Here is a 57671-nt window from a genome sequence, read left to right as displayed (position 1 = left end):
GAGGAGTGGCAATGAAGGTATCGTCCATTACGCTAAAGGTCATCAAGGCCCCTTTAAAGCAGCCATTCAAGACGCATCTCGAAACGGTGAACGACAGGGAAGTCATCATTGTCGAAGCCCAAGATAAAGATGGGCGGATTGGATACGGGGAAGCGGTGCCCTTTTCGAGTCCTTGGTACACTGAGGAAACGATCAAAACATGCTTTCATATGCTGGAGGATTTCTTGATTCCGTTGACATTGGCAAGTAAGCCCCGGCATCCCGGGGAGCTGCAGAGCTTATGGAGCGGGATCAGACGGAATGCGATGGCAAAGTCGGCATTGGAACAGGCCATCGTCGATCTATATGCGAAGCAGGAGGAAATCTATCTCGGACGGTTGTTTGGCGGTGAACGAAGCGAGGTCGCCGCAGGCGTGGTCATTGCTTCCCATGATGTGGAAGAGGCGATGCGCCAGATCGAAGGCTTTTCCCAATCGGGTTATCAAAGATATAAGATAAAAATCGATCCTCGTCACGATATCGAGTTTTTATCGCAAATTCGCGGTGCTTATCCCGATATCCCGTTGATGGCGGATGCCAATTCAGCATATACCCTTGATGATATCCCCCATCTGCAACAGCTGGATGACTATAAGCTGATGATGATTGAGCAACCACTGGGACATGACGACATCGTTGAACATTCCCGATTGCAAAAACAGCTGCAGACTCCGATTTGCCTGGATGAAAGCATCAATTCCTATCATGATGCCAATAGTGCCCTCTCACTTGGGAGCTGCGGGGTGATCAACATCAAGATGGCAAAAGTGGGCGGATGGACGGAAGCTGTCAAGATTCATGATCTTTGTGCGGAAAATGGCGTACCGGTATGGTGTGGCGGAATGATTGAATTTGGCATATCGCGTGCCCATAATATTGCGCTTGCCACATTGAAGGGGTTCACGATTCCTGGGGACATTTCCTCCTCTTCGCGCTATTGGGAAGAAGATATCATCGAGCCTGAAGTCGTCGTCGAGGGTGGAATGATCCAGGTCCCTGAAAGGGCCGGAATCGGTTTTTCGATCAATGAAAAGCGGCTCAGGGATTTGACCACGTACAGTGAAATATACAGGTGAAAACAGCAGAAGGGGGGCAAGGCTTGCCTCTTTTGCATGCAGGGAATACCCAATTCTATATTCGCTTATTTCAAATATATTCATTTGGACCGAGTTCCTTTTTTTAGGAAAATGGGGCTTTGTCTATTTTTTTATTAGTGGATTATTTTGTATAATGAAATAAAATATAGAAAATAAGGGAGGAAGGGGAAAATGAAAAAACCGTACTTGATTGCGGAAATTCTTTTAAGAAGGGGCATGCCCGACTGCGTCATTCAAGAAGTGACGGCGCTGGCGGAATGCGAACTGTTTCTGTTGAAGAGAAAGTGGGGACTTTATGATCGGAAGACAGGAGCGTGAATGGATCGATGGAAGGGAACCGCTTACCTTTTGTCCGGTCCCCGATGCAGGTCAAGGTTTTTTGAGCCGATACCGATTGACCGGGCGGCCGATGCTGCCATACTGAACATCAAGCAAAAGCGTATCTTCGCCATGTAAGTATTCCAGATAACGCCGGGCTGTCACCCTGGCAATGCCAATCCCGTCAGCGACCTCTTCCGCCGATAAAGACCCAGGTGTGTTTTTTATGAACCTCGTCACTTGCTCAAGTGTTGCACCATTCAATCCTTTGGGTACTTCGGATTTCGGAACCGCCTCAGAAGGTATTTCATTTTGAAAGAGAATTCGATCGAGCTCAGTTTGGGAGATGTGATGGTCCGGTTCAACCTCCATCCGAAAAGCAAAATATTGTTCCAGCGTATGTTTTAGCCTTTCGAACTTAAATGGCTTGATTAAATAATCGAAAGCCCCGTTTTGTATCATTTTTCGAATGGTTTTCTGGTCATTGGCCGCCGAAATGATGATGACATCCACATCGATTCGTTCTTTCCTAATCTGGTAAAGTGTATCGATTCCGTTTAAAGAAGGCATGAAGATATCCAAAATGACAAGATCGGGTGCGGATTTCCTGATTTTATCCAGCCCTTCAAGCCCATTCGAAGCCGTATCAACGATTGTAAAGGCAGGCAGGCGCTCAATGAACTGTTTATTGACCTCTTGGACCATTGGGTCGTCTTCAATTAAAAGTACACGAATATTATTAGTCATGTTGATTCTCCTCTATATCGTGCATCGGAAAAGAAAGAAAAAAGCTGGTTCCTTCATCGGGACGCGTCGTGAATTTCAGTTCGCCCTTCGCTTTTTTTACGATTTGATCTATTAGATAAAGACCAATTCCAGATCCGTCCGCACCTTTTGTCGTAAAGCCATAATCGAATATCTCTCCATGTATGCCCTCGTCGATGCCTGGCCCGTTATCCTCCAGTACGATTTGGCAATGATGTTCATCCTGGTAGATCGATAGATACACCTGCTTTGTTTCTTCTGCGCAGTATTTTAGAGCGGCAAAGGAATTTTCAATCAGGTTCCCGATAATCAAAACAAAATCGTGATGATCCATATCGGCAGGGAAACGGTCCAATTTCGTGTGCTTATCCATGATGAGTTCGATTCCCAGTTCACGTCCCAAAGAAATCTTGCTTAAGAGGAGCCCCACTAAATTATCATCGTGAATGTGCTTCGTTAAAAATCTGGTCAATTCCTCTTGCTCTTCGGTGATTTGAAAAATATATTGCAATGCATCATCCAGATTCCCAAGCTGGATCAATCCTGCTATCGTATGGAGTTTGTTCATATGTTCATGGTTTTGAACACGCAGGGCTTCAACGAATGCCTTGACGCTGGTCAACTCTTCAGCAAGCTTCGTCACATCGGTCCGATCCTGGAAAATCGCGACGGCCCCGATGGTCTTATCGGCAATCTTGATGGGCACCCGGTTGCTGACGATATTCCTGTTCTGAACGGATATTTCCTGATTGAAGATCGGGGAAGTCCGATCGAGCACTTCCGGAAGCCGGGTGTCGTGGATGATGTCATTGATATTCCGGCCGATGACATCCCCGCTGATATCGAGCATCTGCTTCGCCTTTTCATTGAAGATCGTGATGGTCTGATTGTTATCAATGGCGATCACCCCTTCATGCATGGCATTGAAGGCAGCTGTCCTTTCGACTAACATCCGTGATATTTCATGCGGTTCAAGTTGAAAGGTTTCTTTTTTGATTCTCCTTGCCATGAGCCAGGAGCCGCAAACACCGAACAAGAGTGTAAGAAAGAGGATGATTGCGATTTCACCTTTCAAATCCTTGATTAGCTCCGGGATCGTCGGCAAAATGTTCCCGACAAGAACGACACCGATCTGCTCGTTATCGTCATCCAGTATTGGAACGAAGGCACGTATGGAAATGCCAAGCTCCCCAGCTGCCTTTGAAAGATATTCATGTTCAGCGAATGCTGCGCTTTCATCAGTGCTGTTGGACGTGGTGCCCAATTGGCTGAACACAGGATGGGAATAGCGTATATGCTGATTATTCAGGACAACGATATAATCTGCTTGATGGATTTTCCTCAGGTTTTCAATGATCGGGTTCAGCTGAAGCCAGCCTTCAGGTTTCCGGACCCATTTTTGGACGTCCGGGAGCTCTGCGATCGTATGGGCAGTGATCATCGAGCGTTTGCCGATTTCATCTTCCCTGACGGAAACGATATTGCCAAATATAAAAATCCCGCCTATAAGTATCGAAAAAGCGACGATTACGAATGACAGCAGGGTGATTTTTAGTTGAATGGGCATATGAAAGGATTTTTCCATGATTGTTCCTCCAGTACTTCTACACTTAATAGTACCAGAATTTTTGCCTCTTTTCGCTATTTTTCGCGCATTGTATTACGACAGGGAAAAGGCTGTGATAGAATAGATATCATGTGAAGTGAGCGGTAAGGAGCTGTCGAAATGCGAGAATTATGGGGGTATTTCCTGTTAATTGGCATGGGACTTGTGATAGCGGTGTATATCTCGTTTCAATCGTTCTTCGCAAGCTTCGGCTTCAATCTGCCGAGCGATGAAGAGCAGGAGGGGATGGAGGACCAAATCGTCATTAAATTCAGCCATGTCGTTGCCGAGAATACGCCTAAAGGGCTGGCTGCGAACCGGTTTGCCAACCTTGTTGATGAATATACCGACCATCGTGTCAAAATAGAGGTCTATCCGAATCAATCTTTATATAGCGATCATGAAGAAATCGATGCATTACAAAAAAACAAGGTGCAGATGATAGCACCTACTACTTCCAAAGTTACGAACCTATCAAAAAAATGGCTGCTTTTGGATCTTCCCTACGTCTTTCCAACGGACGCTGCCCTGCAGGAAGCCTTGAATGGGGAAGTGGGGGAAGAGCTGCTTACGTCGATGAATGTGATTGATATCGAAGGACTTGCTTTCTGGTCGAATAATTACAAGCAAATGACAAGCAATGAACCGATCCGGCGTCCCCAGGACCTGTCAGGAAAGAATTTCAGGATCATGCCAAGTGCCGTCCTCGAAAGCCAATTCGAGCACTTTGGGGCATCGACATCGGAGCTTGAATTCAATGATACGTTCAAGAGCCTTGAAATCAACAAAACGGACAGCCAGGAAAATACGATCTCGAATATCTATTCCAAGAAATTATATGAGGTGCAAAAATACTTAACCATCAGTGATCATGGATATTTAGGCTATGTCGTATTGGTAAACAAGCCGTTTTGGGATCAGCTACCACCGGATATCCGTAAGCAGATTCAACGGGCAATGGAGGATACAACGAAATGGCTGTGGGTCAAATCAAATGAATTGAATCAGGAACAGCTCAGGGAAATCAAGCAAAAATCGAATATCGACATCTATGAATTATCTGACCAAGAAAAGAAAGAATGGATGAACGAGCTGACCGTCATCTATCCGGAATTCGAATCGATGATCGGACCGGAATTGATGAGGAAGATGGAGGTTATCCGTGAGAAGTATGTAGAAGAATAACCGTAAAAAAGAAGCGGCCCAATCGGGTTCCGCTTCTTTTGCTTATTGCAATGCCGTTTGCAATGTTTTTATGTTTTTTTCCATTAAGCTGAAGTAATCTTCACCCGCTTTAATATCATTATCCGTCAGAACGGAAAGGTTATGGAGCGTCAGCGATTTCGCTCCCATTTCCTTTTGGATGATCTCGGTAAGCTTGGAACTGATATTTTGCTCAAAGATGACATAGTTCAAATCCTCCTCATCCGCCATGGTCACGATTTTTGCAAGTTCCTTTTGGGAAGGCTCATTGGATGACGTTAACCCTGTGACGCCAATCTGTTCAAGGCCGTAGCGTTCCTCCCAATACCCGTAAGCGGAATGGGAAACGATGATCTTTTTGGTCCGGCCAGCCTCGATTGTCGTTGCCAATTTTTCATCAAGTGCGTTCAGCTTTTTAGCAAGCTCGTTGAAATGGCTGTTGAAATATTCCTTTTTCTCAGGCATTTGCTTCGTCAACTCATCCCTGATGCTTTTTGCCATTTCAATGGAATAAATCGGATCCAACCACAAATGGGGATTGACCCCGCCGTGATCATGACCGTCTTCTTCATGTGCGTGCTCATGCTCATCTTCGTGTGCATGCTCAGCTGCATCCAAGTGGACCGTTTCACCTACAGCGACCGTAGTGACTCCCTCTTTGCTTAAAATCGGCTCGGCCTTCGTTACGAAACCTTCAAGCTTATAGCCAATATAGAAAAATAGGTCCGATTCCGCCATTTTTACGATATCCTTTTGTGAAGGATCAAACGAATGTTCATCCGTTCCGGGAGGATAAACGGTATCGACGTTAACGTATTCCCCGCCAATCGCCTCCGTGAAGTATTGCAGAGGATAAACCGTCGTATATATATCCAAAGTATCCTTTTTTGAATCAGCGGTATTTTTTTCCTTCGAGTTTCCGCAGGCTGATAACAGTAGCACGATAACCAGGAAAAGCGAAAGCCATGCTCGGTTCTTCATATGAATTGCTCCTTTTTAATTCGGATTGATTACGATTTGAAATGTATGTGTAAAAACGAAATCATTACGATTTGACTTCTGTATAATACAAAAAATCTAGCAAGAAAGCAAGGCTTTTTTCTAATGGCCTTCATCTTTTTTCTTTTTTTTCCGGAACCGGATCGATGCCGCCTGGATGGAACGGATGACATTTAAGAATCCGGACGATGGCCAACCAGCTTCCTTTGATTGGACCGAACCGATTGATCGCTTCCAGTCCGTAATGGGAACAAGTCGGGTAAAAACGGCAGGTAGGCGGTTTTAATGGAGAAATGGCAATTTGATAAAAACGAATGATTCCCATTAAAAATTTTTTAAACAAAATGCTTCATCTCTTTTCACGTAATTTCACTGCCATTCATTATAGCATATTTTCCTTTGTGCCAATAATGGTGAAGCAGGAATAAACTGAATAAAACCGATGGAAATAATAAGAATTTATTTAAAAGGATGAAATAAATTGTCTTTCAAGGTAAAATAGAGAGGAAATACTATTAAGGAGTGAATGGAATGCCTTCAGTTGAAAGCTTTGAATTAGATCATGATGCTGTTAAAGCCCCATATGTAAGACATTGCGGTGTCCATAAGGTCGGAACAGATGGTGTTGTCAATAAATTCGATATCCGTTTTTGCCAGCCAAATAAACAAGCTATGAAGCCGGATACGATCCATACTTTGGAACATTTGCTTGCATTCAATATCCGTAAGCATTCTGAGCAGTACAGCCATTTCGATATTATCGACATTTCGCCAATGGGCTGCCAAACGGGGTATTACCTTGTTGTCAGCGGTGAGCCGACAGTAACGGAAATTATCGATGTCCTTGAAGACACATTCAAGGATGCTGTTGAAATCACGGAAATTCCTGCTGCAAATGAAAAACAATGCGGCCAAGCGAAGCTGCATGACCTTGAAGGTGCCAAGAAGTTAATGAAATTCTGGCTTGCGCAAGATAAACAAGATCTTCATAAAGTTTTCGGTTAATGAAAAAATCCTGTCATTTTGTGACAGGATTTTTTTTATTTTCGCGGTTCTTCATTCTTCGCCTCTTCCTCGGGCAAAGGATCGATCGGATCGATGGTATGCTTGTAACTGTATCCTTTTCCGATAGTCAGGATGGATAAAGCCAAGACGACCAGAATCACAATAATGGAAATGATTAAAACCGTGATCATTCTTCACAGCTCCTAACGTTCACAATTTACATTCATTTTAGCATAAGAAGCGATAAGAATATGTTTCAATTTCTGATTAGAGGGAATCATAAAGTATAACCAACTTACGGAGGTAGATATTTATGGCTCAGAAAAAATTAGGAAAATTAGTGAACAAGGAAATTGCCAATTTCAGTGTCCTTTACACAAAAATCCACAATTACCACTGGTTCGTGAATGGACCCCACTTCTTTGAACTTCACCAAAAATTGGAAGAGTTATATGTGGAAATCACAGCCAATTATGACGAATTGGCCGAGCGATTGCTGGCGATCGGCGAAAAACCAGTTGCTACCCTTAAAGAGTATTTAGAATTAACGACCCTTGAAGAAGCGACAGGCAACGAAAATACGGAAGATATGGTCCAAAGCGTCATCAATGACTTTGAGAAGCTTTCGGAAGAGTTCCTTGAAATCATCGAAGCTGCTGAAGAGGAAGACCCAGTTACGGCTGATATGCTGACAAGCATGAAGAAAAGCTTCAATAAACATGCATGGATGCTTCGTGCATACTTAGGACATTAATATTGGCTGAGAGTCCCTGCTTCGGCGGGGCTTTTTTTTATGGGCGTAAAACAAAAAGGCATCCATCGAGAGAGGGACACCTGACAAGGTATGTATTAATGGATATTCCGTGGCGGAAAATGTGTAGGTTTCGTATCGTCCATGCTATTTTGAGCAAACTTCCCTTTTAACGTTTCAATAATGTAAAGGCCCATTAGATTGGTAAGCTCTTGATCATCCATTTCTTGAAGTAATTCGAAAATTTCCTTACGGTCCAACTGCTCCAAAACCGCAAAAGTAAGCATATCAATATCTTCTTCATCACCAGTCAGCTTATTACGGTACATATTGTATAATTCTTCAATTAACTTCAAAACTTTTCACCTCACATTTGTTAGAAATCCGTTATCTCTTTATATGTAGGTTATCAAAAAAACCTCTGGGTGCATATAAAAATCTGAAGGGATGCTTGGGCTTATTATATGTTTTACCCTTTGAAAGATACTTTAATCTATTATTTAACATCTTTGTACTTCTGTAAACAAATTTTTCCATTGTATGATGTCGGGAATTACGTGAAAAATAAGCGTATGATATTTGGAAAGGGTGGATGAATGTGTCCGAAAACAGGAAAAAATATTACATCTGGCTTCCGACTGGGGAGATCACACAAGATAGGGAAAGCTCCCCGTGGAATTTCGAAATCGAGGCTACAGATAATGAGGTCATCCAGCTGCGCGAATTATTTGATTACAATTATTCTGTAGGCGAAGAAAACTTTTACCGAGCACATGTCCCGTACCTGCAATATCATTTCGACAGGGAAAATGATAAGCAGGATATCACACTCCAAAAAATTTTTGAAATGATCCATCAACTTGGAACGGAAGAGGGAAGAAGACATATTGAAAGCATGGGAATCTTACAGGCAAAGCCAACGGACGATGGCCTCGAATATTGAGGGCCATCGTTTTATTGCCGTGAGGAAAATTCAAGCTGGATAGTACTTTTTTTTATCCATATAATGAAGGAAGAGTCGAATATCATATATGGAGAGAAGGGAACATATGCAAAGGTTTTTCGACAAGAACGGATATATGGTGGAACTCTCCGAAAAACCCGTATTTGGCGAGTCCTGGCATGTTTTCGTGCTCAGCAGGTTCAGGGGAAGATGGGTCTTGACCAAGCATAAACGCAGGGGCTTGGAGTTCCCTGGAGGCAAGCGGGAAGCAGGAGAGACAATTGAACAAGCAGCGATACGGGAAGTGCATGAAGAAACGGGCGGAATCGTTGAGCAACTGCAATTCCTGGGACAATACAAAGTTCACGATCCAATCAAGTCATTCGTTAAATCAATATACTTTGCCCAACTACGTGAAGTGGAAAAGAAAAATACCTATCTCGAAACGGATGGGCCCATCTTTTTGGATAGATTGCCGGACGAACCCGGCGAAGAATTCAGCTTTATCATGAAAGATGAAATCGTCCCCTGGAGCGTATCAAAGCTGAATGATGGTAACCTGCCATAAAAAGCCGGAATTGGCGAGTAAACTGCCAAAACTGAGGAGAAAGCGCCGGAATCGGGATGAGAAATTCAAATTCACGAATAAACTGCCCAAACTCACGAATAAACTGCCTAAACTCACGAATAAACTGCCTAAACTCACGAATAAACTGCCCCAAATGAGGAGAAAGCAGCCAGAATCGGGAAAGTAGCCGAAATCCAAGCTCATGAGCTAATCTGGAGTAAAACGAAAACTGCCGACGGTTATCGGCAGTTGTGTCAGTCTTTGATTAGCTTGCGTTCGAGGAGTTCGACCAGTTGATACATGATGGTGGCAAAGACGGCGATGATCATCAAGGCGAGCATGACAAGAGTGAAGTTGAAGACTTGAAATCCATAAATGATCAGGTAGCCAAGTCCTTTCGCCGAGACAAGGAATTCACCGACGATGACGCCGACCCAGGAGAGGCCGACATTGACTTTCAGGGTCGAGATGATGGTCGGGAAGGAGGCCGGTAATATGGCTTCCCGAAATGCTTGTGTTCTTGTAGCTCCGAATGTTTGGAGCACCTTCAGGTAGTTCGGGTCGACTTCGCGAAATGCGGTGTAGACGACGATGGTGGTGATGATGATGGAGATGATTGCCCCCATTGAGATGATGGAGGGAAAGCCAGGACCGAATGCGACGATGATGATGGGCCCGAGTGCGACTTTGGGCATGGCATTTAAGATGACGAGATAGGGATCCAGTGTTTTTGACAACCGGGGCGACCACCAGAGGAGTGATGCCAGGACCGTTCCTAGCAGTGTCCCGATGATGAAGCCGAGTACGGTTTCAAAGAGGGTCACTCCGGAATGTGAAAGCAGGGTGCCATCACCCAATTTCTGTAGGAAAAGCTGCCATACTTTTGATGGTGAGCTGAAGATGAGCGGGTCGATCCATTCCATCCGGGAGAATAACTCCCAGCTGCTGAAAAATACAAGGAAAATCAGGATCTGATAAAGGCGGATGAGCCTGTTTTCCTTTTTCAAAGAGGTTTTATATTGTTTATGGAGTTGGTCAATATTCAAGGCTCTCAAGCTCCTTCCAGATTGTTTGGAAAAGAATGGGGTATTGCGGATGGTTGCGTGCATGGAATGGCATCAGCCCGCGCAGTTCATCAGGTACTTCGAATGTTTTGTGCACTCTTCCAGGATTCGGGGAAAATAGATGGATGCGGTCGCTCATGGCTATGGCTTCCCCGATATCATGGGTGACGAGCACGGCTGTCTTTCCGAAGGATTTCAATGTTTCAAAAACAAGATCCTCCAGCTTGAGCTTCGTTTGGTAATCAAGGGCCGAGAAGGGTTCATCAAGCAACAGGATCTTTGGGTCGACCGCCAATGTCCGTGCCAGTGCGGCGCGTTGTCTCATTCCGCCTGAAAGTTCACGGGGATATAGCTTCCCGGTGCCTCCCAGTCCAACGTCGCTTAATAGCTTCAGCGTTTTTATCCTCTCAAGGCCTTCATCCTTTTTAATCAGTTTCAATCCCAATAAGATATTTTCTTCTATCGTTTTCCATGGAAAAAGATAATCCTGCTGCAGCATATAGCCGATGGAAGCGTCACTGTCGGCGTTCAATGGTTTATTTTCGAGCAGGATCTTTCCCGAGGTGGGCGGGAAAAGCCCGGCGATAATGGAAAGCAGGGTGGTCTTTCCGCAGCCGCTCGGACCTAGAAAAGAGACGAATTCACCTTTTTCAATGTCGAGGGAAATGTCCGCGAGCGCGGTCGCTGCCGTCTGATTTGAAAAATAAGTATGGTGAATGTCTTGGATTTTTAAAAAGCTCATGGATGGACATCCTCCTTACTGGTAGCTATGCTATTTTGCGGCTTTTTCTGCAAAATCGGTATTCACCAATTTATCATGGCTGACTCGTGCTGGCAGCTCGCCTGCCTCATCCATGATGTCTTGCAGATTGTTCCATTCTTCTTCATCCAGAATGGGGTCGGTGGCAAAGGAGCCTTGTTCTTTGTAACGGTTGATGACTGTTTCCATCGTTTCGACATTGATATCCTCGAAATAGGGCTGGATGACTTTGGCGATTTCGGCGGCATCATGATCCTGGACCCATTTTTGTGCTTTCTGCAAGGCTCTTGTGAATTTCGCGACAGTCTCTTTGTCCTTTTTCAAATAACTAGTTTTAGCCATATAAACCGTATAGGGGAGATGACCGGACTCGGTGCCGAAAGAAGCGACGATGTGGCCTTTTCCTTCTTTTTCAAACACACTGGCTGTCGGCTCGAACAGCTGTACGAAATCGCCCGTTCCGGAAGCAAAGGCCGTGGCAATATTCGCAAAGTCTATATTTTGTATGAGGGTCAAATCTGTTTTTGGGTCGATGTCGTGCTTTTTCAATACATATTCGCCGGCCATCTGGGGCATTCCGCCTTTTCTCTGGCCCAGGAATGTGGACCCTTTCAGCATCTCCCAATTGAAGTTATCGATTTTTTCACGTGAAACAAGGAACGTTCCATCCGTCTGGGTTAATTGGGCGAAGTTAATGACGGGGTCTTTCGAGCCTTGTGACTGTACGTAGATCGATGTTTCCGAGCCAACGAGAGCGATGTCCGCCCCATCGGAAAGAAGCGCGGTCATGGTTTTATCGCCGCCAGCCGTCGTTTTCAAATCAATTTTCAAGCCCTCATCCTCAAAGAACCCCTTTTCTATCGCTACGTATTGAGGTGTATAGAAAAGGGAGCGGGTCACTTCGGCCACCCTGACCGTATCCTTTTTGCCACAAGCCCCGAGCGGAATGATCAGCATGCACAGAAGCAAACATATGACACCTGCTTTACACCATTTTTTCAACATTGCTTCCTCCTTGATAAATAGGTATTTTGCCTACAGTATCGTATGAAGAGTAGTGAAAAATGTGAATGCCTATCAGGGGATAAAAACAAGCGGATGTTTTACAATAAGAGTAAGAGAAAGGAGGGGAGAACTTGGAAAACGGAACGATCATTTCAAAACGGCGGTTTCCATCCCCGCATCCTCATATCCATCTTTATTCGGTTACTTACCTATCACAGGGGCTGAAGGTAAAGGGATTGCTTGCCGAGCCGGTCGATGGCCAAGTTCATGATGCCTTCTTATACTTACGCGGCGGGATTAAAAATGTCGGAAAGGTGAGGCCTGCAAGGATCGTTCAGTATGCAGCGGAAGGCTTCATCGTGTTCGCCCCTTTTTATCGTGGGAATCAAGGCGGTGAGGGGGATGAGGATTTTGCAGGCGAAGATCGATACGATGCGATATCAGGCTTCAACCTACTTGAACAGCATCCACGGGTAAACAAGGATCACATCCATATCCTCGGATTTTCCCGCGGCGGCATCATGGCACTTTGGACGGGGATACACTGCAGGAATGCAGCATCGATCGTTACATGGGGAGGCGTATCGGACATGTTCTTAACGTATGTCGAACGGGTAGATATGCGCCGGATGATGAAGCGGGTCATCGGCGGCACCCCGACAAAATGCCCGGATCAGTATGAATACCGTACACCCTTATTTGCGATTGAAGATTTGAATGTTCCCGTCCTGATCATTCACGGTGAAAAAGATGACAATGTGGCCATTGAACACGCCTATCGTCTGGAGAAGAGATTGAAGCTGCACGACAAAGATGTCGAAAGCTGGTACTTCACTCCATTCACCCATTACTTCCCACCTGCAGTCAACCGCAAAGTAGTCGAAGATTTAACATCTTGGATGAAAAATAAAACGGAAAAATGATAGAATGAAGTATAATCCAAGCATATTGAAAAGAGGAGGAGATTCACATGGGCATGCCCATCGAACTCAACACGATGATCGTTACAAAAGGAAATGAAACCCGCGAAGAAGAAAATATTTTCCGGCTCGCTAAAGATGGGTACCGGCTATACCCGATCGATATCCCCATCGATGTACGAAAAACGAAACAATCCGATACAAGCGGAACGGCCGTGATCCAAAAAGTCGAATGGACAGGTGAAAAAACCATCATCACCTACGAATTATTATCTTTGAACTCCACTAACTAATAATAGAAGCGCTTGCAGAGCTGATTTTCACTGCAGGCGCTTTCTTTATTGATTCGGCTGGAAAAATTACACCAACTAACCCATAATCCGACCGCCGCCGACAATAATCCGACCGTCCAGCTTCATAATCCGTCCTACGCCGACAATAATCCGACCGTCCAGCTTCATAATCCGACCGCCGCCGACAATAATCCGACCGTCCAGCTTCATAATCCGACCCACGCCGCCCATAATTCGACCGTCCACCCCCATAATCCGATCGACGCCGCCCATAATTCGACGGTCCACCCCCATAATCCGACCCACGCCGACAATAATCCGACCGTCCACCTTCATAATCCGTCCTACACACGAACTAATCCGTCCCGGCAGATAATTCGTCCCACGCCGTGAATGATTCGATTTCCTCTCCTAACGTCTTGTCACAGTTGTGACGAGAAGAATGGTAGAATGGTGTTTGGGGTGATTGGATGATTTTGGTGAGTTCTTGTTTGGCGGGTTTTGAGGTGAGATATAACGGGACTCACAGCCTGGATGAGGGGATCAGGGCATTAATCGGCGAGAAAAAGGCTGTATCGGTATGTCCGGAGCTGCTTGGCGGTTTTTCGGTACCGAGGGAGCCAGCGAAGATAGTCGGCGGTGCTGGTGTGGATGTACTTGATGGAAAAGCCAAGGTCATCGAAAGGACGGGCAGGGATGTAAAGCGTAGTACATAGAAGGAGCGAAGCTTACTTTAATGAAAGCCCAGGAGATTGGGGCGAAGCTGGTCGTTTTAAAAGAATATAGTCCATCCTGTGGCAGTGCGGCGATTTATAATGGTGAATTCATGGGGGCGAAGAGGGCCGGTAATGGAGTGACCGCGGCTTTGCTTAGGCGGCATGGATTCATTGTCACGTCAGAGGAGCGGTTATCCGATCATCTGGGAGAAAAATGAGGTGTAATGCTTTTGGGGGAGGGGAATACATGGAGGATATCAACCTCTATACGTTGTTATTTTTAATACTTGCCGGCTTTGTTGCTGCATTCATCGATTCCGTTGTGGGCGGCGGGGGATTGATCTCGATTCCAGCCTTATTGTTTACGGGAATTTCACCTTCAGCGGCATTAGCCACGAATAAGCTTGCAGGCACGATGGGATCGTTGACGAGTACGATTTCATTCATCCGGGCAGGGAAGGTGGACTTTACATTCGTCATCAAGCTGTTTCCCATCACCTTGTTCGGAGCGGCATTGGGTGCTTATATTGTTCATTTCGTTTCCGCAGAGATCCTAAAGCCGCTCATCTTGATTCTTTTGGTCATCGTCGCGGTTTATACGATGATAAAAAAGGATTGGGGGAAAGAGGCAAAGTATAAAGGACTGAAAAGGAAAAAAATGCTTTTGCTGATTGGCATTATTTTTGCCATTGGGTTTTATGATGGGTTTCTTGGACCAGGGACTGGTTCCTTTTTATTATTTTCATTTTTGATCATAGGGTTTGATTTTGTCCAGGCTGCCGGGAATGCCAGGATCTTGAACTTTGGCAGCAATATTGCAGCACTTATCATTTTTTTATCCATGGGAACCGTCAACTTCGCCTATGGGATTCCGATGGGGCTTGCCATGGTATGCGGGGCATTGGTCGGAACGAACTTCGCCATCAAGAAAGGCGCATCGTATGTGCGTGTTTTGTTCATTTGCGTCACTGTTTTGTTGATTGGGAAAAATGTCTTGAATTATTTTCATGTGCTTTAAAAAGAAAATGGCCGAAGATGAAGGTTGGATCTTCGGCCATATTTGCGGTCATTTAGTTAAGTTCAAGTCCCATTGCACGCCGAATCGATCTCTGACCTTCCCGTACTTAGCTCCCCAAAAGGTATCTTGGAGTTCCATTAAAGATGAACCTTTTGCACACAAGGAATCATATAAACTCCGTATTTCGGCTTCGCTCTCACACTCGAGGACCAACGATACGTTGTTTCCGGCTGCAAGAGGATTTCCTGGAAACGTATCGGATACCATGATCAACAGATGGCCTTTTTTGATCTTTGCATGCAAAACAAGATCGTCCGCTTCTTCAGGTGTAGGGAAATCAGCTTCTCCGTATGTCTGCAGGTCAGCAATCTCCGCTTGAAATATATCTTCATAGAATGCCAAAGCTTCCTTTGCCTGTCCATCGAACATTAAATAAGGGGTAACCTGATGCTTCATTTGACTCCTCCTTTTTCGGGTTATCATCACCTTTTCGACAGGTCTGGCATATCCTCCTTCTTTCCTGGAAATAAGAGGGGCAAGATTTTTTTTGATTCCACTTGCCTGACGAACGTTCGTTAAGTTATGATGGTACTATCAGAAATTGTTACATGGGTAAGGGCAGATGGCCAAAACTGTACTGTAAGAGATTCGGCGGCATCATGGACGATTTTCAGTAAGGTCAAACAGCAGGAGAGGATAGGCATGTCATTAAGGGAACAGCAACAACAACATGTATTGGAGTTGGAATCGACGGGAAGGGTCTTTTTGCGTTATTTGATTCCTTCGATGATCGGTATGGTATTGATGGCATTGAACTTTGTCGTCGATGGAGTGATGGTCGGCAATAAGCTGGGATCTGTTGCCCTGGCAGGCGTCAATATTGCCGGTCCCATTTATACAATCTTTGTAGCGATGTCCATTTGGATCGGAGTAGGCGGGGCAACGCTTTATTCGCAAAGCATGGGCGCAAGGGATTATGATCGTGCCCGCTTCATCTTCACCCATTCAATCATTTTGATCACGATATTTACCGTAATCATAGGCGTGGTTGCCTATGCTTTTCATAATCAGCTTGTATATGCACTAGGGGCCAATGAGGCGACCGCTCCTTTTGCGACGGACTACATGAATGTATTCCTGATGCTTGGTTTTGTTTTCACGCTGGAGAATACCTTAAGCATATTCGTCAGGAACAATGGCAATCCGAATTTGGCGATGGTCTCCCTGATCGTTACGGCCGTTTCGAATTTCGTCCTGAACTTCATCATTCTATATGTCCTTGAGCTAGGCGTACGGGAAACCGCGTATGGAACGATCATCGCAGCCGCGCTTGGCATCCTGGTTCTCAGCATTCACTTCTTCACGAAGAAGAACACGCTTCGTCTCGTTACGTTCAGGTTTGAAAAGTCGCTTTTCGTGATGACGATGATGATCGGCTTTCCAAGCTTCCTAGCCGAAACGGGGTATCCGTCTTTACGATTGCCCATAATAATGCGTTCTCCCGCCTTGCAGGCACCGACGGGCTAGCGGCATTTTCCATCGTGAATTATGCCCATAGTGTCATGCTCTTGATGTTTCTTGGCATAGGGTCGGCCATTCAGCCACTGGTCAGCTATTATCATGGGGCACAAGATGAAAAGCGGAAGCGTGAAACGGTTCGCATCGCCATATTGACAGCAATGGGAGCAGGAATAGCGATTACGCTCCTAGGGCAGGCTGCGGCGCCTTTCATCGTCGATTTATTCGGTGATTTTTCAAGCGAAGTTAAGGAGCTTGCGACAATCGGGATCAGGATATTCTTTAGCGGCTACATCCTGATGGGGGTCAACTTCGTCATGATGACCTATTTCCAATCGATCGGGCAAGTGAAGATGGCAGCTTGGATCACGGTTGGCCGTGAATTCATTTTCATGCTGATTTTCTTGCTTACATTGCCGTTGATATTTGGGACGAATGCCGCATGGATGGCGATCCCCTTATCCGAGCTGGTCATATTCCTGACGATTCTGCTTTACTCGAAACGAGAAGGTTCGGTGCTTGGAAAAAAAGAGAAGGTCAATTGAATGTTCACCGAAAAGATCACCATTTGGTGGTCTTTTTTTGTTTTTACCCGCGAAGATGACGCCTTCATTCAGGCCATCGGCTCAACGGAAGCTTGATGCTTTCCAATTTTTTTCGACATATGTATATTGTACTGGAAAAAAAGTACTAGTTGGCCGATATTATCCATATAGATTGAAAATTTTAAATTTTGGACAAATGGAGGTTGCATATCTTGAAGTTATCCGTATCGAAAAAATTATGGGCAAGTTTTTTGTCCATCCTTTTATTTTTGGTGGCCATAGGTGTTCTGTATCTATGGATCATCATCGATTTGAATGGCAAGTATACGTTTTTATTGGATGATAGGGTGAAAAAAATCAGCCTAGTCGAGGAGATGATCAACAAGCAGCAAGCCATCTCTAATGATGTTCGCGGATATATCATCTATAAAGATTCCACTTATCTGGAAAATAGGGAGACGGCTCATGATGGATTCGAGAAGGCATACAGCACGCTTGAGAAAAGCATGACATCCAAGGAAGACCGGGAATTGCTTGAAGAGATTCATCGCACGCAGCTGGAATATATGGGAATGGCTGAAGAGATAACCATAAGCATGCAGCAAGGGAATAGTAAGAAGGCGATGGAAATTGCCGATAATGCGATTGAGCTGGATAAAACGATCTTGGATAATGCCGAGAAGCTGGATGGCAAACAGAATGTGTATATGCAGGAGACAAGGAAGGAATTGAATGAGAAGGTGGGGGATATGAAGGCATTCATCGTTTTGCTGATAATCGGCGGGTTCGTTCTCAGTATCATATTGCCCATCATCCTCAGCAGAAGCATTTCACGTCCTGTCCGTAAGCTGACGGAAGCGCTGGGCCAAGTCGCTGCCGGTAATTTAGATATTGAAGAAATGAAAATCTGGAACAAAGATGAAATTGGAGAAATGGCAAGGGCCTTCAATTTAATGGTAGGGGGACTTAAATCGATTGTCCTGAATATGAGGGATTCCGCGTCACAGCTTGCTGTTCAAGCTGAACAGATGTCGGCAAGTTCAGAAGAAAGCCTGGCGTCCTCAGAGCTGGTGTCGGCAACTGCAGAGGAAAATAGGAAAGGCACCTCCCTTCAGGTCGATATTGTCGAAAAATCGGTCGATTCGATGATAGAAATGGCTGCTGCCATCAAACGGATCACACTGAGCAATGTCGAAATGCTTCATTCAGCCAAGACTGTCAATGGACTCGTTCAACAGGGGGCAGAGGGCATGAATGATGTAACGGCTCAAATGGAGGAGATTAATGCTACGATTCGCGAGTCGGCAAAAATTATGGAAAACATGTCGAGTCACTCGAATGAAATTCAACGGGTGACAACATTCATTACCGATATTTCCGAACAAACGAATTTATTGGCATTGAATGCAGCGATTGAAGCGGCACGAGCTGGAGAACATGGGAAAGGGTTCGCAGTGGTGGCTGATGAGGTCCGGAAGCTTGCCGAGCAATCGAAGATATCGGCAGCGGAAATTGAGAAAATGGTCCGGTTCATCCAGGAGGCTACTGGAAGGGGAGTCGAGTCTATCAATGTAGGAAGTAAGAAAGCGGAAGAAGGACTTGCTGCTTCGGCAAGCTCGCTACAAGTATTCACTAACATTAAATCGGCCGTCGGACAGGTGAGTGAGCAAATTGCCTCGGTGTCCTCTGCCGTTGACGACCTGCAGGTGATGACTGAAGATGTTACGGAAGGCGCTCATTCTATCAAGGAAATAGCGGTCATCTCCGCAGAAAGGGCAAATGATGCAAGTGCTGCGACCGAAGAACAGCACACCGCCACCGAACAGATTTCCGAAGGTGCCCAAGCGTTGGCAACCTTGGCTGAAAGCTTGAAAATGGAAGTGAGCCGGTTTAAGTTTTAAAATGTGAAAATCAAAAAGCCTGACCGCCCATGCGAGGCGGCAGGCTTTTTCGCTTTTCATTCTTTCATGATGGAAGGGCGAATCTCACTTGACAATGCTTGAGGAGAATTTCGACAATCCGTTTCGATGCAAAGCCATCCCCATATGGATTCGAGGCTGTTGCCATTTTTTCATAGTCGCCTTCGTTCGTAAGCAGATTATGGGTTGCCTCGTAAATGCGGTCTTCTTCGATTCCGGCCAATAAAAGTGTGCCGGCCTTGATTCCCTCCGGCCGTTCCGTCGTATCGCGCAACACGACAACCGGGACGCCAAGTGATGGCGCTTCCTCCTGCACCCCTCCGGAATCTGTCAGGATGAGATGAGATCGTGCCGCGAAGTTATGGAAATCGATCACTTCCAAGGGCTCGATGATATGTAGCCTTTTTGTTTCTTCGAAGACCTCATGGGCGATTTCCCGGACGACTGGATTTTTATGAATCGGGAAAACAACCTGGATATCCCCATGTTCATCAAGAAGCCGCTTCACGGAACGGAATATCCCCTGCATCGGTTTTCCGATATTTTCACGCCGATGTACCGTCATCAATAGCATCCTATCTCCATTCAAATCAGAGAGGATCGGATGCGAATAGTCCTTCTGGATCGTTGTTTTCAAGGCATCGATCACCGTATTTCCAGTGATGTGGATGCTGTCGGTCCGTTTATTCTCCAATAGCAGGTTTTCGGCAGCCTGCTTGGTCGGGGCGAAGTGGATGTCGGCCAGGACACCGGTCAATTGCCGATTCATCTCCTCAGGAAACGGTGAATGCTTATTCCAAGTGCGGAGTCCGGCTTCAACATGGCCAATCTGGACCTTATTATAGTAAGCAGCCAAGCTAGCGATGAAAGTGGTCGTCGTATCTCCATGGACGAGGACGATATCCGGTTTTATATGCTTCATGAGCCAACTGAGTCCCTCGATGCCCCTTGTTGTAATATCCTCTAATGTCTGTCTGTCTCTCATCATATCCAAATCGTGATCTGGCTTTATTTGAAAACATTGCAGTACTTGATCAAGCATTTCCCGATGCTGGGCGGTGACCACCACGATGGTTTCTATTTCGTCCTGATGTTTTTTCAGTTCCAAAACGACTGGTGCCATTTTAATTGCTTCAGGCCTCGTGCCAAAGACCGTCATGACCTTCAAACGTTGTTTAGGCATGCTCCATTCCTCCTCCTGCTAACTGTCCTCCCCATTATAACGAGAGATTCAGAGGAAAAATGAAAACGAAACAATAATTAACGCAATATTTACAATATTAATGAGGACTTTATATTTCCTTAACCTTCCATTAATAACGGCACTTTACAATATAAAGCAGGAAGCATGACTGATCCAAGAATAGAGGTGATAGGTGAATATGAAAAGCGTCCTGATGATCGTGCAAAACTTTTATCCGGAAATCGGAAGTGCGGGAAATCGAATGAAAAATGTGTATCTCCATTTGAAAAGAAACGGATATGAAGTAACGGTCATCACGTTGAAACCGAGTTATCCCGATCAAGGTTTGTATCAAGACCATGAATTTTGGGATGAGGAACATATTGAGGAAGATGTCATCAGGATAAAACCGAATAAGGTGAAGCGGTATACAAGCAATATGGGAAGGCGCTTGCTGCATTATCTGGAAGCGATGTGGCTTTTCATTTATACAATCATCCGTCTCGAAAAAACTTATGATTATGTGTTTGTCTCGACACCGCCAATTTTCCCGACGATGGCAGCATTGATTGCCAAGAGAAAAATGAAGGCGAAACTCATTACCGATGTCAGGGACTTATGGCCAGAATCGTTGATGGGAGTGGGGGTTTTCGCAAATAAATGGATTTTGAAGTTCGCATACGTCCTGGAGCGGAAGCTGTATCGGCATTCAGATCATATTATCATCAATAGTCCTGGGTTCAGGGATTATATCAGGGCCAAGGGGGTCGAGGAAGAAACGATTCATTTCATCCCCAATTCGCTCACTGGTGATGAGCTGGCGTTGCGGAATGTATTTACCCCCATTTCTGAAACGAAAATCAAGGTCGTCTATACCGGGAATATCGGACTGGCCCAAGACCTGAAAAAACTGATAGCCATTGCTGAAACGTTAAGGAAACATAAGCAAATCGAGTTCACGATAATCGGATACGGCTACCGGGCAGCTGAAGTCGAGAGGGAAATCAGCGCGAAGGGATTGGCGAATATAAAAGTCATGAATGCGATGAATCGGAGGGTGACCCTTCATGAAGTTTCCTCCTCCCATATTGCTTATGTAAGCTTGGTGGAAAAAGAGGTGTTCAATACGGTGCTGCCTGGAAAGATCATTGATTATATGTGTGTCGGAAAGCCGATTGTCGGTGATGTGGCGGGAAGGGCCAAGCAGGTGATCTCAGAGGCGAAGTGCGGGCTGGTGGCAGATAGCCGGGATGTGGATGAAATCAGTCGCCACATTTTGACCATGGCCAGAGATCGAGCGCTGCGTGAAGAGCTAGGGGAAAACGGTTATGTATATGCGAAACAGCATTTTCAATGGTCCCAAAATATTAAAGGCCTCATCAACGTCTTGGAGGCGTAGGGAAGAATAAACCGGAAGTGGAGGACAACATGACGAAGAAGGTATGTATGTTTGTGTGGAATCACTTTACGAACGATGCAAGGGTTCTAAGAGAATGTACAGCACTTACGGAAGTGGGGTATGAAGTGGATTTGATCGCCATCCATAATTGGAAAATCAAAGATTTGCCCAAAAAGGAAAAACATCAAAGTGGCTTCACGGTCACAAGGGTCAATAACCGCTGGGAGGCACTTCATAAAATTCTTAGGATCGTCGGCAAATTGAAGAAAAAGAAGTTTGAAATCACCTTATTGACCTTATTGGTTTGGAACACGATGTTGAACCTGAACTTGATCACTAGCTGGGCGGGATCGGCGATTTTGATTGGCTCCCTAGCAATCCTTGCCTTGGGGTCCATGATCATGACCCGTACGAAGCTGCCGACTTTATTAACAAGAAGCTATATTTTTGGTCAAATGGTTTATCATGGGCGGAAAAAGAAATATGATTTTTACCATTCCAATGACTTGAATACGCTCATGCAGGGAGCGATCAGCAGTAAATGGCTGAGAAGGAAAAAGCTGATTTATGATTCGCATGAAGTCCAAACGAGCAGAACGGGATATAATAGCCGGATCTACGGGACGATGGAGAAATTCCTCTTACTATTCGTCGACGAAATGATTGCCGAGAACCATACGAGAGCTAAATATAATGAAGACTTATATGGTCTCTATCCAAAAGTTGTCCATAACTATCCGATTCCGACCAATCCGGAGGAAAGCACGTCCGTGGATTTGCATGAGCTGCTGAGTTTGCCGCCCGATGAACCGATATTGTTGTATCAAGGCGGTGTCCAGATGGGCAGGGGGCTGGAGCAATTGGTCGATGCTGTGCCGCTGATCAAGGCAGGGACGGTGGTTTTTATAGGAGATGGAAAAATCAAGGCTGCATTAATGAAGAAGGTAAAGGAAATGGATTTGGAGCATCGGGTGAAATTCTTGCCAAAGGTACCGGTCGACGAATTGCTCCATTATACGAAAAATGCTTATTTAGGTTTTCAAGTATTGAATAATGTTTGCTTTAATCACTATTCCGCTTCTTCGAATAAATTATTTGAATACATGATGAGCGGTGTGCCGGTCGTTGCCTGCAGCTTCCCCGAAATTCAAAAGGTGGTAGATGCGGAACGGATCGGTGTATGTGTCGATTCACATGATCCTAAAGCCATTGCGGAAGGAGTCAATTACTTACTGAAGCATCCTGAAAAAAGGGCGGAAATGAGCCGGAATTGCTTGATGGCCCGCCAAAAATACAATTGGAAGCAAGAGAAGGAAATCTTCATCGAGATTTATCAAACTGCCTGAGCTAAGAGTGTAGCAGATCATAATGAATAGGAGTGGTTTATATGAAAATATGTACATTGGGACTGGGTTATATAGGACTGCCAACTTCTTTAATGTTTGCGAAACATGGTGTCGACGTCGTCGGAGTGGATATCCATCCTGATATCATCTCCAATTTGAATCAGGGAAAGCTCCATATCGAGGAACCTGGTTTGGAGCAGGTTTTGCATGAAGTGCTGGATGCCCAAAAGTTCCAAGCGTCATTAAGACCGGAATATGCAGATGTTTTCATTATTGCTGTGCCTACGCCAAATAAAACCGACATGCACAAATCCTGTGATTTGACCCATGTCACCGAAGCTGTCGCAAGCATCCTTCCATTCATCAGGAAGGGAAATGTCATCATCATCGAATCGACGATCGCTCCTCGAAGCATGGATGATCATATCAGACCGATGATTGAAATGACGGGCCTTACCATCGGAGAAGAGATCTTCCTTGTTCATTGTCCTGAACGTGTTTTGCCTGGAAGGATATTGGAAGAGCTGGTTCATAATAACCGTATCGTCGGCGGAATTACGGAAACATGCTCATATGAAGGGAGCCTGGTCTATCGAACCTTCGTTAAAGGGGAGATCATTCAGACGGATGCCAAGACGGCGGAAATGTCCAAGCTGATGGAAAATACCTTCCGGGATGTGAATATCGCCCTTGCAAATGAACTGACGAAAGTGTGCTTCGAGCTGGACATCAATGTATTGGACGTCATATCGATGGCCAATAAGCACCCGCGTGTCAACATTCACCAACCAGGGCCAGGAGTCGGCGGTCATTGCTTAGCGGTCGATCCCTATTTCGTTGTCGCAAAAGCCCCAGAGTTTGCGAGAATCATTAAGCTGGCCCGTGATACCAACGTATCGATGCCCTATTACATTGTCAATTGCGTCAGGATGATGCTTGAAGGAATCGAGCGGCCAAAGGTGGCGATCTTCGGGCTTTCCTACAAAGGGAATGTCGATGATATCCGGGAAAGTCCTGCCATCGATGTCGTCAATATTTTGATGGGGATGGACCACATGGACGTAGCCCTGCATGACCCGCATGTTCAGTCAGGCATGATGCCCATCGTTTCAGTGGAGGATGCCGTAAACGATGCCGACCTGATTCTCGTCTTGACCGACCACGATGAATTCAAGCTGATGGATTATGACAATCTATCAAATCTGATGGCCAATAAAATGATCCTCGATACACGCAATTGCATTGATGTAACGAAGACCGAAGTCCCGGTCGCCAACTTGGGCAATATTTATCAATATAAAAAGGTGTCGAAGGAAAAAGCCAGAAATAAAGCGATCAGCTAAATCAACCTAATGAATGGAAAAGGGTGCCGACCACTGTGTCCGTGCCCTTTTTTAGGGGAAGAAAGGAGGTTCGTTCTAACCTATATGGACAGAACAAAGGACCAAGCTAGTGCTTGGTCCTTTTGTGAATGATTTATTTTAAGCGATCGGCCCGCCAAGATCTTCGATTTCATTTGGAACGCTGCCGAACTTCTTGAAGTTTGCACGGAATTGAGCGGCAAGGTCCGTTGCGGATTGCTTGTAAGCTTCAGGATCTGCCCAAGTCTTGATTGGCTGAAGCACTTCGTCCGGAACGCCAGGAACATGAAGCGGGATATTCAAACCAAAGATTTCATCCTTGACCGTTTCAATGTTAGCCAGTTCCCCTTCAAGTGCCGCCTGAACCATGGCACGCGTGTAAGCAAGTTTCATGCGGCTTCCAGTTCCGTATGCTCCGCCTGTCCATCCTGTATTGACAAGGTATACTTTTGCATTGTGCTCGTCAATTTTATCACCAAGCATTTCAGCATAGCGTGTAGCAGGTAGCGGCAAGAATGGTGAACCGAAGCAAGTGGAGAATGTCGCCTCCGGTGAAGTTACCCCTCTTTCCGTTCCAGCTAACTTGCTTGTGTATCCGCTTAGGAAATGGAACATCGCTTGTTCCTTGGACAGCTTGCTGATTGGAGGCAATACGCCTGAAGCATCAGCCGTCAGGAAAATGATCGTATTCGGGTGTCCGGCGATACTTGGGCTCACGATATTATCGATTGCTTGCATTTGGTATGCGGCACGGGTGTTTTCCGTCAATGAACTGTCATCATAATCCGCTTCACGTGTATCCGGATCAACAACAACATTTTCCAAGACGGCTCCAAAACGGATGGCATCGAAGATTTGTGGTTCTTTTTCACGTGAAAGGTTGATCGTTTTCGCATAGCAGCCACCTTCGATGTTGAAAACACCGTTAGAAGCCCAGCCGTGTTCATCATCACCGATCAGCTTGCGATTCGTGTCTGCAGATAAAGTCGTCTTGCCGGTTCCGGACAGTCCGAAGAATAAAGCGACGTCCCCTTCACGTCCTACATTCGCAGAGCAGTGCATTGGAAGGATTCCAGCCTCTGGAAGAAGGTAGTTCATGATCGAGAAGATCGATTTTTTCATTTCACCTGCATATTCCGTTCCGCCGATCAAGATGGTGCGGCGTTCAAAAGAAACGATAATGAACGTTTCGGATTGCGTTCCGTCCACCGCTGGATCTGCTTTGAAGTTAGGTGCCGAAAGGATCGTGAATTCTGCTTCATGGCCTCTTAGCTCCTCTTCGTTTGGACGGATGAATAAAGTATGCGCGAAAAGATTATGCCAAGCATATTCATTAACGACACGAATTGGAAGGCGGGATGATTCTTCTGCGCCAGCGAAGCCCTTGAAAACGAAAATCTCTTCTTTTGCTTTTAAGTAGTCAATTACTTTATTATATAGTTTATTGAACACATCTTCCGAAATTGGCTGGTTCACTGGACCCCAATCGACTTTATCTTTTACGGATGCTTCCTCGACGATATATTTATCTTTAGGTGAACGGCCAGTATATTTGCCTGTTTCTGCTTTTACTGCTCCAGTTGAAGTTAAAACCCCTTCATTCCTGCTTAATACCTTTTCGACCAATTTAGGAACTGAAAGCTGAGTTTGCACGTTGTTTCCTGTTAATAACTGGTGTAACTCATTAGAAACGTCTACAGAATTCATATATGAGGTACCTTCCTTTGTTTAAGTTTTATATTACAATTAGTATAACACATTTATTTAAATAGTCTATACTATATCATCTGAATTGTGATAATTTTCATCTGGTTAGATTCATCATTTTAAATGGGCAGGAACCATGCCGGGATTCCTGCATATGCTTTAATGAAAGTCGATTTCCCCTTTATTATAGGAAGTACTAATCAATCTCATGCGCCTGAAAGTCCTTTGATGGCGGGGGAGCGAACTTTGTTGTGCCCGATTTGGCCGTTGACCGGAAATGTTCTTGATAGAAAATCATTGACAAATTCCGACCCAATACGATATTATCTTAAATTGTACGGATTCTCTTATCCCGAGTTGGTGGAGGGACAGGCCCTTTGAAACCCAGCAACCTGCCATATTGAACTTGACCAAAAGAGCAATCGCCGAAAATAAAGCGGTGTTCTTCAAGGAAAAGTGGTGATGGTGCTAACCTGAGCAAGGTAAAAAACCCTTGAACGATAAGAGTGAAAGGATAGAAGACAGAATGTTAAACCTTTCCTCATTTTCCAGGGAAGGTTTTTGTGTTTTTTAATTAATTCTGTGTCTATAGTTGAAGCTAATAAGGGAAACGAGTTCCGTAAAAAAATCAGGCTTATGCCTACCACATACTAACTTCCAAGGAGGAAATATGATGTCAAAGAAACGTCTATTTACTTCTGAATCTGTTACAGAGGGCCATCCGGACAAGATTTGTGATCAGATTTCAGATTCCATTTTAGATGCTATCCTTGCTAAGGATGCAAATGCACGTGTTGCGTGTGAAACAAGTGTAACGACAGGTCTTGTGCTTGTTGCTGGTGAAATTACAACATCCGCTTACGTGGATATTCCGCGTATCGTCCGTGATACGATTGCGGGAATTGGCTACACTCGCGCGAAATACGGCTTCGATGCTGAAACGTGTGCTGTATTGAGCTCGATCGATGAGCAGTCTGCCGATATCGCAGCTGGCGTCGATAAAGCTTTGGAAGCACGTGAAGGCAACATGTCAGAGGAAGAAATCGATGCAATCGGTGCAGGGGACCAAGGTCTTATGTTCGGATTCGCTTGCAATGAAACAGAAGAGCTTATGCCGCTTCCGATCTCATTGGCCCATAAGCTTTCATTCCGCTTGGCTCAAGTACGTAAAGATGAAACGCTTGCTTACTTACGCCCGGATGGAAAAACACAAGTAACTGTGGAATATGATGAAAATAACCGTCCTGTACGTGTAGATACGATCGTCATCTCAACACAGCATGATGCAGAAATCACGCTTGAGCAAATTCAAGCCGATTTAAAAGAGCATGTCATCAAAGCGGTGGTTCCTGCTGAATTGATCGATGCTGAAACGAAATACTTCATCAACCCGACTGGCCGTTTCGTAATTGGCGGACCTCAAGGGGATGCAGGTCTTACTGGCCGTAAAATCATCGTTGATACGTACGGCGGATACGCTCGTCACGGCGGCGGTGCATTCTCTGGTAAGGATGCTACGAAAGTTGACCGTTCTGCGGCATACGCTGCACGCTATGTTGCCAAAAACATCGTGGCAGCTGGCCTGGCCGATAAAGCCGAAGTACAATTGGCTTACGCTATAGGTGTGGCAGAGCCTGTATCGATCTCGATTGATACATTCGGAACGGGCACTGTTAGCGAAGACGTCCTGGTTGACCTAGTTCGCGCTAACTTCGACCTTCGCCCAGCAGGCATCATCAAAATGCTTGACCTTCGTCGCCCAATCTATAAGCAGACAGCTGCATACGGACACTTTGGCCGTACCGATGTCGATCTTCCGTGGGAACGCACGGATAAAGCAGAAACTTTAAAAGCACAAGCATGATCCAGATGGAAAAGGTGCGCCGCTAATTGCGGTGCACCTTTTTTTGGTAGGATTAATTTGGTTTGCAGAGGGAATAATTCAATAAACCCACTGAGTGATTTACCAGAGGATATTTGGCGTGTATTAGAGGCATGGACAAGCCCCTAGTTTATTTTATTCGGTCTGCTGTTTTGTAGTATTGTCCTTTTTCGGCATATTCGCGCACGATCCGTTCCATGTCCTGACGATCTTCCGCATTGATTTCGCGGATCACTTTGGCCGGGCGTCCGAATGCCAACATATTCGGCGGGATCACTTTGCCTTGGGGAACGAGACTGCCGGCACCGATAAAAGCTCCTTCACCGATTTCGGCTCCGTCAAGTACGATCGAGCCCATGCCGATCAAGGCTCCTTTACGGATTTTACAGCTATGTAAAATGACCTGATGGCCAATGGTTACTTCATCTTCAATGATCAATGGATGATTGGGGCTTTGGTGGAGGACACTATTATCTTGGATACTGACCTTTTTACCGATGATGGTTGGGGCCACATCACCGCGGATGACGGAATTGAACCAGATTGACGATTCGTCGCCAATTTTCACATCGCCTGTCACGACTGCATTCTCCGCAATATAAGCGCTTTCGGAAATCTGTGGTTCCTTGCCTTTGAACGGATAAATAATCATTTTCAATCATTTCCTTTCCGAAGTGAATGTTTTTATGTATTATTTTAATATACCGTATGCAAATACACTTGGCTATTTATAATACGAATGTACAACTTGTTAGTTTTCTTTTTTGTCGAAAATCGCGAATATGGTTATAATTTATATATATATTTTAACTATCATGGATCGTATACAACAAGTGAAAAGTGAAAGGGGGATTTCGAATGTGGAAATGGGAGACAGAAGGGGACGCAAAAGGCGTCATTGTCATCATTCATGGGGCAATGGAGCATCACGGACGCTATAAATGGGTTACCCAAATGTGGCTTTCAGCCGGATACCATGTCGTCATGGGCGACCTTCCTGGGCAGGGCATGACGACTCGTGCCTACCGGGGACATATCGATTCCTTTGATGAATATTTAGATGAAGTGAAAAGCTGGATAGAGGAAGCTTACGAATACTCGCTCCCGGTCTTTTTGCTTGGACATAGCATGGGAGGCCTGATTTCAATTCGGCTTCTTCAGGAAGAGGAATGGGATATTGCAGGCGTGATTTTATCTTCACCTTGTTTAGGGCTCGTAACCAAGCCTCCGAAATTCCTCGCAAGCATCTCACATGGCTTGAATTTCGTGATGCCCCAGTTCAGGGTCGATTCGGGACTAACTCCTGAAATGGCAACGAGAAGCTCGGAGGTCCGTGAATGCGATAGGAATGATACTTTATACATCACAAAGGTTTCGGTTCGCTGGTATCGGGAGCTTTCCCAGGCCATGAAGGATGCCTTTGAGGAAATCCCTGATTTTCAGGATGTGCCGCTTTTGGTCATGCAGGGCGGAGATGACCGAATCGTGAATAAGAAGGCGGTTCGTGAGTGGTTTAATTATAACTTGGCCAGTGAGAAGCAATATAAAGAATGGCCAAAGCTTTATCATGAAATCTTCAACGAGCCGGAACGAGATGACGTATTCCAATATGCCCTGAGCTTTGTTGAGAATCGTTTGAAAATATTAGGCTATGTCGTTTGACCCGAATATACCGCTGTGCCGGATATGTAAAAAAGCTGCCGAAATGAGTGATCGGCAGCTTTTTATTTTGTTTAACAAAGGGCGTAATTTGTCCAACATCGAGCATAGTCCGTCTTCGGGCGTAATCGTCCGACATCAAGTGTAATTTGTCCAACATCGGGGATAATCCGTCCGTCCACGAGCGTAAATCGTCCAACATCGGGTGTAATCCGTCCGTCCACGAGCATAATTCGTCCTTCAGCGAGTTTTTCGTCCAACGTCGAGCGTAATTCGTCCAACATCGAGCATGATCCGTCCGTCAGGATTACCTCTTTTCAATCGCGATGATGAAGGGAGGATGGTTGGCTTGGTTGATGAAGCCGTATTTCAGGATATGGGCTTTTTGTTGCGAGAAGTTTTTCACATAGTCCATCAGTGCATCGCGTTCCTGCGATCCGCCTGGATGCCCATGGTAGATGACGAGAACGATGATGCCTTCGGGAGCAAGCAATTCGAACAGCTGTTCAATGGCGGCTGTCGTTGTATCGGCTTCGGTGATGATCGATTTATTCCCGCCCGGTAGGTAGCCCAGGTTGAATATGGCACCGGTAATCTTTCCGGCATGTTCTTTCCTGATATAGTTACTGAGGTGTTGATGCCCATCATGGATGAGCGTGCATTGATTGCTTAGACCTTCGTTCTCCAGTTTGACGCTTGTGTTCTGGAGGGCTTCTTTTTGGATATCGAAACTATAGACATGTCCCGTTCCACCTGTAAGTCCGGCAAGAAAGGCCGTATCAAAGCCGTTGCCCATCGTGCCGTCCACGGCGATATCTCCGGGCTGCACCGTTTTTTCAAGCAAAATTCTTGCGTAAGGCAAGATGCGGTCAAGCTTCATCTGTTTGTTCCCCCAATTGATGATTTTTTCCTTGCCAGCTGTTGCGGCGTTTCAATTCGGCGTCGATGGCATTCAGGACATCCCATTTATTGACGCTCCACATCGGACCGATCATCAAATCGATCGGACCGTCACCGGTTATGCGATGAACGATCATTTCAGGAGGGATGATTTCCAGCTGATCGCATACAAGGCTGACATATTCATCGCGATCAAGGAATTCAAGCAAGCCTTTTTCATATTGCTTGACCATCGGTGTCCCTTTCAAAAGGTGAAGTAAATGGATCTTTATCCCCTGCACATCGAGTTTGGCGACTTCCCGGGCCGTTTCCATCATCATCGTGTAATCCTCCTGAGGAAGGCCGTTGATGATATGGGAGCAGACGCGGATGCCATGTTTACGCAGCTTATCGACCCCTTCTTTATAGCAGTCGAAGTCATGGGCGCGGTTGATCATCGTCGCGGTCTTTTCATGAACCGTCTGAAGACCGAGCTCCACCCATAGGTAAGTGCGCTCGTTCAATTCTGCCAAATACTCGACTACATCATCCGACAGGCAGTCGGGGCGTGTCGCTATCGAGAGCCCGACCACACCTTCCTGGGTCAATACCTGTTCATATTTTTCGCGAAGGACATCGACTGGTGCATGCGTATTCGTAAACGCCTGGAAATAGGCCATATACTTTCCATCTTTCCATTTATGGTGCATCCGTTCGCTGATTTTTTTGAACTGGACGTCGAGCGGCTCGACGCGGCTGCCGGCAAAGTCGCCCGAGCCTGAAGCACTGCAGAAGGTACAGCCTCCATGTGCGACCGTGCCGTCACGGTTCGGGCAGTCAAAGCCGCCGTCCAGGGCAACTTTAAAAACCTTATGTCCAAAATGATTTCTCAAGTGGTAATTCCATGTATGATATCGTTTGTTATCCGTTGCATATATAAACGGGTTTGCTTGATTCAAATCAGCAACCTCCTTGGTATAAATGAAGCGCACCATATATTATACAACATTCCGGCAGTTAGGTCTTTTTTTGAAAAATAAGCGTATAATGTATACTTGAGGGCTGAATTTATGGCTGCTAATTCGACATAATCAAGTGAAAGACTATATCCAATCGGGAGCTGATGGACATGACCGGTCAAGTTGAAGAAGCGATTAATCATATGAAAAAGCGATTAGCCGAAAATAATCAGGTATTCGAAGCAAAGGAAGATGGGTTTATATACCAAGCCTCTTGTACCTTCAATTCACCTGCTTCGGATGAGGAAATTCATTCCTTTGAAAAGAAAACCGGATTGCATCTGCCCGAAGATTATAAAGAGTTTTTGAAAATAACGAATGGCTGCAAATTATTCGAAACACGGGAATCAGGCGGGGAAAATGATATATACAGCCTTGATGATATCATGAATTACACATATGAACTCCCCTTTGAAGGCTGCTTTAAGGTAGCCTGCATCTATCAAGATAATATCGTCATTGACGGGAGAGCCGTAGCCGAGGGGAATACGGATTATATAATGGTGAAGGGCCATCTCGATGATTTTGAAGAAGGCGAGAAACTTCAAATGGGCTTTGCCGAATGGATCGAGCGCTTCATATCGGATCAAGGTGAGAAGTTTTGGGATAAAGGATGATTTGATAAATAACGCTGATAATCCTCTCGTGTTTTGTTCAAACTAAGCAAGATGATTACAAATCATCCAAATGATACGCGAAGGAGAGGGTTTGAAATGGCAACCAGACAATCCGTCGATCATTTTTTAGAGCAATGTGAAGGAGCTCTCCATTTTGCAGAGTATGAGTTTAACGAGGCTTCACGGCAAGAGCATTATGATGATGAACAATTTCAAAATTCGCAAAGGTATATCGAAGAGGCTTTGACGGATATGGAACGCTTGTATGCCAGTTCGAATGACCAGCAACGGGAAATGCTTTCGCGGATGAAGCAGCAGTTGAACGAATTGAAAAATGAAATGATCGTACTTCGACATTAAGAACAGGGGGCCATGATTTCATGGCTCCCTTTTTGCACGATTTTTTCGGAATTCGCATATATAATGAAAAACCTGTCGATAATGTTTAGGTACGGCTATTGCAATTATCGGTGAAATTGACTAGAATGAAATAAAATCCAATATTCTCATAAAGACTATGATGAGGAACAGTAGCGATTTTATTCCAGCAAAGAGAGTTGACGGGTGGTGCAAGTCAACCTGGGATGATTGTGAACTCGCCTTGGAGTTTCAGGTGTGAAGGTGAAAAGTAATGCCTGACGAACCAATCCACGTTACGGATGTTTAAGCTGGGCGGATTTTAGCTATCGCCAATGTGGGTGGTACCGCGGGAAGATATACATAATCCTCTCGTCCCTATTTTGGGATGAGGGGTTTTTTATTGTTTTTTATACGGAATAAGGAGGAAATCAAATGAGTTTTGACCATAGAAGCATAGAAACGAAATGGCAGCATTACTGGGAGGGCAACAAGACATTCAAGACGGGCGAAGAAAGCGGTAAACGCAAATTCTACGCCCTTGATATGTTCCCATATCCTTCAGGGGCAGGTCTTCATGTAGGACACCCGGAAGGTTACACGGCAAGCGATATTTTAGCCAGGATGAAGCGGGCCCAAGGATATAATGTCCTGCATCCGATCGGCTGGGATGCCTTTGGACTTCCGGCAGAGCAATATGCAATCGATACGGGAAATGACCCAGCTGAATTCACGGAGCACAACATCAACACGTTCCGTCGCCAAATCAAGGCACTTGGTTTTTCTTATGACTGGGATCGTGAAATCAATACGACGGATCCTGACTATTACAAATGGACGCAATGGATTTTCTTGAAGTTATATGAAAAAGGCTTGGCTTATATTGATGAAGTGGCCGTTAACTGGTGTCCAGCACTTGGCACGGTCTTGGCGAACGAAGAAGTCATCGATGGGAAAAGTGAGCGGGGAGGCCATCCGGTCGAGCGCCGTCCGATGAAGCAATGGATGCTTCGCATCACGGCTTATGCAGACCGCTTGATCGACGATTTGAATGATGTGGATTGGCCGGAAAACATCAAGGATATGCAGCGTAACTGGATTGGGCGTTCCGAGGGAGCGGAAGTTACTTTCCATATCGACGGCTTTGATGATACCTTCACGGTGTTCACGACCCGTCCTGATACGTTATTCGGGGCAACTTATGCCGTATTGGCCCCGGAACATCACTTTGTCGATAAAATTACGACAGCTGAACAAAGAGATGCAGTTGAGGCTTATTTGGATGAAGTGAAGCATAAAAGCGATTTGGAAAGAACCGACTTGGCAAAAGATAAATCAGGCGTTTTCACGGGGGCTTATGCGATGAACCCGGTAAACGGCGAAAAAATGCCGATCTGGATTGCCGATTATGTGCTGATCAGCTACGGAACGGGTGCGATCATGGCCGTTCCTGCGCATGATGAACGTGATTATGAATTTGCTGTCAAGTTCGACTTGCCGATCAAGGAAGTCGTCGCTGGCGGGGATGTCACGAGTGAAGCGTATACAGGCGATGGCCTTCATGTGAATTCGGAATTCCTTGATGGGTTGGATAAAGAAGAAGGCATTTCAGCCATGATCAAATGGCTGGAAGAAAAAGAAATCGGTACGAAGAAAATTACCTACCGTCTTCGCGACTGGTTATTCAGCCGTCAGCGTTACTGGGGTGAACCGATCCCGATCATCCATTGGGAAGATGGGACGATGTCTGCACTGAAGGAAGAGGAACTTCCGTTGATTTTACCGAAAACGACAGACATCAAGCCTTCAGGGACAGGGGAATCTCCACTTGCGAACATTGCGGAATGGGTGAACGTAACCGATGAAAACGGACGGAAAGGGCGCCGCGAGACGAACACGATGCCGCAATGGGCAGGCAGCAGCTGGTACTTCCTTCGTTATATCGACCCGGATAACACGGAAGCGTTGGCAGATCCCGAAAAATTGAAAGAGTGGATGCCGGTCGACATTTATATTGGCGGTGCCGAGCATGCGGTGCTTCACTTGCTGTACGCGCGTTTCTGGCATAAATTCTTGTATGATATCGGCGTCGTGCCAACGAAGGAGCCATTCCAAAACCTATTTAACCAAGGAATGATCCTTGGCGAGAATAATGAAAAAATGAGTAAATCAAAAGGAAATGTCGTGAACCCGGATGATATCGTTGAAAGCCATGGTGCCGATACACTTCGCATGTATGAAATGTTCATGGGACCATTGGATGCATCGATTGCCTGGTCGACAAACGGGCTGGATGGTTCGCGCAGGTTCCTCGACCGTATCTGGCGTTTATTGGTCAACGAGGATGGAACATTAACGGATAAGCTGACCGAAACGGATGACACGGGCAAGCTTGAGAAGGTCTATCATCAAACGGTTAAAAAAGTGACCGAGAACTATGAAGAATTGAAATTCAATACGGCAATTTCACAATTGATGGTATTCATCAATGACGCGTATAAAGCGGATTCGCTTCCTAAAGTATATGTCGAGGGCTTCGTCAAACTGCTTGCACCGGTTGCACCGCATATTGCCGAAGAGCTTTGGTCCAAACTGGGTCACTCCGAAAGCATCACATACGGAACATGGCCGGCCTTCGATGAAGCGAAGCTAGTGGATAACGAAGTCGAAATCGTCATCCAAATCAACGGAAAAGTCAAAACGAAACTGATGGTGCCAACTGACACCACGAAAGAAAAACTGGAAGAAATCGCGATGGGCGATGACTCCATCAAAGAACAAATCGACGGGAAAACGATTCGCAAAGTCATTGCCGTGCCTGGCAAATTAGTGAATATCGTCGCTAATTAAAAGCAATCGAAGGAAAACTGCTCCGCGCGAGTTTCGTGCCGGGGCAGTTTTTTTGTGGCCCAAACAGGACTTAAGTCTTGTTTGGAACAGCCCGGTTTTAGATGAAATCATCAGTGGTTGTCCGTAATTTTCCAATTATGTCGCTAACTTGGTACATGGGAATCATTTTTCGGTTCGCCGTTCACATATATCAACATTTCACATGGAAAAGGGAAAAAATTGGTTGATAAAATCTTATAGTGTGATAATTTGGTATAGTACTATATTTTTTTAACCAAATATTGGAGGTAAAAGCGTGAAACTTAACCATGTTAGTAGATTGACAGCGTTTGTACTTATTTTTGCCTTGATTTTCAGTTTGATGATTCCGCAAAATTCACAAGCTGTAACTACATCAATTGAAAATGTCAAAACGATTAAAAATGGGGATACATTGGACGGGAAGTTCAATGAACCGGATGTTCACTGGTACCAAATCAACCCGACAGCAGAAGAAATACAAAAGTTTTCCCATATTGAGTTTGAGGTCGATTCGGATAAAATTTTGAATATATCCGTCTATTCAAGTAAGGAAAAAGCCGAAAAGGATGAGAGCAACTATTGGTTTTCTTCTTATCCGGATGAAAAAGCCGTCATTGATTTCCCATATGCCTGGGAAGGAACGTATTATGTGAAAGTTGAATATTTAGGCGAAACGGATGATGAAGGAAATCCAATCCCGGATGCCAAAAATGAAGCGGGATATTCCATCAATGCCCATTCGGTAACCTTGCCGCCATCCGCTGGGGAAGAGGAGATGGGACTTGAAGAATGTCCGGTCGAAGTGAGTGCGTACGACAAGAAAACGGGTGAATCATTGTTGAAATCACTCCGTGTGTTTAGAGATGAAGTTCTCACGACGTCGTCTGAGGGACGCAGCCTTTCTTCTTTATACTATAAGGCTTCGCCATTCCTTGCCTATCATCTGGCTAGCAATAAAAAAGCGAGGGATGCCGCGTATAAATATTTAGTCGAGATTAAGCCGCTGATTGATGATCTAAATGAAAACGGAGCAAGCAGCACCGCAGTCATTGAAAAAGGCAAACAGCAAGAAGCAATTAAAGAATTGTACACTATGGCTGCGGATGCCGCACCGGCTGGATTGAAAAAGGATATGGAAAGCCTGGCAAAGAAAATCGATCTTGAGGATCTTGCAGGGGTAAAGGTAGTCGATATCGCAAGTAAAGCGGGAATCGAGCTGCCAGCTTCAAAAAATACAAAAAACAAATACATCGTCAAACTTAAACCTGGGAAGTCATTAAGCTCCTTCCAATCCAAGGTAAGCGGAAAAGGATATGGAAAACTGTCGACTCCCGAGAAGCAAGAGCCAATGTATGATGATATGTACGTCGTGGAGTTAAAGAGCCAAGCCAAGATGAGCGCATCAGCTCTATCATCGATCGAAAACCTTTCAGAAGTGGAATATATTGAGCCGGTCAAAACGTATAAAGCTCTTTCAGCCGATATTCAGTCACCGTATCAATGGTCGTTGAATAATCCTGGTGGAGAAGAAGGCATCAAGGGCGCGGACATCGATAACGAAAAACTGCAAGCCTTGATTAAAAAACGTAATTTAAAGGAAACATTGGTGGCGGTCGTCGACACGGGTGTCGATGATTCACTGGCTGATTTGCAAGATCGTGTCCGCATGGACTTAGGCAAGAATTTCATCGATAAAAAAGGCAATGCCATCGATGACAATGGCCATGGAACACATGTATCCGGCATCATCGCTGCCAAAGCGGATAACGGATATTCGATGCAAGGAATCAATCCATTAGCGAAAATCATGCCTGTAAAGGTGCTTGATTCTTCAGGCTATGGAGATAACGAGAAAATTGCACTGGGCATTAAATATGCCGTCGATCACGGTGCCAAGGTAATAAACTTAAGTTTGGGCGGAGAATACAGCAGGACGATCGAATATGCCTTGAAGGAAGCAGCTGCGAAGAATGTAATGGTTATCGTGGCAAGCGGTAATGATGGGGTGGAAGCTCTATCTTATCCGGCATCATCCAAATATGCGATTTCCGTCGGTGCAACCAATGCTCTTGACTTAGTATCCGATTATTCCAATTATGGATTCCAATTGGACATGGTCGCCCCTGGGACAGCCATCCCAAGCCTTGTCCCTAATGGAAACGTTACGTATATGGATGGTACGTCGATGGCAGCTCCGCATGTTGCGGCAGCTACAGCGCTGTTATTATCCGCAAACCCTGGATTGAAGGTGAATGAAGTAAGGCAAATCCTTCATGATACCTCCGAATATGTGAAATTCGAAGAAGAAGATAATGCTTACCCTACTGAGGAATATGAAGATGAAGATGGAGAAATCATCATTCCTCAAGAGGAACTGCCTGTCGGTAAAGATTTAGTATCAGGATACGGAAGATTGAATGCTTTCAGTGCACTAAGTGCTGTGGATTTACAAGCAAAGGTCAACTCTGTATTCGATAATAAAACAACCCTGACTGGAACGGCTAAAAAAGGTTCGGCGATCGAAGTGAAAAGCGGAAGTAAATCACTAGGTAAAGCAACGGCGGCTGCTAACGGAACGTTCACTATCAAGATTCCGGTCCAAAAAGCGGAGCAGATGCTGACTGTGCATATCTCTGATTCTGCCAAACTGGCAACTTCTTCAATCAAAGTATTCGTGAACAAGGGTGCAACCCCTGCTAAGCCAACCGTTAAGCCTGTCAGCGACAAAGACGTGTATGTAACGGGTCAATCGCAAGCCGAGGTGAAAGTCACGGTCAAAAACAGTGCGAAAAAAGTGATCGGCTCAGCAAACACGGACAGCAAAGGAAATTTCAAAGTCAAAATCAGCAAACAAAAGGCCGGCTCCAAACTGTCGGTCACAGCAACTGATCTAGCAAAACGCGAAAGCAAGGCAGCAGCCGTGACGGTTCTCGATAAAACCGCCCCGGATGCACCGAAAGTGAATGAAGTAAGCGACAGCGCCACCAAAGTAACAGGTAAAGCGGAAGTGAGCTCAACCGTTACCGTGAAGTACAACAATAAAAGCATCGGAACGGCAACCGTTGATAAGAAGGGGAACTACTCCGTCAAAATCAGCAAGCAAAAAGCAGGATCCGTGTTATATGTCTCAGCCAAAGACAAAGCGGGCAATACAGGAAAAGCAACAAAGGTAACAGTGAAAGATAAAACCGCACCATCCGCACCGAAAGTGAATGAAGTGAATGACAAAGCAACAAAAGTAACAGGTAAAGCGGAAGCGGGTTCAAAAGTTACCGTAAAGCAAAACAATAAAAACATCGGAACGGCAACCGCTGATAAGAAGGGGAACTACTCCGTCAAAATCAGCAAGCAAAAAGCAGGGTCCGTGTTATATGTCTCAGCAAAAGATAAAGCAGGCAATACAGGAAAAGCAACAAAAGTAACCGTGAAAAAATCCAAATAGCAATGCGCGAAGGCCGTTTAACGAATATGTTAAACGGCCTTTTTGTTGTGGGAAAAAAGGGAGGCTCCGCTCCATCAGCGATGCTATGAGCTTGGAGTGAAATTTCAAATATGGTATTTCCCGTTTTAATATTGGAACTTCATATACTCTCTTTTCCAGTATGATGAATCTTTACTGGATCAAAGGAGATGAGCGAAAGAACATGGATGAAAAAAATAAGAGTAATAGCATTAGGGACCATTTTAGCTTGCTCGATTGGGTTAGGAACACTATCAGTTGAGGCTGGAAATGAGAATAACAAGTATTCATTTACAATTCAGAAGGATCAAAAAAATTCGTACACAGGCACAGAGTATCGTCAAACGACTACAGAACGGAATACATGGAAAGTGAGAATGTATAAATCAACAGAAGGAACTAATACGGTAACGACGTATTGGCTCGAAAAAAGCAACGGCACGAACGTATCTCCTTCAGTTAAAGTTACAGCTGGTAGCGGCGGTTTAAATAGTGGGCGAAATCATTATGTTAAAGGCAATGCAGGTGCGAATGCGGCTAATGTTAGGTTAACGGCTGAGAATAATAATGTGAGTTCTAGCACCTATTCCGTAAACGGATATTGGGATGAAGAGACAGGGAGGATATTACCTGGACAGTATAAAGAATCATACACCACAGAATATAATAAATAAAAAATGATGAATATGGTGATGCTACCTTGGATGATCGTTGATTCAAGGTGGCCTTATAAAGGGAGACTAAATGAATAGTTATTATTATCGATTAACACATAATAAAAAAACAAAGTTCATCGTGTTATGTATAATGGCGATTGTCATGATTGATATCTTTATCTTGATCGGCAATGTTTCAGAATCATGGATCATGCCCCATCTAGCCACTTTTTTAGCGGCAAGTTCATTAGGTCATATGATGCAAATACTACTAATCTGGTTTTTGCCCATTTTTCTATTAATCATGTGCGCCGACAGCTATATTCAAGACTATAAAACAGGCTACCATTATATCGTAGCGACCAAAAAAGGGCGATATGCTTATTATAAAACGATGTTATTGGGAAATATGTCATTTTCCTTTTTAGTGATGGTTGGTTGCTTGCTGTTAAATATGTTCATTGTCTATTTGGTATTCAGGAATGGTGAATTTGACACTGGGTTGACCCCGGATTTATTTCCGGAAAATCCTATATATACACTCGCCAACCAAATGCCTGCTGTCGCCAATGTCGTTTATATCATCATTTTTGGGTTTTACACGAGTTTATGCGCAGGGATGGCGACTGTCCTTAGCTGGTGTTTCCCGGATATGAAGTATACATATCCGTTAAGCTTTGTTATTTGGTTTTCACAAATTTTAGGACTGAATTATTCATTGGCCATGATCATCCAGCCTTTTAACGAAGTGACCTTGGAAGCTTTCGGGTTGATTTTCTTTAGATCGACCATCCTGTTTTTAGCGATCATCACGGCCGGGTTTCTGTATAAGGTGAAAAGTGATGAAATCTAATCAAAAAAAAGTGTATGTATCCCTGCTGCTATGTTTTTTATTTGGATGTTTATGGATGACCTATAATATTCATTATTTAAAAATCAAGCAGCTAGATCCAGCGTATCCATTGATCATTGATGTAAGTGGAAGTGTAGAAGGCTATCTCTCGGTTAAAAATTTATTGATCACATATATGATTCCTTTGTTACTGTTTTATCGTTTTTTTATTGAAGATGAGCATCCGCACAGGATCGTTCGCTTCACATCCAGAATTGATTTGTATCGTAGACGGACGATCCAAGTTTTTATCAGTTCGTTTATCTTTGCGTTCAGCATCTTATTGATTCATTTCGCAGCTGTGTTCCTATTTGATCGATTTCATTTTGTATCTTCGGATTTTTGGAAACTAACACTTCTTAATCTAGCATTATTGACGTGTATCTATTTCTCGATTGGCCTGCTTTATTATTTCATTTTTGATTATTCCAATTCAATCATGGCGATGGCAGCGACCTTTTGTATTTGTTTTTTCTTATATGTAATGAAGAGTCAGCTGAATCTGGCATGGGGCCCTGCCAGTGATGCAAATGTAATCGATCCTTTTTTAAGCAGCGGAATGACCGGATATCAATCGTTGATTTTGTTAGGAAAAGAGGTATCGCTATCTCTCGTGATGGCTTTACTTGGGCTGTTTGCAATAGAGGAAAAAGATTTCCTGGTTGGTGTTTCCGATGACTAAACGTATCTTCTTACTGATGTTGATCATCATCTTGTTGCAAATTTTATTATTTGATTATTTTGATGGCTCTATTGCCGATCTTACGGGATATATGATCGTTAGCGGAGTTCCGGTCAGTAATAAGTTTGTTGTATTGGGAACATGGTATATGTTCTTTGCTGGCTTGAGCTTTTTATCGCTCGGTTATATGCGGAAGTATATTTCCGGTTATGGCGTGTACCTGATGATCAGGGAAAAAAGCAGGGTGAAGCTTGGATTTAGAAGAATCGGTAATCTAATGATTCTTATATTTGGATTATCTTCCATCCAGTTTCTTTTCTCGATCGTATTCGCTTTTATAACTAATGAGGAGCAGGCTTTTTTTTATGATGATTTTCAATCATTCATCTGGATAGCGAGTCTTTATATGTTGTCCAATTTTGTCTTGATTTTCATCCAAATGGCACTTCAGCTGCATGTTACGGAGGAAGTAGCTTTATTGCTGACAAATGTTTATGTGCTTGTTTCGGTCACTTTGGGCGGAGTTCTTTTATCTGCGCAAAAGCTGACGTGGTTACTCTATTTTTTGGTTCCCAATTTCGGGATGTATGTAAGAAGTGATGTCCTTGAAATGGGCGGAATATCAGCAGTACATGCTTATATTGTACTAACCGTAATGACGCTCATTTTAACTGTTTTAACATATGGACGATTAAAGAAAATCGATTTAATTTAACGAGGTGCACAATGACGACAATACGAATTCGCTCTTTACATAAAAAGATAAGGAAGAAAACTCTTTTGCATGATATCAATTATGAGTTTAACAGCGGGAAAATATATGGTTTGTATGGAAGGAATGGCTCCGGTAAAACGATGCTGCTTAGAGCGATGGCAGGCTTGCTCATGCCAAGCTCAGGAGAAATTGCCATAGACGAAAAAATCCTTCATAAAGATATTTCCTTTCCGGCTAATAGTAGTGTCATTATTGAAAACACTTCGCTGCTGCACCAGTATGATGCTTATACGAATCTGAAAATATTAGCGAAAATCAGGAACATCGCCACGGATGAAGATATTAAAGTTAATATAAGAAGAGTCGGCCTTGATCCGGAATCGAGAATGAAGGTAGGGAAATTTTCGTTAGGAATGAAGCAGCGTCTAAGTGTCGCTCAAGCGATATTTGAAAAACCGGACATCTTGTTATTGGATGAACCGACCAATGCGATTGACGAAGAAGGAGTTACGCTAGTTTATCGCATTTTGAAGGAAGAAAAAGAGCGCGGCGCACTCATTCTGCTGACAAGCCATCATAAACAAGACCTGGAAGCATTAGCCGATGAATATATAAAGATGGATAATGGAGGCATCGTCCTTGACTCTAAATAAAACCATAGCCGCGTTAACCTTACTCGTATTAATAAGCGGATTTCTTATTTATAAAGTGTACATTGTTCCTTCAGAGATGAATGCCGATCATAGAAATACGGAAAATAATACAGCTTCCTATAAGGTGTTGGAGTCACAAAACATCATCGTCGGAAAGGATATCGATCAGGGCCATTATGACATTAAAGCCCTCGATAGTGAAGCGGAGTTTTTTGGCGATAAAATGCACAAAAATGCTGTTTTACATGCAAGGCCTTTTTATCTAAATTCGAAAATGTCGATTAAAGGGAAGATTGAATTCAAGCCTTCTGAATTTAAAAAAGTCGTGAAAAAAAATCAACAAATCATCATGAAAGATCCTGGTCATTATGTGGTCGGTACAGAGATACCATCGGGGAATTATCTACTATCAAGAACAAGCGATAAAATCCGAGTGTTTGTCGATATAAAAGATGAAACGCAAACCGAAAGCTTGCTGACGATTCAATGGGAAATCGGTGAAAAAGTGAAAAAGCCAATCGTGCTCGAACTGAAAAAGGGCTATAACGTCTATATTGATAAAACGGGAAAAGAGGGCTATATCTCAAATGCAGGTAATTTGATATTGGAGGTAAACGCGCAGGAAAACGAATAGTGCACTGGTCAATGTAAAATTAAAGATGAAAGTTAATCTATAAGGTAAGGGACCCTAATTGGGTCCCTTAATGCATTTTAGTTGTTCACGAGTAATGAGTTGTTAAAAAGCGAAGGCCGATCCTTTTAAATAAAATAGGGTGCTTGCTAATTCCCATACATGTACAATAAGGTAAGGATTTTCGTTCAACTAAAAGGCGGAATTTAAAAATAAAAGGAGGATGGATGATGATTGAACTACAATATTTCGAGCGCTCAGATATAGAACAATTAATAAATTGGATACCTTCAGCTGAATTTGCATTGCAATGGGGTGGTCCTGCATTCCAATATCCGTTAACGGAAGAGCAACTAGAAAAATACCTTGAACAAGCGAACAAAGAAGATTCTGATACATATATTTACAAAGTAATCGACCAAGACTTACAAAAAGTGATTGGACACATTTCTTTAGGGAAAGTCGACCGAGTTCATAGATCAGCGAGAGTAGGGAAGGTATTGGTCGGTTCACCAGAAGTAAGAGGAAAAGGGATTGGTTTTGAAATGATGAAAGCCATTTTGACAATTGCGTTTGAAGAACTAAAACTACATAAGGTAACCTTAGGTGTTTTTGATTTTAATACATCTGCGATTCGTTGTTATGAAAACGCTGGATTTGTTAGAGAAGGATTTTTAAGGGATGCTCGTAAAAATGGTGATGAATACTGGAATTTGATTGAAATGGGTGTTCTAGAAAACGAATGGCGTGAAATGAATAAAAGATAGAGGATCGGGATTACAGCTGCATGATCCGAGAACTTTAAAAGGAGATACTACGACAAATAGTAGTATCTCCTTTGTGTTTTCAAGAGCCAAATTAAATCAGTGTAACCAACCAACATGGAACAGACGATTCCTTTTTCCTTTAAAAGTGTTAGCTGTTCCTTCATTAACAGGAACAGCTACCCCAGCAATCTCTCCTCTTCGATCTTAAAGCATGCATGTTCATTTTCATAGTGTCAGATTTGGTATTTCGCGTTTTAATTATGAAACTTCCCGTCCCCGCTTTTCTTGTAATATAGCTGGTAACGGAAAAAAATAAGAGGAGAGAAGGACTATGCAAGAAAAAGCCATGGCAACGTTCCTTACAATGATTACTTTGGTAGGTTTCCATTCTATAGAAGCTTTAGAGTTCACAAAATTATCTTCCCAAGCCATCTTTGGGTGAAGGAAGGGTGGATAATAAATAACTAGCATGAGGGGTTTTCAGATGAAAATGTTTAGAAGTGCGGCATTGTTCCTTCTGTTTATAGCCGTTTTCTTTTCTCTCCCATCCATGATATCGGCAGCCAATCCGGTTTGCGAACCAACAACAGGAGCGACACTTCAATTATTCGACAGCAGCAATACGCTTATGGAAACGTCAACGTTAGCACCGAACTCTACATCGTCATCAGTAAGAGCTGCTGTTAATAGTGCGATTCTAAGCGTTTCAAAATATCAAAGGAATGGAACAAACGGAAACCGAGGTACCGTTCTCCTATCGAAAGGGAATTTCACGGCGAGTGCCTTTATTGTGATGCGATCTGGAGTTACATTGGAAGGAACCATGGAGAACGGCAAGGCGGTCACGACAATCTGTACCGAATCGAGAAGTGACCCGGTTACCATCAAAATACTGGAAAGTCAGGCTAGGATTAAAAACCTTAATCTGGATGGGAAAAGAAAAACAGAAGATACCGTAACAGGGGAGCCAAGGAAGTATTATGCATCAAGGCATAGAGGCATCCAGGTTACCGCCATCGATCAAACGAAATCAACGGATGAATTAGCCAGTACATACCCAACAACTAATAAAGATGCTGACGCGAAAAGACTGAAAAATATCACGATTGAGGATGTTCAAATTAGCGGCTATGAAGGGTATGGCATCTATTTAGAGCATGTGGATGGAGTGACCATCAAAGGGTCTGACACCATTTATAAAAAAAGCATGAACATCACGGATATAGGCTATGCCGGCATTGGCGGCGTCTCAGCGAATAATGTGTCCGTAAAGCATACGACCGTGAGTGACCTTTGGCCAGGAGTAACCGTAGGAAGCGTACAGCAAAGCTATGGCATGGCCTTTAGTCATAGGAAGATCAATACAAGAAATGATGCCAAAACCCAAGCGATATTTCCGCCAAGTCATACCATTGTGGTCGATCAGAACGTGGTCGCCAATAACCCGACATGGGAGGGAATCGACACACACTCTGGACAAAACGTATCCCTCACAAACAATGTCATTTTAAATACACGTTTCCCGATTGTCGTTGGGGGAATGGAGTATGATGCCGGCGAGATGTCCGCTTACCCGCCTCGAGACATTATGATTTCAGGAAATCGGATTAACAGTCAAAGAGTGGGCATCCAGGATGATTATAAGGTTTATGATATAGAAAAAAATGACACGATTACTGAACGAGGCATCGCCGTTAACGGATCACAATTTACAGACCTGACCAAAAGGGAGATGGGATTCTTGGAATCTGTGGTGATTAAGGGTAATTATGTAAGCAATGTCAAAGCAGCCGCAGAGTCACATGGAGGTATCAGCATCCACGTGACCAAGAATGCGATCATTGAAGACAATACGATTGAAAACAGCTTCAACAATGGGATTGTGTTTCTCAGTTCCAACAAGTCCACGAAACTGTATAGAAACAGCATTCATCATATCGATAAATCCGAACATAACTTTATCCCCGCTGCCATCGGCATACGCGGGTCCCATAATAACGGGAACGTTAATAATGACTATACAGCCCTGCCATTGACCTTGACCAACACGTTGATTGAGAATGATCACACATTTGCCGAGGTTGGAAGGGAAATTCATTTCCAAGCAGGAACATCAAATAATTTATTGAATAATCGGATCGGTATTCCGCCAGCTTTTAAAAGCGATAATTGATAAAGCGGATGGATATCTTAAAATGTTATAAGGGCACAAAGGGAATCATTCAGATTTAGCAATTCTTGAAAGAAGAATAAAGAGTAAGGGGAAGCTTGATAAAAATGGATACTGGAGGTGCGGAAATAAAAGCCGTCCCAGCAGGTACGATGTGTATATGGATAAAAGGGAAAGGGTGCTGTTAGGATGATTTTCCCTTTAAAATAATACTCAGGGTTTTAATACTTGAAAATGAAATTCACGATATTCATTTTGGCGGCAGCAATCATTACTTTCATAGGATGTACAGTCCATGCATATAAAACAGAAACGACAGATTGAACCAGAGAAAATATAAATCAATTATATTTATTGGATAGTTTGGAAAAGTATCGAAAGGACCATTTCCTTACAATTTCTAAGGATATTAGACTCCGGGCTATGAAATATACAATATTGATAAAAATATTAATGAACGAATAACTGTTGATAATTGAAGCTTTTAATTCTAGCTACAAAACTTCGAAATGTATCAATAGGTACATCTGTAAAAGATTTAATTAACATTTATGGAGAAAATTATAGAGAACGTTCAAGTGATCAAACGGACAAATTAATTGAATACGTTGATTGGGATAATAATATTTAAATTTCATTCTTTATCTATAAAGATCAAGAACTTGCTTCGCCACAAGCATTTCTGTTGCGACCATCATGGAAGAAAAGCAGCCATTCAAGTGATGGCTGCTTTTTCGGGTATCATCCAATAACCTGTAGTTTTTATTGTTTACAAGATCTGTTCAAGAACTCCGCGACATAGCCCAAGATTGTTCGGGCCGGGTTTCATCGGCAGCTATTTTGTAAATTCACTCCTCAGAAGATAGACGACATCATATGCTTTTAATTCGTCGATATGGTTATCCATATCGTGATAAAAATCCGTGGAAAGAGAACGCATGCCATCATGACTGCTTGAATAACCAATGCTCGCCAATACAGGCTTGCTCGTATTTTTCAGGTCAATTTTATCTGTACTGCCCGATACGCTGGCATCCTTCTTTTCGATTTTTTCGGGGGAAGTGGCTGTACTTGTGCCGCCGCCGTTTTGAATCGTGATATTGAACATGGAAAGATTTTGTTCGTCATCCGTTTTTGATGTTGTAAATATGATTGTCCCATTCTTTTCAACCTCTGTTGTCAGGCGGCCTTTTTCAGCTTCGACAAGTTTACCAGCTTCATATTTTTCGACCCAGACAGACAATTGCTTGTATGTATCATCAACATTGAAATCGATAAGCATGGCGTTTTCACTCGTATTGGTGAGAATGGCCTGCTCCCTTGCTGTCAGCTTAGGGACGGAAAGAGTATTGGTCGATTTTGGCTGATCCCCCTTACATGCAACGAGAGTTAAGGAGACCAAGGATAAGAGGAGCGATAAAAGGATTTTTTTTATGATGTTCACCTCCTGAAGTCTTGGGTGTTAATTAAATCCTATTCTTGTATATTATAACATTAGCAGCGGGATTAATAGAAAACGACCAGATTTGTACAATGAACGTTCCTTTCCACTCAGATTCTCGCGCCTACCGTTTCCATTCCCGACATCCCGATAGCCTACATTGTAGCTGGAGAGAATCCCAATTGCGTGTGGAAAGCACAATTTATACGAAAATCGGCCTCAATTCCGATGCAAAGCCCAAACTCGCGAATAAAAGCACGAAATTGACGAGTAAAGTCGGTAAACTTGCGAGTAAAAGTGCCGAATTCGCGAGTAAAGTGGCTAAATTTGCGAATAACGCAAGAATTAGCCGAGAACCGCCCCCTCCAATTGCGTGTGGAAAGCGCAATTTATACGAAAACCGCCCCACTTATCCCTAAGCAAAAAGAAGGCAAGCATTCCTGATGCTGTGCCTTCTTTTTGCATTTAGTATGGCTGGGAAAGGGCCTTGTTGGCTGAGTCGACGTCATTTTGGAGCAATTGGTTTAAGTCATAAGCAGGGTAAAGATTCCGTTCATATAAGTAGTTGAAGATTTTCGCATGGTTATCGATGGCTGCATTTAAGTGCTTCGTGAAAACTTTTCGCAAAGAGGGGGTTGCCGTTTCCGTGATGGCCCCTGCATAATTTTTGATCAAAGATTTCGCAAGTCCAAGCAAATCCCCTGCGGCTGCGGCGGATGCATCGTCTCTTAATTCCGCATCGGTGCTGCTCAACTTAGGGGTCAGCGGGTAAAATTGGAGCAAATCCACGATGTTCTGGGAAAGTGTCTCGATCATTTGCTTGTAAATCGTTTTTAGTATGGGGTCTGTTATTTCCGGATAGGCTTTTTTCAATTTCGTAAGGGCATTGGCCTGCGAAGCGACGAGTTCATGAAGTTCAAGCGTTTCATGCCATGCAAGATGTGAATGATTGGGTGTCATGTTAATTCCTCCTGAACAAATAATCTTGATACGTTATTCGAACAGTGGGCGATTGGGAAGTTGTCTCGGGTAAACCGTTGGCCATTCGGAATGAGCGCCGCCAGGCTGAGGAGGGCCTTGTTGACTAAAAGACATGATCATTGATATTGCTCGAGAACAGAGAAGAACTTTTTGGCGAATTGGTAAAAAACCTTCTCGGAAGGGGCCAATTCCCTGTTTTTCGGTGTGATGATGCCAACAGTCCGTTTGACCTCCGGTGTATCGATCGGGATCTTGACGGTCAGTCTGGGGATGACTTCATAAAAGGTGCTGTCAGGCAGCAGGCTGACGCCGATTCCGGCTGATACAAGGCCCTTTATCGAATCCATGTCTTCACCTTCCGAGGCAATGTTCGGTGTAAAGCCCGCGGCGTTGCATGCTTCGATCGCGATGCTATGAAGGATGTATCCTTTTGGGTATAAGACGAATGGATCATTTCTTAAATCACTTAGACGCAGGCTTTTCCGTTCAGCGAGTGGATGCGTGATCGGCAGTAATGCAGAAATATTTTCGGTGAATAAGATATGACCTTCGATATCAGGGTCGTTCGTCGGAATCGGGCCGAGAAAGGCTAATCCAATTTCACGGTTCTTGACAGCTTCCTTCAGGGAGGAGTATGACCCTTGCCTTAAGTGGAACGCGATATTGGGCTGTTCATCCTTAAAGGCGGAAATGACGGTAGGCAGCAAATGGGTCGAAAGGCTTGATGGGAAACCGATTTTAATGGTTCCGTGTTCAGGATCCAAAAATTCTTCAATTTGGTCTTTAGCATATTCGATCGCCTTTATCGCCGTTTTTGCATGGATCATAAATATTTTGCCAATTGGGGTTAACTGAATATTTCGGCCGACCTTTTCAAATAAAAGAACGCCCAGCTCATCTTCCAGTCTGGAAATTTGCCGGCTGATGGCAGATTGTGCGATATGCAGGTGTTCCGCGGCCTCAGAGACATGTTCTCTTTCGGCTACTTCAACAAAATAACGTAATTGACGTAGTTCCATTTATTCATCCCCTGAGTATTCATCTCAATTTGAGATAGATTATACATTAATTATATATTGTTTATATCGATTTGAAAACCTAGAATAAAATGTAAGTGACATAACGGTGTAAGAATACGATGGGGGCGATTAATATGACATACAATCAAATACCAAAAGCACAAGGGCTCTACCATCCTGAATTTGAACATGATGCATGTGGGATCGGTTTATACGCTCATATAAAAGGGCTTGCTACACATGACATCGTCAAACAAGGACTGAAGATGCTGTGCCAATTGGATCATCGCGGCGGACAAGGCAGTGATCCCCTGACGGGAGATGGCGCAGGACTGATGGTGCAGATTCCTGATAGCTATTTTAGGCTGGCATGCCCGGAAATGAATTTGCCAGCAAAAGGGCGCTATGGTGTAGGTATGCTCTTTTTCTCAAACGATGATGCCGAACGGAATGAAATCGAAGCTCGCTTGAATGAATTTATCGAGCAAGAGGGCCAAACGCTGTTAGGCTGGAGAACGGTTCCTGTAGATACAGGGAAAATCGGGGAAGTCGGCAAGGAGACATGTCCGACGATCCGCCAAGTATTCATCGGGGCCGGTGAAACGATATCCGATGATTTAGCGTTTGAGCGTAAATTGTTCATTATAAGAAAGCAAGCGGAAAACTGGGCGCGTGAACGTGGAAACCGTTTTTATTTTGCCAGCCTTTCAAGTGCCACGATCGTTTACAAAGGATTGTTGACACCGGAGCAGGTGGATGCTTTTTATCTTGACCTTCAACAGGAAGCTTTTGTTTCGGCTTTTGCTTTAGTGCATTCCCGCTTCAGTACGAATACCTTTCCAAGCTGGGAGAGGGCGCATCCAAACCGTTATCTGATCCATAATGGCGAAATCAATACGCTTAGAGGTAATGTGAATTGGATGAAGGCGCGTGAACAGCAGTTTGTTTCGGAAGCATTCGGAGAGGACCTGCAAAAGGTGCTGCCAATTTTGGATATAGACGGCAGTGATTCCTCCATCCTTGATAATGCCCTTGAATTCTTCGTGCTTGCAGGGCGTAAGCCGGCCCATGCGGCCATGATGCTCATTCCTGAGCCGTGGACGGAGAATCCGCATATGACGAAAGAAAAGAAGGCATTTTACGAATATCATAGCATGCTCATGGAGCCGTGGGATGGTCCAACCGCCATTTCCTTTACGAACGGCAAGCAAATCGGGGCCATCCTGGATCGAAATGGTCTTAGGCCGGCACGGTATTATGTGACAAAAGATGATTATATCATTTTCTCCTCAGAGGTCGGCGTGATCGATGTAGAGCCTGAAAATGTACTATATAAAGATCGTTTAAGCCCAGGAAGAATGCTGTTAATAGATTTGGAGGAAGGGCGGATTGTATCCGATGATGAAATCAAATCCGAGATGGCCCAGGAAAATCCCTATCAGCAGTGGCTGGACGAACAGCTTGTACAACTAAGCGACGAAGAATCGGTGTCAGGGGATCAGCCAATTGGTGATTTGCTATTCAGGCAAAAAGCGTTCGGATACACCTATGAAGATGTCCAAAAATATTTATTGCCTATCATCAACGAGGGAAAAGATCCACTTGGAAGCATGGGGAATGACATTCCGTTAGCGGTGTTATCCGATCGCCCCCAATCATTATTCAACTATTTCAAGCAATCCTTCGCACAGGTGACCAACCCGCCAATCGATTCGCTTCGTGAACAAATCGTCACATCCACGATGACATTCCTTGGAGCGGAAGGGGATTTGCTGAAACCGGATAAAACGAACAGCCGGCGCATTCAATTGGATACACCCGTATTGACGCCAGCTCAGATGCAGCAGATAAAAGAGAGTGCGTTTCCGGAATTTCAAAGCAAGGTCATACACACGCTATTTTCAGAAGATTTGGAGAGCGAGCTCGACCGGATTTGCCGCGAAGCGGAGCAGGCGATCTCCGAAGGCATCAGCCTTTTGATCTTATCCGATCACGGGTTGACCGAGGAAAATGCCGCAATCCCATCCTTATTGGCTGCGAGTGCCCTTCATCAGGAGCTTATCCGCCATGGGAACCGTACGAAAGTGAGCATCATCGTTGAATCGGGGGAAGCAAGGGAAGTCCATCATTTTGCATCACTGATCGGATATGGCGTGGATGCGATTCACCCGTATCTTGCCTATGAAACGTATAAGCAGGCGATATTGGAAGGCAGCCTGGCCGTCAGCTACGAGGAAACGGTAAGGAAATATGTACGCTCGGTGACGGAAGGCATCGTAAAAGTAATGTCGAAGATGGGGATTTCCACGATCCAAAGCTATCGCGGAGCACAAATTTTCGAAGCGGTCGGAATCGGCGCGGAAGTCATCGAACGCTATTTCAGCGGGACGGCCTCGCAGCTTAGCGGGATCGATTTGGATACGATCGCGGATGAAGCGTTGATACGCCATAGAAAAGCTGCTGCTGGCTCCTATGATCAAACCCTTGAAAGCGGAAGCGATTTTCAATGGAGAAAAACGGGCGAACATCATGCCTTCAATCCGAAAACGATCCATACCCTGCAATGGGCTTGCCGCAAAGGCGATTATCAATTATTTAAGAAATATTCAAACTTGGCGAATGAAGAAAGACTTGGGTTTTTACGGAATTTATTCTCGTTCGACCAAAAGCGCCAAAGCATTTCCATCGATGAAGTGGAATCCGTTGAATCGATTGTCACCCGTTTTAAAACGGGCGCGATGTCATTCGGTTCTTTGAGCCAGGAAGCGCATGAAACATTGGCGATTGCGATGAACCGTCTCGGCGGAAAAAGCAATAGCGGTGAAGGCGGGGAGCATCCAAGCCGTTACCATTTGGATGAAAACGGTGATAACCGCCGCAGCGGGATCAAGCAAATCGCATCCGGGCGTTTCGGTGTGAAAAGTCATTACCTCATCAATGCCGATGAGCTCCAAATCAAGATGGCACAAGGCGCAAAGCCTGGTGAAGGCGGCCAGCTTCCAGGGAATAAAGTATATCCTTGGGTCGCTGAGGTACGTGGTTCCACCCCTGGTGTAGGCTTGATCTCACCGCCTCCGCATCACGATATCTATTCGATTGAAGACCTGGCGCAGCTGATTCACGATTTGAAAAATGCCAATCGTGATGCCAGGATCAGTGTCAAGCTTGTGTCAAAAGCAGGTGTCGGCACGATTGCGGCCGGTGTTGCCAAAGGTGCCGCGGATGTCATCGTCATTAGTGGCTATGATGGCGGCACGGGTGCATCACCAAAAACGAGCATTAAGCATACGGGCCTTCCTTGGGAGCTGGGCCTTGCCGAAGCGCACCAAACCTTGATGCTGAATGGACTGCGCAGCCGGGTGGTCCTCGAAACGGATGGAAAGCTGATGACGGGACGCGATGTGGTCATGGCGGCGATCCTTGGAGCGGAAGAATTCGGGTTTGCCACGGCCCCTCTTGTAGTCCTTGGCTGTGTCATGATGCGTGCGTGCCATCTGGACACATGCCCTGTCGGGGTAGCTACCCAAAACCCTGAGCTTCGCAGCAAGTTCACTGGAGATCCGGATCATGTCGTCCATTTCATGCGCTTCATCGCTGAGGAAGTACGGGAAACGATGGCAGAGCTTGGTTTTAGAACGCTGGAGGAGATGGTCGGCCGCACGGATGTTTTGCAAGTGAGCGAGCGGGCACAAAACCATTGGAAAGCGAAGCATCTGGACTTGACGACACTTCTTTTCCAACCGGAGGGGATACGTACGTATCAGCTTCCTCAAAACCATAAAATCGAAGAAGCATTGGATATCCGAAAAATTTTACCGATGGTACAGCCTGCATTGATTGATCAAGCCCCGGTGGATGTCAGCTTCCCCATTACAAACGTGAACCGTGTTGTCGGGACGATTGTCGGAAGTGAAGTATCCAAGCGATATGGCGAAATCGGCCTGCCTGAAGATACGATAACATTGCGGTTTACCGGCTCTGCGGGCCAAAGCTTCGGCGCCTTCATTCCAAAAGGAATGTCGCTATATTTGACAGGCGATGCCAATGATTATGTGGGGAAAGGGCTGTCCGGCGGTAAAATCATTGTTTCGGCACCTGCTGGCAATCAGATCGAGGCCGGGGACAATGTCATTGCCGGGAATATCGCCTTATATGGTGCAACAAGCGGTGAGGCGTACATCAATGGACGTGCCGGGGAACGCTTTGCGGTACGGAACAGCGGAGTCAATGTCGTCGTTGAAGGAATCGGTGACCATGGCTGTGAGTATATGACCGGAGGACGTGTAGTCATCCTGGGCAATGTCGGCAAGAACTTTGCGGCGGGCATGTCAGGCGGCATCGCCTATGTCCTTGCTGATGATGCAGAACAATTCAAGGCATTATGCAATGCTGAAATGATCGAGTTCGAGACGCTTGGCGATGATGCAGGCGAGGTTAAAGAGATGATTCACAGTCACCTTCACTATACGGAGAGTAGCAAAGCTTCTTACGTATTGGAGAACTGGGACGATTTTGCAAAGAAATTCGTGAAAGTCATTCCTAAGGATTACAAACGGATGATGAGAAGCATCGAAGAGCAGAAGCAAGCAGGATTAACGGATGAAGAAGCGGTCATGAGCGCCTTTCAAGCTAATGCCGTTCAAGATAAAAAAATCACGAAACAAGCAGTGATGCTGTAAGAAAGGGGAGAGAAAGATGGGAAAAGCAACAGGATTTATGGATTATTCGCGAGAAAAGCCAAAAGACCGGAATCCTCTCACTCGTTTAAGCGATTGGAGAGAATATTCAACTCCTTTCTCTGATGAAAAATTAAGCATACAGGGAGCGCGGTGTATGGACTGCGCTACCCCATTCTGCCATATGGGCATGGAATTGAACCGTGTCACGACAGGCTGCCCGATCAATAATCTGATTCCTGAATGGAATGACTTGGTATTCCGCGGCAGATGGAAAGAAGCGCTGGACCGTTTATCGAAAACGAACAATTTCCCTGAATTCACCGGGCGTGTCTGCCCGGCTCCATGTGAAGGGTCTTGTACGGTGGCGATCAGTGATCCTGCGGTTTCCATTAAAAACATTGAACGGACGATCATCGATAAAGGGTTTGAAAATGGCTGGATCACGCCTCGCATTCCCAAAAGCAGGACCGGCAAGAAAATTGCCATCATCGGTTCCGGCCCGGCAGGATTGGCGAGCGCCGATCAGTTGAATCAAGCCGGTCATTCCGTCACCGTTTACGAACGAGCTGACCGTGCAGGCGGCCTTTTGACATACGGCATCCCGAACATGAAGCTGGAAAAAGATGTCGTTGCCCGCCGGATCAAATTATTGACGCAGGAAGGCATCGATTTCGTCACGAACACAGAAGTCGGAAAAGATATTTCAGCCGAGGAACTGCAGGAGCAATACGATGCGGTCATCCTCTGCACAGGTGCCCAAAAACAACGGGACCTGGAAATCGAAGGACGCGGGGCTGCGGGCATTCACCTGGCAATGGATTACTTGACGACGTCGACCAAAAGCCTGCTCGACTCCAATTTTGAAGACGGCCAATTTTTAGATACAAAGGGTAAGGATGTCATCGTCATCGGCGGAGGAGATACAGGAGCTGACTGTGTCGCAACTGCCCTTCGCCAAGAATGCAGAAGCGTCGTCCAATTCGGGAAGCATCCGATCTTGCCGGCAAACCGTACCTCCGATAATATGTGGCCGGCATATCCGAATGTTTTTTCATTAGAATATGCCTATGAAGAAGCGGAAGCGAAATTTGGAGCAGACCCGCGTCAATATTCAATCCAAACAACGAAAATCGTAGCCGATGAAAATGGAAACGTTCAAGAACTTCATACCATCTCCATGGAAAAAATCAAAGACGAAGATGGAATCTACATTTTCAAGGAAATCCCGGGAACGGAAAAAGTATGGCCGGCTCAATTCGTATTCATCGCAATCGGATTCGAAGGAACGGAACAACCGCTATTGACCCAATTCGGCGTAGAAACGGTCAATCAAAAAATAGACGCCGTCTACGGCCATTACAAAACGAATGTCGAAGGTGTATTCGCTGCCGGAGATGCAAGAAGAGGCCAAAGCCTCATCGTTTGGGCAATCAATGAAGGCCGTGAAGCAGCACGTGAAGTCGACCGCTACCTGATGGGCGCCTCCGTCCTGCCCTGACTGTAAAGAAGCACCATAATGGTTATGGTGCTTCTTTTGCTTTTTCCTGCGGGCGAATAGGATCGCAATTGGCGAGTAAAGCGCCGAATAGGAGGATGGATCGCAAAAATTAGCTGAAAAAAACGCACAACTCGCGAGTAATGCAATCCCATGTCACGAGTAAGCGCATCTATGCGAAGAAAGCACGCGCAGGCGTGGTTTCTATTTTATGCTGGGAGCCGGCAAGTAGCGGTCGGAGACGATGATTTCATCGCCGATAAGAATATAAGGATGTGTTTCCAGTAAAATTTTCTCGAGGTGGGCTGGCATTTTAAGTTCTGAGTAGGCGCAAATCAATGGGAATGAGAGCTGGTTTACGGCTTCGTCTACTATTCTCTCGAATTCTTCAATGATGTCCAGGGGTTCTTCGATGGTGGCCCACTCGACATGTGCCCATGAACGGAAAGAGATCTTGTTTTCGACATAGGGCTGGACCATTTTATTAAAGTATTCTTCGATTGCAGGAGGATGGTAACTCCCGCTTGAACAATAGAAATCGAAGTTGTTCACAAAGTGGATGAACTTCATTTGATCGTTCTTCAATCGTTTGCTCAGCTCTTTGTGGATAAGGGGGAATAGGCGGTCATTTTCGACAAGGATGGTGTACTCACCAGCCGTGATACCGTCCTGGATGAATTTCATAACTTGTTCGATGTAGTTTTCCATATCGTTATAAGGATATAGAACATGAAGGCTCTTTTCATCTTTCAATATTCATTCCTTCTTTCATACACTCGTTTTTTTATTGTTGCTGCTTTTTGGCCAAATGAGAGGCGCCCCACTCATGCATCATTTCGAGTACGGTTTGGAGCGTCTTGCCGTATTCGGTCATTGAGTATTCAACCTTTGGGGGGACTTGCGGATAGGTTACCCGCTTAATGACGCCTTCTTGCTCCAATTCACGGAGATGTGAAGTGAGCATTTTTTGAGTGACACCGGGCATCATTTTTTGAAGTTCATTAAATCTCATTGTTCCATTATGAAGCAAATTGAGCAAAATAGCGATTTTCCACTTACCTACAATCATATCCATCGTTGTGGCAACTTTACAATTATACGGTTTTCCGAGCATTTTATGCGCCTCCCTTTCATATGCAGCATGTTGTAGTTCATTTTAACTCGGTTGGCCTGAAACTGCAAAACTCATGCAGGAGGCTTCAATAGTGGATGAATTGAAGGTTTCTTCCAGGAAACTATGTCTCTTTATAGTGCCTACTTCATTTATGTCGTGAATAGTTACATAATGTACTCATGGCGAGTAACGTCAAGGAGGAATGCAATAATGGACAAAAAAGGTGTTTTTAGCCGCGGAATTAAAAATGTTCGGACCGCAAGCTTTCAAAAAAATAGTGATATTCATACGATGGCGTGGGTGGTTGAGCCTGGTGATTGGAAAGAGCATGATCCCTTTTTGCTTATGGCTCATGATTATATGCGCAGCGGTGTCTTCGGCATTCATCCGCATCGGGGAATCGAAACGGTCACCTTCTTAATTGATGGCCACCTTAATCATTATGACAGCAAACATGGGGAGGGGGTCCTTAATCCTGGCGACGCTCAATGGATGACGGCAGGTCAAGGTGTCGAACATAATGAGGATGCGGCAGAAGGGGAAGCTGTAAGCCTGCTGCAATTATGGGTGAATCTACCGGCAAAATCAAAAATGATGCCTTCGAGATATCAAGATTTACGGAAAAACGATATGTGGACCTTTGAAGGCGAAGGTTCTCAAATCCGGTTATTTTCAGGGTCCTACCAAGACAAAACCGCTGAAACGGAAAATGTAGCGCCGGTCATGATGCTGGAGATGAATTTGGAGGAGGGAGCAACGGTCATTCCTCAACTTCCGGGATCATTTAATGGTTTTTTGTATGTTTTGGAGGGCGCAGGAGTGTTTGGCGCGAATCAAACGGCTGGGAGACAAGGGCAGGTTCTCTGGATGAATCGTGCAGAGGATGCTGAGGAGAGCGAGATAAAGATTGAAGCACACAGCAGGATGCGAGTCATGTTGTATGCCGGTGAACCAATCGGGGAGCCTGTGGTGGCGAGAGGGCCT

Annotated in this window: 53 protein-coding genes, 2 pseudogenes, 1 riboswitch and 1 other annotated feature (2 of these 57 running past the window's edge); of the genes and pseudogenes, 34 read left to right on the top strand and 21 right to left on the bottom strand. The window is 44.7% G+C overall.

Going from position 1 to position 57671, the window contains the following annotated elements:
* The 3 genes from MHI53_RS22105 to MHI53_RS22095 all read left to right on the top strand — a co-directional run.
* Nucleotides 1–15 carry the 3' portion of an o-succinylbenzoate--CoA ligase gene (locus MHI53_RS22105; protein ID WP_340372311.1) on the top strand. 1467 nt of this gene lie to the left of the window's left edge, so 15 of the gene's 1482 nt are visible here — the last part of the coding sequence; its start codon lies beyond the left edge, outside the window; the stop codon is at nt 13–15.
* Complete coding sequence (gene menC, locus MHI53_RS22100) at nt 12–1115, top strand: o-succinylbenzoate synthase (RefSeq protein WP_340372310.1); 1104 nt, start codon at nt 12–14, stop codon at nt 1113–1115. The genes MHI53_RS22105 and menC overlap by 4 nt, the downstream gene beginning before the upstream one ends.
* Before the next feature lie 192 nt (nt 1116–1307).
* Nucleotides 1308–1454: a hypothetical protein gene (locus MHI53_RS22095; protein WP_155645452.1), complete on the top strand. Its 147-nt coding sequence runs from the start codon at nt 1308–1310 to the stop codon at nt 1452–1454.
* A gap of 51 nt (nt 1455–1505) precedes the next feature.
* Here the strand turns inward: MHI53_RS22095 and MHI53_RS22090 are convergent, their stop codons facing one another.
* Nucleotides 1506–2201: a response regulator gene (locus MHI53_RS22090; protein WP_061142088.1), complete on the bottom strand. Its 696-nt coding sequence runs from the start codon at nt 2199–2201 to the stop codon at nt 1506–1508.
* Nucleotides 2194–3804: a sensor histidine kinase gene (locus MHI53_RS22085; protein WP_340372309.1), complete on the bottom strand. Its 1611-nt coding sequence runs from the start codon at nt 3802–3804 to the stop codon at nt 2194–2196. Before MHI53_RS22085 ends, MHI53_RS22090 begins: the two co-directional genes overlap by 8 nt.
* Nucleotides 3805–3945: 141 nt before the next feature.
* On the opposite strand from MHI53_RS22085, the gene MHI53_RS22080 reads away from it, so the two are divergent.
* Nucleotides 3946–5010 (top strand): DctP family TRAP transporter solute-binding subunit, encoded by a 1065-nt coding sequence (locus MHI53_RS22080; protein WP_061142086.1) that lies wholly within the window; start codon nt 3946–3948, stop codon nt 5008–5010.
* 42 nt (nt 5011–5052) lie between these two features.
* On the opposite strand, the gene MHI53_RS22075 is transcribed toward MHI53_RS22080, so the two are convergent.
* Nucleotides 5053–6009 carry a zinc ABC transporter substrate-binding protein gene (locus MHI53_RS22075; RefSeq protein ID WP_340372308.1) on the bottom strand — a complete coding sequence of 319 codons (957 nt, stop codon included), beginning with the start codon at nt 6007–6009 and terminating at the stop codon, nt 5053–5055.
* A 130-nt stretch (nt 6010–6139) separates the two neighbouring features.
* A complete protein-coding gene (gene yidD, locus MHI53_RS22070) occupies nt 6140–6370 on the bottom strand; it encodes a membrane protein insertion efficiency factor YidD (RefSeq protein ID WP_340372307.1) in 231 nt (76 codons plus the stop codon).
* A gap of 188 nt (nt 6371–6558) precedes the next feature.
* Here yidD and MHI53_RS22065 point away from each other — a divergent pair, with 188 nt between their 5' ends.
* Entirely contained in the window at nt 6559–7032 is a 474-nt protein-coding gene (locus MHI53_RS22065; RefSeq protein ID WP_061142083.1) for an S-ribosylhomocysteine lyase, read from the top strand.
* A 35-nt stretch (nt 7033–7067) separates the two neighbouring features.
* On the opposite strand, the gene ytzI is transcribed toward MHI53_RS22065, so the two are convergent.
* Entirely contained in the window at nt 7068–7223 is a 156-nt protein-coding gene (ytzI, locus tag MHI53_RS22060) for a YtzI protein (protein WP_081092389.1), read from the bottom strand.
* 122 nt (nt 7224–7345) lie between these two features.
* On the opposite strand from ytzI, the gene MHI53_RS22055 reads away from it, so the two are divergent.
* Entirely contained in the window at nt 7346–7786 is a 441-nt protein-coding gene (locus MHI53_RS22055; RefSeq protein WP_061142082.1) for a DNA starvation/stationary phase protection protein, read from the top strand.
* 95 nt (nt 7787–7881) lie between these two features.
* Here MHI53_RS22055 and MHI53_RS22050 read toward each other — a convergent pair whose 3' ends face one another.
* A complete protein-coding gene (locus MHI53_RS22050; protein WP_057915644.1) occupies nt 7882–8139 on the bottom strand; it encodes a DUF6154 family protein in 258 nt (85 codons plus the stop codon).
* A 236-nt stretch (nt 8140–8375) separates the two neighbouring features.
* On the opposite strand from MHI53_RS22050, the gene MHI53_RS22045 reads away from it, so the two are divergent.
* Both MHI53_RS22045 and ytkD read left to right on the top strand, forming a co-directional pair.
* Complete coding sequence (locus MHI53_RS22045; RefSeq protein WP_340372306.1) at nt 8376–8726, top strand: hydrolase; 351 nt, start codon at nt 8376–8378, stop codon at nt 8724–8726.
* Nucleotides 8727–8832: 106 nt separating this feature from the next.
* Nucleotides 8833–9294: an RNA deprotection pyrophosphohydrolase gene (gene ytkD / locus MHI53_RS22040; protein WP_340372305.1), complete on the top strand. Its 462-nt coding sequence runs from the start codon at nt 8833–8835 to the stop codon at nt 9292–9294.
* 254 nt (nt 9295–9548) lie between these two features.
* Here the strand turns inward: ytkD and MHI53_RS22035 are convergent, their stop codons facing one another.
* Genes MHI53_RS22035 through MHI53_RS22025 form a run of 3 tightly spaced genes read right to left on the bottom strand, consistent with a single transcriptional unit; the run spans nt 9549 to nt 12123 of the window.
* Nucleotides 9549–10340, bottom strand: a complete 792-nt coding sequence (locus tag MHI53_RS22035; protein ID WP_260320179.1) for an ABC transporter permease — start codon at nt 10338–10340, stop codon at nt 9549–9551.
* A complete protein-coding gene (locus tag MHI53_RS22030) occupies nt 10330–11100 on the bottom strand; it encodes an ABC transporter ATP-binding protein (RefSeq protein WP_061142078.1) in 771 nt (256 codons plus the stop codon). Before MHI53_RS22030 ends, MHI53_RS22035 begins: the two co-directional genes overlap by 11 nt.
* A 30-nt stretch (nt 11101–11130) precedes the next feature.
* Entirely contained in the window at nt 11131–12123 is a 993-nt protein-coding gene (locus MHI53_RS22025) for an ABC transporter substrate-binding protein (RefSeq protein WP_061142077.1), read from the bottom strand.
* Nucleotides 12124–12254: 131 nt separating this feature from the next.
* On the opposite strand from MHI53_RS22025, the gene MHI53_RS22020 reads away from it, so the two are divergent.
* Nucleotides 12255–13046, top strand: coding sequence for a prolyl oligopeptidase family serine peptidase (locus MHI53_RS22020; RefSeq protein WP_340372304.1), 792 nt, complete (start codon nt 12255–12257; stop codon nt 13044–13046).
* A gap of 47 nt (nt 13047–13093) precedes the next feature.
* A complete protein-coding gene (locus tag MHI53_RS22015) occupies nt 13094–13336 on the top strand; it encodes a DUF2584 domain-containing protein (protein WP_061142075.1) in 243 nt (80 codons plus the stop codon).
* A gap of 75 nt (nt 13337–13411) precedes the next feature.
* Here the strand turns inward: MHI53_RS22015 and MHI53_RS22010 are convergent, their stop codons facing one another.
* Entirely contained in the window at nt 13412–13672 is a 261-nt protein-coding gene (locus MHI53_RS22010; RefSeq protein WP_340372303.1) for a hypothetical protein, read from the bottom strand.
* 134 nt (nt 13673–13806) lie between these two features.
* Here MHI53_RS22010 and MHI53_RS22005 point away from each other — a divergent pair.
* Together MHI53_RS22005 and MHI53_RS22000 are read left to right on the top strand one after the other, a co-directional pair.
* A pseudogene (locus tag MHI53_RS22005) lies at nt 13807–14270 on the top strand (DUF523 domain-containing protein).
* 29 nt (nt 14271–14299) lie between these two features.
* Complete coding sequence (locus MHI53_RS22000; RefSeq protein ID WP_061142074.1) at nt 14300–15070, top strand: TSUP family transporter; 771 nt, start codon at nt 14300–14302, stop codon at nt 15068–15070.
* Between the two features lie 48 nt (nt 15071–15118).
* On the opposite strand, the gene MHI53_RS21995 is transcribed toward MHI53_RS22000, so the two are convergent.
* The gene (locus tag MHI53_RS21995; RefSeq protein ID WP_061142073.1) at nt 15119–15526 is read right to left on the bottom strand and encodes a VOC family protein; all 408 of its coding nucleotides are present in this window, start codon (nt 15524–15526) and stop codon (nt 15119–15121) included.
* A gap of 246 nt (nt 15527–15772) precedes the next feature.
* Here MHI53_RS21995 and MHI53_RS21990 point away from each other — a divergent pair.
* Both MHI53_RS21990 and MHI53_RS21985 read left to right on the top strand, forming a co-directional pair.
* Nucleotides 15773–17133 (top strand): annotated as a pseudogene (locus MHI53_RS21990) (MATE family efflux transporter).
* 212 nt (nt 17134–17345) lie between these two features.
* Nucleotides 17346–19034 (top strand): methyl-accepting chemotaxis protein, encoded by a 1689-nt coding sequence (locus tag MHI53_RS21985; RefSeq protein ID WP_340372302.1) that lies wholly within the window; start codon nt 17346–17348, stop codon nt 19032–19034.
* A 64-nt stretch (nt 19035–19098) separates the two neighbouring features.
* Here MHI53_RS21985 and wecB read toward each other — a convergent pair whose 3' ends face one another.
* Nucleotides 19099–20235 carry a UDP-N-acetylglucosamine 2-epimerase (non-hydrolyzing) gene (wecB, locus tag MHI53_RS21980; RefSeq protein ID WP_340372301.1) on the bottom strand — a complete coding sequence of 379 codons (1137 nt, stop codon included), beginning with the start codon at nt 20233–20235 and terminating at the stop codon, nt 19099–19101.
* A 199-nt stretch (nt 20236–20434) separates the two neighbouring features.
* On the opposite strand from wecB, the gene MHI53_RS21975 reads away from it, so the two are divergent.
* Genes MHI53_RS21975 through MHI53_RS21965 form a run of 3 tightly spaced genes read left to right on the top strand, consistent with a single transcriptional unit; the run spans nt 20435 to nt 24323 of the window.
* A complete protein-coding gene (locus MHI53_RS21975) occupies nt 20435–21634 on the top strand; it encodes a glycosyltransferase family 4 protein (RefSeq protein WP_155645454.1) in 1200 nt (399 codons plus the stop codon).
* Nucleotides 21635–21663: 29 nt separating this feature from the next.
* Nucleotides 21664–22980: a glycosyltransferase gene (locus MHI53_RS21970; RefSeq protein WP_061142069.1), complete on the top strand. Its 1317-nt coding sequence runs from the start codon at nt 21664–21666 to the stop codon at nt 22978–22980.
* 41 nt (nt 22981–23021) lie between these two features.
* Complete coding sequence (locus MHI53_RS21965) at nt 23022–24323, top strand: nucleotide sugar dehydrogenase (protein ID WP_061142068.1); 1302 nt, start codon at nt 23022–23024, stop codon at nt 24321–24323.
* A 138-nt stretch (nt 24324–24461) separates the two neighbouring features.
* Here the strand turns inward: MHI53_RS21965 and pckA are convergent, their stop codons facing one another.
* Entirely contained in the window at nt 24462–26048 is a 1587-nt protein-coding gene (pckA, locus tag MHI53_RS21960; RefSeq protein WP_061142067.1) for a phosphoenolpyruvate carboxykinase (ATP), read from the bottom strand.
* A 344-nt stretch (nt 26049–26392) separates the two neighbouring features.
* A riboswitch (SAM riboswitch) is annotated at nt 26393–26555 on the top strand.
* A 163-nt stretch (nt 26556–26718) separates the two neighbouring features.
* On the opposite strand from pckA, the gene metK reads away from it, so the two are divergent.
* On the top strand, nt 26719–27912 hold the full coding sequence (gene metK, locus MHI53_RS21955; RefSeq protein WP_061142066.1) for a methionine adenosyltransferase: 1194 nt from the start codon (nt 26719–26721) through the stop codon (nt 27910–27912).
* A 148-nt stretch (nt 27913–28060) separates the two neighbouring features.
* Here metK and MHI53_RS21950 read toward each other — a convergent pair whose 3' ends face one another.
* Complete coding sequence (locus tag MHI53_RS21950; RefSeq protein WP_340373717.1) at nt 28061–28579, bottom strand: gamma carbonic anhydrase family protein; 519 nt, start codon at nt 28577–28579, stop codon at nt 28061–28063.
* Between the two features lie 209 nt (nt 28580–28788).
* Between MHI53_RS21950 and MHI53_RS21945 the strand changes: the two genes are divergently transcribed.
* Nucleotides 28789–29592, top strand: a complete 804-nt coding sequence (locus tag MHI53_RS21945) for an alpha/beta hydrolase (protein WP_061142065.1) — start codon at nt 28789–28791, stop codon at nt 29590–29592.
* Between the two features lie 304 nt (nt 29593–29896).
* Here the strand turns inward: MHI53_RS21945 and MHI53_RS21940 are convergent, their stop codons facing one another.
* Both MHI53_RS21940 and MHI53_RS21935 read right to left on the bottom strand, forming a co-directional pair.
* On the bottom strand, nt 29897–30469 hold the full coding sequence (locus tag MHI53_RS21940; protein ID WP_340372300.1) for a class I SAM-dependent methyltransferase: 573 nt from the start codon (nt 30467–30469) through the stop codon (nt 29897–29899).
* Nucleotides 30459–31427, bottom strand: a complete 969-nt coding sequence (locus MHI53_RS21935) for a TIGR01212 family radical SAM protein (RefSeq protein WP_340372299.1) — start codon at nt 31425–31427, stop codon at nt 30459–30461. Before MHI53_RS21935 ends, MHI53_RS21940 begins: the two co-directional genes overlap by 11 nt.
* A gap of 170 nt (nt 31428–31597) precedes the next feature.
* Between MHI53_RS21935 and MHI53_RS21930 the strand changes: the two genes are divergently transcribed.
* From MHI53_RS21930 to MHI53_RS21875, 12 genes are all read left to right on the top strand, one after another.
* Nucleotides 31598–32104, top strand: coding sequence for an SMI1/KNR4 family protein (locus tag MHI53_RS21930; RefSeq protein ID WP_061142062.1), 507 nt, complete (start codon nt 31598–31600; stop codon nt 32102–32104).
* Between the two features lie 96 nt (nt 32105–32200).
* The gene (locus MHI53_RS21925; RefSeq protein ID WP_061142061.1) at nt 32201–32464 is read left to right on the top strand and encodes a DUF2524 family protein; all 264 of its coding nucleotides are present in this window, start codon (nt 32201–32203) and stop codon (nt 32462–32464) included.
* A gap of 148 nt (nt 32465–32612) precedes the next feature.
* Nucleotides 32613–32844 (top strand) — a binding site (T-box leader).
* Nucleotides 32845–32896: 52 nt separating this feature from the next.
* Nucleotides 32897–35311: a leucine--tRNA ligase gene (gene leuS, locus MHI53_RS21920; protein WP_061142060.1), complete on the top strand. Its 2415-nt coding sequence runs from the start codon at nt 32897–32899 to the stop codon at nt 35309–35311.
* A 295-nt stretch (nt 35312–35606) separates the two neighbouring features.
* The gene (locus MHI53_RS21915; protein ID WP_340372298.1) at nt 35607–38774 is read left to right on the top strand and encodes an Ig-like domain-containing protein; all 3168 of its coding nucleotides are present in this window, start codon (nt 35607–35609) and stop codon (nt 38772–38774) included.
* A gap of 188 nt (nt 38775–38962) precedes the next feature.
* Nucleotides 38963–39466, top strand: coding sequence for a DUF2712 domain-containing protein (locus tag MHI53_RS21910; protein ID WP_340372297.1), 504 nt, complete (start codon nt 38963–38965; stop codon nt 39464–39466).
* A 70-nt stretch (nt 39467–39536) separates the two neighbouring features.
* Nucleotides 39537–40301: a hypothetical protein gene (locus tag MHI53_RS21905; RefSeq protein ID WP_061142057.1), complete on the top strand. Its 765-nt coding sequence runs from the start codon at nt 39537–39539 to the stop codon at nt 40299–40301.
* Nucleotides 40291–41022 (top strand): WxPxxD family membrane protein, encoded by a 732-nt coding sequence (locus tag MHI53_RS21900; protein WP_061142056.1) that lies wholly within the window; start codon nt 40291–40293, stop codon nt 41020–41022. The genes MHI53_RS21905 and MHI53_RS21900 overlap by 11 nt, the downstream gene beginning before the upstream one ends.
* Nucleotides 41015–41737, top strand: a complete 723-nt coding sequence (locus MHI53_RS21895) for a DUF2705 family protein (protein ID WP_061142055.1) — start codon at nt 41015–41017, stop codon at nt 41735–41737. The genes MHI53_RS21900 and MHI53_RS21895 overlap by 8 nt, the downstream gene beginning before the upstream one ends.
* Nucleotides 41738–41748: 11 nt before the next feature.
* Nucleotides 41749–42390, top strand: a complete 642-nt coding sequence (locus MHI53_RS21890) for an ABC transporter ATP-binding protein (RefSeq protein WP_340372296.1) — start codon at nt 41749–41751, stop codon at nt 42388–42390.
* Nucleotides 42377–43024, top strand: coding sequence for a hypothetical protein (locus MHI53_RS21885; RefSeq protein ID WP_061142053.1), 648 nt, complete (start codon nt 42377–42379; stop codon nt 43022–43024). The genes MHI53_RS21890 and MHI53_RS21885 overlap by 14 nt, the downstream gene beginning before the upstream one ends.
* A 227-nt stretch (nt 43025–43251) precedes the next feature.
* Entirely contained in the window at nt 43252–43788 is a 537-nt protein-coding gene (locus tag MHI53_RS21880; RefSeq protein WP_061142052.1) for a GNAT family protein, read from the top strand.
* Between the two features lie 484 nt (nt 43789–44272).
* Nucleotides 44273–45961: a right-handed parallel beta-helix repeat-containing protein gene (locus MHI53_RS21875; protein ID WP_340372295.1), complete on the top strand. Its 1689-nt coding sequence runs from the start codon at nt 44273–44275 to the stop codon at nt 45959–45961.
* An 832-nt stretch (nt 45962–46793) separates the two neighbouring features.
* On the opposite strand, the gene MHI53_RS21870 is transcribed toward MHI53_RS21875, so the two are convergent.
* The 3 genes from MHI53_RS21870 to MHI53_RS21860 form a co-directional block, all read right to left on the bottom strand.
* On the bottom strand, nt 46794–47402 hold the full coding sequence (locus MHI53_RS21870; RefSeq protein ID WP_340372294.1) for a hypothetical protein: 609 nt from the start codon (nt 47400–47402) through the stop codon (nt 46794–46796).
* Between the two features lie 462 nt (nt 47403–47864).
* Nucleotides 47865–48359 (bottom strand): spore coat protein, encoded by a 495-nt coding sequence (locus MHI53_RS21865; RefSeq protein ID WP_340372293.1) that lies wholly within the window; start codon nt 48357–48359, stop codon nt 47865–47867.
* Between the two features lie 137 nt (nt 48360–48496).
* The gene (locus MHI53_RS21860; protein WP_340372292.1) at nt 48497–49399 is read right to left on the bottom strand and encodes a LysR family transcriptional regulator; all 903 of its coding nucleotides are present in this window, start codon (nt 49397–49399) and stop codon (nt 48497–48499) included.
* Nucleotides 49400–49533: 134 nt separating this feature from the next.
* Here MHI53_RS21860 and gltB point away from each other — a divergent pair, with 134 nt between their 5' ends.
* Nucleotides 49534–54078: a glutamate synthase large subunit gene (gene gltB, locus MHI53_RS21855; RefSeq protein WP_340372291.1), complete on the top strand. Its 4545-nt coding sequence runs from the start codon at nt 49534–49536 to the stop codon at nt 54076–54078.
* Between the two features lie 16 nt (nt 54079–54094).
* Nucleotides 54095–55576, top strand: a complete 1482-nt coding sequence (gltD, locus tag MHI53_RS21850) for a glutamate synthase small subunit (RefSeq protein ID WP_340372290.1) — start codon at nt 54095–54097, stop codon at nt 55574–55576.
* Between the two features lie 201 nt (nt 55577–55777).
* Here gltD and MHI53_RS21845 read toward each other — a convergent pair whose 3' ends face one another.
* Together MHI53_RS21845 and MHI53_RS21840 are read right to left on the bottom strand one after the other, a co-directional pair.
* Entirely contained in the window at nt 55778–56326 is a 549-nt protein-coding gene (locus tag MHI53_RS21845) for an MEDS domain-containing protein (protein WP_260320178.1), read from the bottom strand.
* A 31-nt stretch (nt 56327–56357) separates the two neighbouring features.
* Nucleotides 56358–56687, bottom strand: a complete 330-nt coding sequence (locus MHI53_RS21840; protein ID WP_061142043.1) for a helix-turn-helix domain-containing protein — start codon at nt 56685–56687, stop codon at nt 56358–56360.
* 210 nt (nt 56688–56897) lie between these two features.
* Here MHI53_RS21840 and MHI53_RS21835 point away from each other — a divergent pair, with 210 nt between their 5' ends.
* Nucleotides 56898–57671: the 5' portion of a pirin-like C-terminal cupin domain-containing protein gene (locus MHI53_RS21835; protein WP_061142042.1), read on the top strand. It continues 66 nt past the right edge of the window; only the first 774 of its 840 coding nucleotides appear in the window; it begins with the start codon at nt 56898–56900; its stop codon lies beyond the right edge, outside the window.

It is taken from the genome of Peribacillus sp. FSL E2-0218 (assembly GCF_037992945.1).
Lineage (GTDB): Bacteria > Bacillota > Bacilli > Bacillales > DSM-1321 > Peribacillus > Peribacillus simplex_B.
Note: the sequence above shows the minus strand (reverse complement) of the source record. Positions and strands in the feature narration are given on the sequence as shown.

Coding starts and splice junctions, on each gene's coding strand:
- menC (WP_340372310.1), top strand. CDS start 12: ATGAAGGTATCGTCCATTACGCTAAAGGTCATCAAGGCCCCTTTAAAG.
- MHI53_RS22095 (WP_155645452.1), top strand. CDS start 1,308: ATGAAAAAACCGTACTTGATTGCGGAAATTCTTTTAAGAAGGGGCATG.
- MHI53_RS22090 (WP_061142088.1), bottom strand. CDS start 2,201: ATGACTAATAATATTCGTGTACTTTTAATTGAAGACGACCCAATGGTC.
- MHI53_RS22085 (WP_340372309.1), bottom strand. CDS start 3,804: ATGGAAAAATCCTTTCATATGCCCATTCAACTAAAAATCACCCTGCTG.
- MHI53_RS22080 (WP_061142086.1), top strand. CDS start 3,946: ATGCGAGAATTATGGGGGTATTTCCTGTTAATTGGCATGGGACTTGTG.
- MHI53_RS22075 (WP_340372308.1), bottom strand. CDS start 6,009: ATGAAGAACCGAGCATGGCTTTCGCTTTTCCTGGTTATCGTGCTACTG.
- MHI53_RS22065 (WP_061142083.1), top strand. CDS start 6,559: ATGCCTTCAGTTGAAAGCTTTGAATTAGATCATGATGCTGTTAAAGCC.
- ytzI (WP_081092389.1), bottom strand. CDS start 7,223: ATGATCACGGTTTTAATCATTTCCATTATTGTGATTCTGGTCGTCTTG.
- MHI53_RS22055 (WP_061142082.1), top strand. CDS start 7,346: ATGGCTCAGAAAAAATTAGGAAAATTAGTGAACAAGGAAATTGCCAAT.
- MHI53_RS22045 (WP_340372306.1), top strand. CDS start 8,376: ATGAATGTGTCCGAAAACAGGAAAAAATATTACATCTGGCTTCCGACT.
- ytkD (WP_340372305.1), top strand. CDS start 8,833: ATGCAAAGGTTTTTCGACAAGAACGGATATATGGTGGAACTCTCCGAA.
- MHI53_RS22030 (WP_061142078.1), bottom strand. CDS start 11,100: ATGAGCTTTTTAAAAATCCAAGACATTCACCATACTTATTTTTCAAAT.
- MHI53_RS22025 (WP_061142077.1), bottom strand. CDS start 12,123: ATGTTGAAAAAATGGTGTAAAGCAGGTGTCATATGTTTGCTTCTGTGC.
- MHI53_RS22015 (WP_061142075.1), top strand. CDS start 13,094: ATGGGCATGCCCATCGAACTCAACACGATGATCGTTACAAAAGGAAAT.
- MHI53_RS22010 (WP_340372303.1), bottom strand. CDS start 13,672: ATGAAGGTGGACGGTCGGATTATTGTCGGCGTGGGTCGGATTATGGGG.
- MHI53_RS22000 (WP_061142074.1), top strand. CDS start 14,300: ATGGAGGATATCAACCTCTATACGTTGTTATTTTTAATACTTGCCGGC.
- MHI53_RS21995 (WP_061142073.1), bottom strand. CDS start 15,526: ATGAAGCATCAGGTTACCCCTTATTTAATGTTCGATGGACAGGCAAAG.
- wecB (WP_340372301.1), bottom strand. CDS start 20,235: ATGCCTAAACAACGTTTGAAGGTCATGACGGTCTTTGGCACGAGGCCT.
- MHI53_RS21975 (WP_155645454.1), top strand. CDS start 20,435: ATGAAAAGCGTCCTGATGATCGTGCAAAACTTTTATCCGGAAATCGGA.
- MHI53_RS21970 (WP_061142069.1), top strand. CDS start 21,664: ATGACGAAGAAGGTATGTATGTTTGTGTGGAATCACTTTACGAACGAT.
- MHI53_RS21965 (WP_061142068.1), top strand. CDS start 23,022: ATGAAAATATGTACATTGGGACTGGGTTATATAGGACTGCCAACTTCT.
- pckA (WP_061142067.1), bottom strand. CDS start 26,048: ATGAATTCTGTAGACGTTTCTAATGAGTTACACCAGTTATTAACAGGA.
- metK (WP_061142066.1), top strand. CDS start 26,719: ATGATGTCAAAGAAACGTCTATTTACTTCTGAATCTGTTACAGAGGGC.
- MHI53_RS21945 (WP_061142065.1), top strand. CDS start 28,789: ATGTGGAAATGGGAGACAGAAGGGGACGCAAAAGGCGTCATTGTCATC.
- MHI53_RS21940 (WP_340372300.1), bottom strand. CDS start 30,469: ATGAAGCTTGACCGCATCTTGCCTTACGCAAGAATTTTGCTTGAAAAA.
- MHI53_RS21930 (WP_061142062.1), top strand. CDS start 31,598: ATGACCGGTCAAGTTGAAGAAGCGATTAATCATATGAAAAAGCGATTA.
- MHI53_RS21925 (WP_061142061.1), top strand. CDS start 32,201: ATGGCAACCAGACAATCCGTCGATCATTTTTTAGAGCAATGTGAAGGA.
- leuS (WP_061142060.1), top strand. CDS start 32,897: ATGAGTTTTGACCATAGAAGCATAGAAACGAAATGGCAGCATTACTGG.
- MHI53_RS21910 (WP_340372297.1), top strand. CDS start 38,963: ATGAGCGAAAGAACATGGATGAAAAAAATAAGAGTAATAGCATTAGGG.
- MHI53_RS21905 (WP_061142057.1), top strand. CDS start 39,537: ATGAATAGTTATTATTATCGATTAACACATAATAAAAAAACAAAGTTC.
- MHI53_RS21900 (WP_061142056.1), top strand. CDS start 40,291: ATGAAATCTAATCAAAAAAAAGTGTATGTATCCCTGCTGCTATGTTTT.
- MHI53_RS21895 (WP_061142055.1), top strand. CDS start 41,015: ATGACTAAACGTATCTTCTTACTGATGTTGATCATCATCTTGTTGCAA.
- MHI53_RS21890 (WP_340372296.1), top strand. CDS start 41,749: ATGACGACAATACGAATTCGCTCTTTACATAAAAAGATAAGGAAGAAA.
- MHI53_RS21880 (WP_061142052.1), top strand. CDS start 43,252: ATGATTGAACTACAATATTTCGAGCGCTCAGATATAGAACAATTAATA.
- MHI53_RS21875 (WP_340372295.1), top strand. CDS start 44,273: ATGAAAATGTTTAGAAGTGCGGCATTGTTCCTTCTGTTTATAGCCGTT.
- MHI53_RS21865 (WP_340372293.1), bottom strand. CDS start 48,359: ATGACACCCAATCATTCACATCTTGCATGGCATGAAACGCTTGAACTT.
- MHI53_RS21860 (WP_340372292.1), bottom strand. CDS start 49,399: ATGGAACTACGTCAATTACGTTATTTTGTTGAAGTAGCCGAAAGAGAA.
- gltB (WP_340372291.1), top strand. CDS start 49,534: ATGACATACAATCAAATACCAAAAGCACAAGGGCTCTACCATCCTGAA.
- gltD (WP_340372290.1), top strand. CDS start 54,095: ATGGGAAAAGCAACAGGATTTATGGATTATTCGCGAGAAAAGCCAAAA.
- MHI53_RS21840 (WP_061142043.1), bottom strand. CDS start 56,687: ATGCTCGGAAAACCGTATAATTGTAAAGTTGCCACAACGATGGATATG.